This is a genomic window from Ruegeria halocynthiae (assembly GCF_900106805.1).
GTDB classification, from domain to species: Bacteria; Pseudomonadota; Alphaproteobacteria; order Rhodobacterales; family Rhodobacteraceae; genus Ruegeria; species Ruegeria halocynthiae.
The window spans coordinates 1-57,671 of sequence record NZ_FNNP01000012.1 but is presented as its reverse complement, the minus strand read 5'-3'; the positions used below and the strand labels follow the sequence as shown (position 1 = coordinate 57,671).

The 57,671-nt window shown below is 57.0% G+C and carries 55 protein-coding genes (1 of these 55 running past the window's edge); 30 read left to right on the top strand and 25 right to left on the bottom strand.

Annotation, left to right across the window (positions count from 1 at the left end; all coding sequences use genetic code 11):
• Positions 1 to 1,237 carry the 5' portion of a 1-deoxy-D-xylulose-5-phosphate synthase N-terminal domain-containing protein gene (locus BLU89_RS19115; RefSeq protein WP_074739017.1) on the bottom strand. Its footprint begins 1,139 nt before the window's first position, so the window shows 1,237 of its 2,376 coding nt (coding positions 1–1,237); the start codon lies at positions 1,235 to 1,237; the stop codon falls past the left edge of the window.
• A gap of 12 nt (positions 1,238 to 1,249) precedes the next feature.
• Positions 1,250 to 2,455 (bottom strand): methionine gamma-lyase, encoded by a 1,206-nt coding sequence (locus BLU89_RS19110; RefSeq protein ID WP_074739015.1) that lies wholly within the window; start codon positions 2,453 to 2,455, stop codon positions 1,250 to 1,252.
• Positions 2,456 to 2,595: 140 nt separating this feature from the next.
• Here BLU89_RS19110 and BLU89_RS19105 point away from each other — a divergent pair, with 140 nt between their 5' ends.
• Positions 2,596 to 3,054, top strand: a complete 459-nt coding sequence (locus tag BLU89_RS19105) for an Lrp/AsnC family transcriptional regulator (RefSeq protein ID WP_074739094.1) — start codon at positions 2,596 to 2,598, stop codon at positions 3,052 to 3,054.
• Positions 3,055 to 3,347: 293 nt separating this feature from the next.
• Positions 3,348 to 4,325: an IS5 family transposase gene (locus BLU89_RS19100; protein WP_074739013.1), complete on the top strand. Its 978-nt coding sequence runs from the start codon at positions 3,348 to 3,350 to the stop codon at positions 4,323 to 4,325.
• 92 nt (positions 4,326 to 4,417) lie between these two features.
• Here the strand turns inward: BLU89_RS19100 and BLU89_RS19095 are convergent, their stop codons facing one another.
• The 15 genes from BLU89_RS19095 to BLU89_RS19025 form a co-directional block, all read right to left on the bottom strand.
• Entirely contained in the window at positions 4,418 to 5,113 is a 696-nt protein-coding gene (locus tag BLU89_RS19095; protein ID WP_074739011.1) for an RraA family protein, read from the bottom strand.
• A complete protein-coding gene (locus tag BLU89_RS19090) occupies positions 5,110 to 5,805 on the bottom strand; it encodes an alpha/beta fold hydrolase (protein ID WP_074739009.1) in 696 nt (231 codons plus the stop codon). The genes BLU89_RS19095 and BLU89_RS19090 overlap by 4 nt, the downstream gene beginning before the upstream one ends.
• Positions 5,802 to 6,926: a cobalamin-independent methionine synthase II family protein gene (locus BLU89_RS19085; protein WP_074739007.1), complete on the bottom strand. Its 1,125-nt coding sequence runs from the start codon at positions 6,924 to 6,926 to the stop codon at positions 5,802 to 5,804. Before BLU89_RS19085 ends, BLU89_RS19090 begins: the two co-directional genes overlap by 4 nt.
• A gap of 102 nt (positions 6,927 to 7,028) precedes the next feature.
• Positions 7,029 to 7,991 (bottom strand): cupin domain-containing protein, encoded by a 963-nt coding sequence (locus tag BLU89_RS19080; RefSeq protein ID WP_074739005.1) that lies wholly within the window; start codon positions 7,989 to 7,991, stop codon positions 7,029 to 7,031.
• A 151-nt stretch (positions 7,992 to 8,142) separates the two neighbouring features.
• A complete protein-coding gene (locus tag BLU89_RS19075; RefSeq protein WP_074739003.1) occupies positions 8,143 to 9,117 on the bottom strand; it encodes a nuclear transport factor 2 family protein in 975 nt (324 codons plus the stop codon).
• Positions 9,114 to 10,133 (bottom strand): LacI family DNA-binding transcriptional regulator, encoded by a 1,020-nt coding sequence (locus tag BLU89_RS19070; protein ID WP_074739001.1) that lies wholly within the window; start codon positions 10,131 to 10,133, stop codon positions 9,114 to 9,116. The genes BLU89_RS19075 and BLU89_RS19070 overlap by 4 nt, the downstream gene beginning before the upstream one ends.
• On the bottom strand, positions 10,133 to 10,900 hold the full coding sequence (locus tag BLU89_RS19065) for an SDR family NAD(P)-dependent oxidoreductase (RefSeq protein ID WP_074738999.1): 768 nt from the start codon (positions 10,898 to 10,900) through the stop codon (positions 10,133 to 10,135). Before BLU89_RS19065 ends, BLU89_RS19070 begins: the two co-directional genes overlap by 1 nt.
• A 1-nt stretch (position 10,901) precedes the next feature.
• Positions 10,902 to 11,951, bottom strand: coding sequence for an ester cyclase (locus BLU89_RS19060; protein ID WP_083347813.1), 1,050 nt, complete (start codon positions 11,949 to 11,951; stop codon positions 10,902 to 10,904).
• 95 nt (positions 11,952 to 12,046) lie between these two features.
• The gene (gene hisD / locus BLU89_RS19055; RefSeq protein WP_074738997.1) at positions 12,047 to 13,387 is read right to left on the bottom strand and encodes a histidinol dehydrogenase; all 1,341 of its coding nucleotides are present in this window, start codon (positions 13,385 to 13,387) and stop codon (positions 12,047 to 12,049) included.
• An 11-nt stretch (positions 13,388 to 13,398) separates the two neighbouring features.
• Complete coding sequence (locus BLU89_RS19050; RefSeq protein ID WP_074738995.1) at positions 13,399 to 13,929, bottom strand: ester cyclase; 531 nt, start codon at positions 13,927 to 13,929, stop codon at positions 13,399 to 13,401.
• A 133-nt stretch (positions 13,930 to 14,062) separates the two neighbouring features.
• A complete protein-coding gene (locus BLU89_RS19045) occupies positions 14,063 to 15,091 on the bottom strand; it encodes a nuclear transport factor 2 family protein (RefSeq protein ID WP_143030621.1) in 1,029 nt (342 codons plus the stop codon).
• Between the two features lie 178 nt (positions 15,092 to 15,269).
• The gene (locus BLU89_RS19040; protein ID WP_074738993.1) at positions 15,270 to 16,151 is read right to left on the bottom strand and encodes a carbohydrate ABC transporter permease; all 882 of its coding nucleotides are present in this window, start codon (positions 16,149 to 16,151) and stop codon (positions 15,270 to 15,272) included.
• 1 nt (position 16,152) lies between these two features.
• Entirely contained in the window at positions 16,153 to 17,181 is a 1,029-nt protein-coding gene (locus tag BLU89_RS19035) for a carbohydrate ABC transporter permease (protein ID WP_074738991.1), read from the bottom strand.
• 62 nt (positions 17,182 to 17,243) lie between these two features.
• Positions 17,244 to 18,470, bottom strand: a complete 1,227-nt coding sequence (locus BLU89_RS19030; RefSeq protein ID WP_074738989.1) for an ABC transporter substrate-binding protein — start codon at positions 18,468 to 18,470, stop codon at positions 17,244 to 17,246.
• A gap of 83 nt (positions 18,471 to 18,553) precedes the next feature.
• Complete coding sequence (locus BLU89_RS19025; RefSeq protein WP_074738987.1) at positions 18,554 to 19,603, bottom strand: ABC transporter ATP-binding protein; 1,050 nt, start codon at positions 19,601 to 19,603, stop codon at positions 18,554 to 18,556.
• Between the two features lie 146 nt (positions 19,604 to 19,749).
• Between BLU89_RS19025 and BLU89_RS19020 the strand changes: the two genes are divergently transcribed.
• Genes BLU89_RS19020 through BLU89_RS18995 form a run of 7 tightly spaced genes read left to right on the top strand, consistent with a single transcriptional unit; the run spans position 19,750 to position 24,649 of the window.
• Positions 19,750 to 20,751: a nuclear transport factor 2 family protein gene (locus BLU89_RS19020; RefSeq protein WP_074738985.1), complete on the top strand. Its 1,002-nt coding sequence runs from the start codon at positions 19,750 to 19,752 to the stop codon at positions 20,749 to 20,751.
• On the top strand, positions 20,748 to 21,638 hold the full coding sequence (locus tag BLU89_RS19015) for an amidohydrolase family protein (protein ID WP_074738983.1): 891 nt from the start codon (positions 20,748 to 20,750) through the stop codon (positions 21,636 to 21,638). The genes BLU89_RS19020 and BLU89_RS19015 overlap by 4 nt, the downstream gene beginning before the upstream one ends.
• Complete coding sequence (locus tag BLU89_RS19010; RefSeq protein ID WP_074738981.1) at positions 21,635 to 21,988, top strand: thioesterase family protein; 354 nt, start codon at positions 21,635 to 21,637, stop codon at positions 21,986 to 21,988. The genes BLU89_RS19015 and BLU89_RS19010 overlap by 4 nt, the downstream gene beginning before the upstream one ends.
• A gap of 57 nt (positions 21,989 to 22,045) precedes the next feature.
• Complete coding sequence (locus tag BLU89_RS19005; protein ID WP_425441419.1) at positions 22,046 to 22,690, top strand: IS5 family transposase; 645 nt, start codon at positions 22,046 to 22,048, stop codon at positions 22,688 to 22,690.
• An 8-nt stretch (positions 22,691 to 22,698) separates the two neighbouring features.
• Entirely contained in the window at positions 22,699 to 22,965 is a 267-nt protein-coding gene (locus BLU89_RS22005; RefSeq protein WP_425441418.1) for a hypothetical protein, read from the top strand.
• A gap of 28 nt (positions 22,966 to 22,993) precedes the next feature.
• Positions 22,994 to 23,374, top strand: a complete 381-nt coding sequence (locus BLU89_RS19000) for a recombinase family protein (protein WP_245709797.1) — start codon at positions 22,994 to 22,996, stop codon at positions 23,372 to 23,374.
• A 15-nt stretch (positions 23,375 to 23,389) separates the two neighbouring features.
• Complete coding sequence (locus BLU89_RS18995) at positions 23,390 to 24,649, top strand: hypothetical protein (protein ID WP_074738979.1); 1,260 nt, start codon at positions 23,390 to 23,392, stop codon at positions 24,647 to 24,649.
• 268 nt (positions 24,650 to 24,917) lie between these two features.
• Here the strand turns inward: BLU89_RS18995 and BLU89_RS18990 are convergent, their stop codons facing one another.
• The gene (locus BLU89_RS18990) at positions 24,918 to 25,547 is read right to left on the bottom strand and encodes a response regulator transcription factor (protein WP_245709796.1); all 630 of its coding nucleotides are present in this window, start codon (positions 25,545 to 25,547) and stop codon (positions 24,918 to 24,920) included.
• A 219-nt stretch (positions 25,548 to 25,766) separates the two neighbouring features.
• Here BLU89_RS18990 and BLU89_RS18985 point away from each other — a divergent pair, with 219 nt between their 5' ends.
• The 12 genes from BLU89_RS18985 (at position 25,767) to BLU89_RS18930 (ending at position 41,485) form a co-directional block, all read left to right on the top strand.
• A complete protein-coding gene (locus BLU89_RS18985; protein ID WP_074738977.1) occupies positions 25,767 to 27,008 on the top strand; it encodes a pyridoxal-phosphate-dependent aminotransferase family protein in 1,242 nt (413 codons plus the stop codon).
• Between the two features lie 28 nt (positions 27,009 to 27,036).
• Positions 27,037 to 28,233 (top strand): malate--CoA ligase subunit beta, encoded by a 1,197-nt coding sequence (locus BLU89_RS18980; protein ID WP_074738976.1) that lies wholly within the window; start codon positions 27,037 to 27,039, stop codon positions 28,231 to 28,233.
• Entirely contained in the window at positions 28,233 to 29,123 is an 891-nt protein-coding gene (gene sucD / locus BLU89_RS18975) for a succinate--CoA ligase subunit alpha (protein WP_074738974.1), read from the top strand. The genes BLU89_RS18980 and sucD overlap by 1 nt, the downstream gene beginning before the upstream one ends.
• Positions 29,123 to 30,094 (top strand): 2-hydroxyacid dehydrogenase, encoded by a 972-nt coding sequence (locus tag BLU89_RS18970; protein ID WP_074738972.1) that lies wholly within the window; start codon positions 29,123 to 29,125, stop codon positions 30,092 to 30,094. Before sucD ends, BLU89_RS18970 begins: the two co-directional genes overlap by 1 nt.
• Positions 30,094 to 32,724, top strand: a complete 2,631-nt coding sequence (locus BLU89_RS18965) for a phosphoenolpyruvate carboxylase (RefSeq protein WP_074738970.1) — start codon at positions 30,094 to 30,096, stop codon at positions 32,722 to 32,724. The genes BLU89_RS18970 and BLU89_RS18965 overlap by 1 nt, the downstream gene beginning before the upstream one ends.
• 21 nt (positions 32,725 to 32,745) lie before the next feature.
• Positions 32,746 to 34,041, top strand: coding sequence for a serine hydroxymethyltransferase (gene glyA / locus BLU89_RS18960; protein ID WP_074738968.1), 1,296 nt, complete (start codon positions 32,746 to 32,748; stop codon positions 34,039 to 34,041).
• 18 nt (positions 34,042 to 34,059) lie between these two features.
• Positions 34,060 to 35,037 carry an HpcH/HpaI aldolase/citrate lyase family protein gene (locus BLU89_RS18955; protein ID WP_074738966.1) on the top strand — a complete coding sequence of 326 codons (978 nt, stop codon included), beginning with the start codon at positions 34,060 to 34,062 and terminating at the stop codon, positions 35,035 to 35,037.
• A 7-nt stretch (positions 35,038 to 35,044) separates the two neighbouring features.
• Positions 35,045 to 36,328 carry a glycerate kinase type-2 family protein gene (locus BLU89_RS18950; protein WP_074738964.1) on the top strand — a complete coding sequence of 428 codons (1,284 nt, stop codon included), beginning with the start codon at positions 35,045 to 35,047 and terminating at the stop codon, positions 36,326 to 36,328.
• 110 nt (positions 36,329 to 36,438) lie between these two features.
• Entirely contained in the window at positions 36,439 to 37,689 is a 1,251-nt protein-coding gene (locus tag BLU89_RS18945; protein ID WP_074738962.1) for a sarcosine oxidase subunit beta family protein, read from the top strand.
• 13 nt (positions 37,690 to 37,702) lie between these two features.
• On the top strand, positions 37,703 to 37,990 hold the full coding sequence (locus tag BLU89_RS18940) for a sarcosine oxidase subunit delta (RefSeq protein ID WP_074738960.1): 288 nt from the start codon (positions 37,703 to 37,705) through the stop codon (positions 37,988 to 37,990).
• Positions 37,987 to 40,932: a sarcosine oxidase subunit alpha family protein gene (locus tag BLU89_RS18935; protein ID WP_074738958.1), complete on the top strand. Its 2,946-nt coding sequence runs from the start codon at positions 37,987 to 37,989 to the stop codon at positions 40,930 to 40,932. The genes BLU89_RS18940 and BLU89_RS18935 overlap by 4 nt, the downstream gene beginning before the upstream one ends.
• The gene (locus BLU89_RS18930; RefSeq protein ID WP_074738956.1) at positions 40,925 to 41,485 is read left to right on the top strand and encodes a sarcosine oxidase subunit gamma; all 561 of its coding nucleotides are present in this window, start codon (positions 40,925 to 40,927) and stop codon (positions 41,483 to 41,485) included. Before BLU89_RS18935 ends, BLU89_RS18930 begins: the two co-directional genes overlap by 8 nt.
• A 7-nt stretch (positions 41,486 to 41,492) precedes the next feature.
• Here BLU89_RS18930 and BLU89_RS18925 read toward each other — a convergent pair whose 3' ends face one another.
• Entirely contained in the window at positions 41,493 to 42,497 is a 1,005-nt protein-coding gene (locus BLU89_RS18925) for a GlxA family transcriptional regulator (RefSeq protein WP_074738954.1), read from the bottom strand.
• A gap of 140 nt (positions 42,498 to 42,637) precedes the next feature.
• Here BLU89_RS18925 and BLU89_RS18920 point away from each other — a divergent pair, with 140 nt between their 5' ends.
• Positions 42,638 to 43,267 carry a helix-turn-helix domain-containing protein gene (locus BLU89_RS18920; protein ID WP_074739084.1) on the top strand — a complete coding sequence of 210 codons (630 nt, stop codon included), beginning with the start codon at positions 42,638 to 42,640 and terminating at the stop codon, positions 43,265 to 43,267.
• A gap of 209 nt (positions 43,268 to 43,476) precedes the next feature.
• Here the strand turns inward: BLU89_RS18920 and BLU89_RS18910 are convergent, their stop codons facing one another.
• Genes BLU89_RS18910 through BLU89_RS18895 form a run of 4 tightly spaced genes read right to left on the bottom strand, consistent with a single transcriptional unit; the run spans position 43,477 to position 47,314 of the window.
• Positions 43,477 to 44,544, bottom strand: a complete 1,068-nt coding sequence (locus BLU89_RS18910; protein ID WP_074738952.1) for a heme-dependent oxidative N-demethylase family protein — start codon at positions 44,542 to 44,544, stop codon at positions 43,477 to 43,479.
• Positions 44,545 to 44,557: 13 nt separating this feature from the next.
• Complete coding sequence (locus BLU89_RS18905; protein ID WP_074738950.1) at positions 44,558 to 45,520, bottom strand: PDR/VanB family oxidoreductase; 963 nt, start codon at positions 45,518 to 45,520, stop codon at positions 44,558 to 44,560.
• On the bottom strand, positions 45,517 to 46,113 hold the full coding sequence (locus tag BLU89_RS18900; RefSeq protein WP_074738948.1) for a dimethylamine monooxygenase subunit DmmA family protein: 597 nt from the start codon (positions 46,111 to 46,113) through the stop codon (positions 45,517 to 45,519). Before BLU89_RS18900 ends, BLU89_RS18905 begins: the two co-directional genes overlap by 4 nt.
• A 55-nt stretch (positions 46,114 to 46,168) precedes the next feature.
• Positions 46,169 to 47,314, bottom strand: coding sequence for an aminomethyl transferase family protein (locus BLU89_RS18895; protein WP_074738946.1), 1,146 nt, complete (start codon positions 47,312 to 47,314; stop codon positions 46,169 to 46,171).
• Between the two features lie 340 nt (positions 47,315 to 47,654).
• Here BLU89_RS18895 and BLU89_RS18890 point away from each other — a divergent pair, with 340 nt between their 5' ends.
• From BLU89_RS18890 to BLU89_RS18860, 7 genes are all read left to right on the top strand, one after another.
• Positions 47,655 to 49,028, top strand: coding sequence for an ammonium transporter (locus BLU89_RS18890; protein ID WP_074738944.1), 1,374 nt, complete (start codon positions 47,655 to 47,657; stop codon positions 49,026 to 49,028).
• 11 nt (positions 49,029 to 49,039) lie between these two features.
• Positions 49,040 to 49,255, top strand: coding sequence for a hypothetical protein (locus BLU89_RS18885; protein ID WP_074738942.1), 216 nt, complete (start codon positions 49,040 to 49,042; stop codon positions 49,253 to 49,255).
• A 147-nt stretch (positions 49,256 to 49,402) separates the two neighbouring features.
• Positions 49,403 to 50,332, top strand: coding sequence for a class II glutamine amidotransferase (locus BLU89_RS18880; protein WP_074738940.1), 930 nt, complete (start codon positions 49,403 to 49,405; stop codon positions 50,330 to 50,332).
• 1 nt (position 50,333) lies between these two features.
• Complete coding sequence (locus BLU89_RS18875) at positions 50,334 to 51,017, top strand: GltB/FmdC/FwdC-like GXGXG domain-containing protein (RefSeq protein WP_074738938.1); 684 nt, start codon at positions 50,334 to 50,336, stop codon at positions 51,015 to 51,017.
• A 20-nt stretch (positions 51,018 to 51,037) separates the two neighbouring features.
• A complete protein-coding gene (locus BLU89_RS18870) occupies positions 51,038 to 52,366 on the top strand; it encodes an FMN-binding glutamate synthase family protein (RefSeq protein WP_143030624.1) in 1,329 nt (442 codons plus the stop codon).
• A gap of 79 nt (positions 52,367 to 52,445) precedes the next feature.
• Positions 52,446 to 53,774: a type III glutamate--ammonia ligase gene (gene glnT, locus BLU89_RS18865; protein WP_074738934.1), complete on the top strand. Its 1,329-nt coding sequence runs from the start codon at positions 52,446 to 52,448 to the stop codon at positions 53,772 to 53,774.
• 161 nt (positions 53,775 to 53,935) lie between these two features.
• A complete protein-coding gene (locus tag BLU89_RS18860; RefSeq protein WP_083347811.1) occupies positions 53,936 to 54,565 on the top strand; it encodes a type 1 glutamine amidotransferase in 630 nt (209 codons plus the stop codon).
• Positions 54,566 to 54,608: 43 nt separating this feature from the next.
• On the opposite strand, the gene BLU89_RS18855 is transcribed toward BLU89_RS18860, so the two are convergent.
• Positions 54,609 to 55,040, bottom strand: a complete 432-nt coding sequence (locus tag BLU89_RS18855) for a group II truncated hemoglobin (protein WP_074738932.1) — start codon at positions 55,038 to 55,040, stop codon at positions 54,609 to 54,611.
• Positions 55,041 to 55,169: 129 nt separating this feature from the next.
• On the opposite strand from BLU89_RS18855, the gene BLU89_RS18850 reads away from it, so the two are divergent.
• Positions 55,170 to 56,015 (top strand): DMT family transporter, encoded by an 846-nt coding sequence (locus tag BLU89_RS18850; protein WP_074738930.1) that lies wholly within the window; start codon positions 55,170 to 55,172, stop codon positions 56,013 to 56,015.
• A gap of 451 nt (positions 56,016 to 56,466) precedes the next feature.
• On the opposite strand, the gene folD is transcribed toward BLU89_RS18850, so the two are convergent.
• On the bottom strand, positions 56,467 to 57,357 hold the full coding sequence (gene folD / locus BLU89_RS18840) for a bifunctional methylenetetrahydrofolate dehydrogenase/methenyltetrahydrofolate cyclohydrolase FolD (RefSeq protein ID WP_074738926.1): 891 nt from the start codon (positions 57,355 to 57,357) through the stop codon (positions 56,467 to 56,469).
• Between the last annotated feature and the right edge of the window lie 314 nt (positions 57,358 to 57,671).

The window sequence follows — 57,671 nt, the reverse complement described above, 5'->3', positions numbered from 1 at the left end:
TGTCCAGGATTTTGCCAAACGCCATTTGGGTCGAGATCTCGCGATCAGAAGACAGCTCAATCTCCGGAACATCTATGATTTCATCTGTGTAGCGGCGGCGGCCCTTGGCAAAGAAGGGTGCCTTGTTCAGCATGTTTTGGAAGGTTGCCGGGTCCGCAACTGTGGCAAACTTGTCCCATTCCTTACCTTCAGCGACACCCATGTATTTCTGCCATTCGGCCATTTGCGACTTGCTCATCAAGCCGCCATGATTGTCCTTGTGGCCCGCAATCGGTGTCCCCCAGCCCTTGATCGTATAGGCCAGGAAACAGACCGGGCGATCATGATCGATTGCGGCAAACGTATCGGCGAGTGTCTCGACGCAGTTGCCACCAAGGTTTTCCATCAACGCGGCCAGTTCATCGTCGTTGCGCCGCTTGATCAGCGCAGTCACATTGCCCTGATCGCCCAGGGCATCCATCAGGCGTTCACGCCAGACAGCACCCCCCATAAAGGTCAGGGCAGAATAAAGCTGGTTCGGGCAATCATCGATCCACTGACGCAGCTTGTCGCCGCCTGGCTCTTTGAACGCGGCCTGTTGCAGAACCCCGTATTTGACGCGAACCACATCCCAACCGAATGCATCGAAAATCTGTTCGACCCGCTGGAACAGGCCTTCGCGCACCACGCCGTCAAGGGATTGCCGATTGTAGTCAATGATCCACCAGCAGTTGTGCAAGTCGTTCTTCCAACCCTCCTGCAGCGCCTCATAGATATTGCCTTCGTCGAGCTCTGCGTCACCCACCAGCGCGATCATACGCCCAAGCTTCTGATCGCTGCCCCATGACTTGGCCTGAATGTAGTCTTGAACAATTGAGGCAAAGGATGTGATCGCAACCCCCAGACCAACTGAGCCGGTGGAAAAGTCGACATCATCGATGTCCTTGGTGCGGGATGGATAGCTTTGTACACCCCCGAAGCCACGAAAGTTCTCCATCTTCTCGCGCGTCTGATTCCCCATGAGATATTGGATCGCATGGAAGATCGGCGAGGCATGGGGTTTAACCGCCACGCGGTCTTCTGGGCGCAGCGTTTGAAAGTAGAGCGCCGTCATGATTGACACCATCGAAGCTGATGACGCCTGATGTCCGCCAACTTTGATGCCGTCGGCCTTGGGGCGAATGTGGTTCGCATGATGGATCATCCAGTGTGACAGCCACAACAAACGTTGTTCAATGGTTTTGAGGTCTTGGGTCATGACGGCCTCTCTTTATGCTGCGCTGTGGATCAGGGGTTTAGGCAGGGCCTGTTCAAGATCGTAGATCACATCGTCGATCCCTTCGAGCCCAATAGACAGGCGTACTAACCCTTCGCTGATCCCGTGAATGGCACGCTCTTCGGGCGTATAGGTGGAATGGGTCATGCTGGCCGGGTGCTGGACCAATGTCTCGGCGTCGCCAAGCGATACCGCGCGGGTGATCATTCGCAGATTGTTCATCATGACCCGTCCCGCTTCCAGACCTCCGTCCAACTCAAAGGCTATCATACCGCCAAACTGGGACATTTGCCGCTCGGCCACATCGTGCTGCTCAAAACTGTGCAGCCCCGGATACCAGACCTTTTGCACTCCATGAGTGTGTTCCAGAATTTCAGCGATGGTCGCAGCGCTGCTGCAATGGCGATCCATCCGCAACTCAAGGGTCTTGAGGCCGCGCAGGATAAGCATCGCATTGAACGGTGCCATGACTGCGCCGGTCATATCCTTCATACCGTAAAGGCGGATTTCCGAGACCAGCTCCACCGATCCAACCAGCAGGCCAGCAACAACATCCCCGTGACCGCCAAGGTATTTCGTCGCCGAGTGTAGAACGATGTCCGCGCCATGTTTGATCGGTTGGGTCAGGTAAGGCGTTGCATAAGTGTTGTCGACGACCACATAAGCGCCTTGTGCGTGTGCAATGGTCGACACAGCCTGAATATCGACAAGGCGCATATTCGGGTTGGCAGGTGTTTCGAAATACACGACCTTGGTTTTGTCGTTGATCGCCGCGGTAAGATTTTCAGGGTCTGTCAGGTCCACATGGGTTACGGTAACGCCAAATTTGACCAACCCATGCTGCATGAACGAAAACGTGCAGCCATATAGGGTCTTGTCAAGAATGACCTCATCACCCGGGGCGAGAAGCGTCCACATCGTAGCGGTGATTGCCCCCATGCCGGAGGCCAAAGCCAATCCGGCCTCAGCCCCCTCAAGCACAGCGATGCGGCGCTCTAACAAATCACATGTTGGATTCGAGATGCGCGAATAGATATGACCGGCGCGATCGCCCGCAAACATCTCCCCGCCTGCCTCAGCAGTTTCAAACGCGAAGGTCGACGTCAAATGTAGCGGCGGCGTCAATGCGCCTTCATTCTCCATCGGATCATATCCGTGGTGGATAGCACGTGTGGAAAAGCTGTCTGGACGATTGCGCATTGGGTGGCTCCATGATGTCGAGAATTTCAAGTAGCGCCTTGATTATTAGAGGCATCATATCGCATCCTTGCTATTGAACTATTCTAAATAATGCCTTGAATATCACTTTTGATGGCATTAAATGCCACAATATGAGAAAATTGGACAATAAAGACCAACAAATCATCCGAACTTTGCAACGCAATGGTCGTATGACGAATCAGGATTTGGCGGCAGAGGTAAATCTGTCACCCTCTCCCTGTCTTAGGCGGCTCAAGCTGCTGGAACAAAACGGCGTTATCACTGGCTACAGCGCTAATATCGATGCCGAGGCCTATGGATTACCAGTAACTGTTTTTGTTCATATCAAGCTGGAGAGCCACACCGAGGCAACGGTAAAGAAATTTGAAACTGACATTGCGCACATTGATCAGGTGATGGAGTGTTTCGTCATGACGGGTGCGTCGGATTACTTGCTTCGCGTGGTTGTGGCAGATCTTTCTGACTACGAAGATTTCGTGCGTAGGAGGCTGCATTCCATTGGCAGCATCGCATCAATGGACAGCAGTTTTGTCTATGGTGTCGTTAAGAAAACAAACGTGTTTCCAACGATTGGGTAATGCTGGTTGCCGATTTAATGCGTGCTGACTGCAGACATTGGTGGTGAAACAGCGAATGGGTGCTTTGTTGCGCATAGCGCTAGTTCGACCAGCCTCGGATTTTGCGACTGGGGCGAATGTCCGGAAAGCGGGCTGCTAACGCAGAAACCAGTTACCATGCCGGACGGCAGCTTTGGGCCGTCCTCGTAATCGGCTACTATCGAGGCAGGGGGCTTTGCTGAACGACGGCGTTGTTGCATGGACCCCTCGGCCCGCTGGTATCGGATGCGTTCTGTTCGTCGAGGATGCTGTAAATGCCGCACAAGTTCAACGCCGCTCGTCGTGAGAAGATCCCGAAGCAAAAGTATAGGGTGACCAACTGGACTGAATACAACGAAAGCCTGCGGCGGCGCGGTGATCTGACTGTCTGGATCAGCGATGATGCGCTTGGACTGTGGTCAGCACCGCGCCGAACGACACGAGGCGGTCAGCGGACATATTCAGACCTGGCGATCGAGATCTGCCTGACCCTGAGCGCTGTCTACAAGCAACAGTTGCGTCAGACCCAAGGCTTCATGCGCAGCATCGCGACCCTGCTAGGTGTCGAGATCGCGGTGCCGGAATTCTCCACACTCTCGCGCCGAGGCAAGGGACTGACTTTGCCTGCAACGCGTAAAACCGACCGATCCGACCCGGTCCATCTGGTTGTCGATAGCACCGGCCTGAAGGTCTTCGGCGAGGGCGAGTGGCTTGAGCAAAAGCATAAAACAAGCCGCAAACGGCGCTCTTGGCGCAAACTTCACCTCGGCCTTGATCTTGTCAGTGGCGAGATCGTCTGCTCCGATCTCACCAAGGATGACGTCGGCGATTCGACAGCGCTTCCAGTTCTCTTGGATCAGGTTGACGGCCCCGTCTCTCACTTTCTGGCAGGTGGAGCTTATGATGGAGAACCAACATCTGATTTGCTTGCCGCCCGGTTCGGATCGACGATTGAGGACACGATTCCAACGCCAATAAACGCAATCATGAGCCCCAATGCAGCCCAGGACCCGACGGCCCGAGACGGCCATATCACCGAGATCGCCGCCCGTGGGAGAATGGCCTGGCAAAAAGCCACTGGTTACAATCAACGCAGCCGAGGTGAAACTCTTGTGGGCCGTTGGAAGGTAGTTATTGGGTCTAAGCTTAAGACGCGCACCTTCGAAAATCAGAAAGCAGAAGTCAGGATTGGCGTCCCGGTACTCAACCGGATGACTGGACTTGGCTGTCCCAGTTTCGAACGCACCGCCTGAAATCCGTCTCGGGTAGGGCGTGTTCCGAGTGGACACTGATCTATGCAACACGGCCCAACAGTGGTATCTTTTGGGCAAAGCCGGTCCCTGGCCTATGTCCGGGCGGCTTCGAATGCTGTCCATGCTTTCTCAAAAGCCTCGAAATCGAAGCCCGGCGCGCGTGCGGGGTCCAGGACCAGTTTTTCAGTTTCAAGCAGCTTTATGATCGCCTGTTCAAGGCCGTCCACCACCTCGGGCGGGATCACCAGAGCGCCATGCCGGTCGGCGTGTACAAGGTCTCCATCCTTAATTGACAGACCGAAGATTGTCACCGGAGTTCCGACCTCTTTCACGTGCACAAAACCGTGGCTTGGCCCGACTGAGCCCGCCACGACCGGAAACCCTTTCGGTAGGTCGCCAAGGTCTCGCATTACGCCATTGGTCAAAGCGCCACTGATGCCAAAACCCTTGTGAACAGAGGTGTTGATCTCGCCCCAATAGGCGCCGACGCAATCCGGGTAATCCGTATCTTGCACCACGGTCACGGCTGGGCCATCACTCGTCGCCATGTGGCGATAATAGTCCATTCGACGCGCGCGGATCACGTCAGGTGCCTCGGCCGGCGGATTCACGGCGGCAATCTTCGCGGTACGGGCATATCCCACCATCGCGCCCGCATCGGGATCAGAGCACAACATGGTACCCCGGCTAAAATCATTGAAGCCGCGCTTGCCCTGCGCCACTTCGATGGCGTTGCAAACAGTCGGCGTGTCAACATTTTTCAGCAGATCAAGCAGGGATCGGTTCATATCATCTCCAGCCAGCGGGTCAGTGCCGCCGTTGTTTGTTGCGGTTGTTCCAGAGTCGGCAGGTGGCCGGCGTTTTCGATGATCTCCAACCGGCTCTGCGGCATCAGATCGTGCATCAATTCATGCCTTGAGACAGGGCAGAGCGCATCGTCGCGCCCGCACAGAATCAGTGCTGCGCCGGTGAATTTGCCCAGGGTGTTGGTCTGATCAGTGCGATCACGCAGAGCTTTGGATTGATTGATGAAAACGTCCGACCCAAGATCCGTGGCCATATCCATGCACAAGTCCAGAATGGCGGCGCGGCGCGGCCCGTCCGTCAGATAGTTCGGCTTCATCTCTTCGGCCATCACCTTGCGCAGGTTGCCCCGTTCGACGGCATTGATTTGAGGGCCGCGTCTGGCCTTGACCTCGTCCAACTCAGCCAGTGGGTTCGTGTCCATCAATGCCAACCCGGCCACACGGTCTGGGGCCTGTCGCAGGATTTCCATCGCCACGATACCGCCCATCGAGAGCCCCAGCATGGCAAAACGATCAGGCGCGTAGGCCAACACATCGGCAGCCAGCGCCTGCATTGTGTCCTGTCCGCCGATGGGTGCGGACAGGATCGGGTATTTGCCCGACAGAGCGTCAATCTGCGGGGCGAACAACCGCGCATCGCACATCATACCGGGCAGGAGGATAAGCGGCGTCATTTGATCAGGGCGGCCCCTTCGGCAAGCGCGCCCAACTTGGCATAGGCGATATCCGGGTCGACCGCACCAAAGCCTGCAAAGGTGCCAAAGCCACAATCCGACCCCGCTATCACCCGCTCGGCGCCTACGATGTTCGCAAACCGCTCGACACGCTGCGCGATCAGTTCCGGGTGTTCGACAAAATTGGTCGTGGTGTCGACCACGCCGGGCACCAAGACCTTGTCATCCGGAATTTCTTTCTTACGGTCACGGAACACCGTCCATTCATGCGCATGGCGCGGGTTCGAGGTTTCGAACAGAACGTACCGCGATTTGGTGGACATCAGCGTTGGAAACACCTTGTCCATGCCGATGTCACAGCAATGCGGACCCTCGTAATTGCCCCAGCAAATATGCACACGCACTTTTTCGGATGGGACGTTTTGCAGCGCGTGGTTGAGCGCTTCGACATGCATATCGGCGATTTTCACGAACTCGTCGTCGGACAGATCAGTGAACAGCATATGGCGCGACAGGGCCAGATCCGGGCAATCCAGCTGCAAGTCCAGACCGGCACCAACGATGGTCTCATACTCCGCCTTCATCGCATCGGCGAGCGCGGCCAGATAGGCCTCACGCGTTGGATAGAAATCATTTTGCAGAAACAGAGAAATTACCCCGGGGCTGGCGGCGTTCATGAATCCGCGTTTGACCCCATGTTCGGCCATCGCGGCCTTGAGATTGGCAATATCTTTCTGCAGTTCATCTTGGCCTTTCGAGCGCACCTCACCCACGCACATGGGCCGCGCATATTGAGGCGTTCCACCGTCATCCGCCAAACGTTGCAAAAAGCCCGGAAACATTTTGAGATCAGCCGGCGCGTTGCGGGGACTATCCCCATCAAAGCCGGTATAGCGGTCCTTCACATAAGTGGCGTAGGAGATTTTCGAGGTCTCACCGTCCGAGACGATATCAACCCCGGCCTCGGCCTGTTTGCGCACGGTCTCGCAGACCGCGGCGGTCATGCAGGCATCGAAGGCTGCCTGATCAAACGGTTCCTCCCGCTCGCGCGCGAAGATGAAGTCCACGACCTCCTGACTGCGCGGCAAGCTTCCCACATGGGTGGTTGAAATGCGGGTCATGTATTCATCTCCCTTCAAAACTTGTTCCTGCGCCGGGCCGGAAACCAGGCGCAGGATGTGCTGAGCATGCCCCGATTGAATTCGGGAGACGCAACTTTGGCGTTATGCACCCGTCCAGGTTGCGCCCGCCGGATCGTCGGTGGCGGTGATTCGATACAGGCCCGCCTGCCCGGTCATCGACGGCTCGGCGCTGTAGCTCTCACCGGGCAGAACCAGCGCGGTATCACCGTTGGACAGGGTGGTCTCGACCTCATTGATCTTGATACGCCAATGGCCGCTGGCCGGCATCAGAACCACCGGTTTTTCCGCCATGACCTGTTCGGCAACGGCCGAGCCGCGGGTCAGGAAATCGACCTCGAAGCCGGGCTTGTCCTCGATCAGGCCATTCTCACCGATCACGGCCACCGGTTTGTCAGCCGCAAGCGCCATCAGGTCCCAGTAGCGGGCGACATACTTGCCGATCACCGCATCAACAGGAACCTCGGGGTAGGCTTTCAGCTCTTTCTCGGTCAGCAACGGCATGGGCTGCACATTATGCGGCAGTTCTTCGCCCCTTTTGCTGTCATAAAGTACGCCGTTATTGCCCAGCACCAAGCCATGGGCCTGCGCGTCCTGAATGACTTGCGGTGCCCAGGTCACACCGCCGCCAGCGTCGTCGCCGCCGAGCATCGACATGATCATCCCGTAGTCCTGACCGACATTTTCGAACCCGCGAAAGATGCCGGTCGGAATGTTGAAAATGTCGCCTTCCTCGGCAATGAACTCACCTGCGGTACCGTAACGACCCCAGAAGAACCGCCAGCGGCCCTTGGCAACAAAGAACACTTCCGCTGTGGTGTGGCTGTGCAGCGAGTTGCGGCATTTCGGCGGTTGTCCCGCAGCCCCGATATTGAACCCGACCTTGTCCGTGATATGGACATGCTGGTCCGGGCTTTCGCTGACGCCGCCTCCGATAATGGTAAAATTCTCTTTCTGGTCCGAGCCCGGCGTATGGGCGTCGATAAAGGCGGTTTTGCAGGGTTTCAGCTCACCATAACGGACGATGCGGCTTTCGATTGTACTCATATCTCTCTTCCTTTTGCGTTGGGTTTGATGGGGTCAAACCGATCCGCTTGGAGGGCGATTGTTCAGCCGCCGGGCGCGCAGGCTGGCTCGGTGGGCGTGAAACCGCCGCATCGCCTGCCCGGCATCCAGATTTGAGAAATTATGCGGCATGTCAGAGGTCGCCGGTTTTCAACAGGATCTGTTTCCAGATCGCGGTTTCATCAAACAGGGTAAATTCCCGGCGCAGGCCCCAAGGCCCGAATTCCGCCTGGCTGATGCCCAGCACATAAACCTCGGCCCCGGTCGGCACGCCGAAAACGCCCCAGCCGTCATGCTTGCCGTGCAGCGTCCAGCGGATTGCGGCGCGGGGCGGCATCATCGGGTCATCCCGACCGATCTGATGATGGATCTTGAAGTCAGCGTTTGGGAATGACGCGCGCAGACCCATCCAAAACCGATCTACCGGCTCCCAGCTATGTCCGGTTGCACCACCGGGATATTCCGACAGGACGGCGCGGTCATATTCCGCCCTGAGCGCGCCCATATCAGCGCCCATGATCCGGGTCAGGATGTCGGCGTATTTCTGGCCCCATTCATTGTCATTGCCACGGCCTTTGTAAGGGCCGGGCTGGTCGTTTGCAGGTGTGAGGGGCTGAACACAGGCATCTGGCCCGCCCTCGCGCGCAATCAGGTCGCGGGTATACTCCTTGGGGTCCCAGCCCATCTGCCGCACGATCGCGCTCTGGTCGCGGATCAGCCATTCGTCATTGATCTGATTGTTGATGGCGTGGCAATCGGCAAGGATGCGATAGACCAGCTTTGTCCCGGTCGCCTTGCCATAGACCCCGTCGCCCAGATGGGTCGCGGTTGAAAGTATGCGATGCGACGACAGCATGCCCTCTTCCGGTGTTCCCGACCAGATCACATCCTCGCCCAACAGGGTACGATCAGGGAATTCGGCCAGGGTGGCCATCGTGGCGGCAATGACGTTCTGATTGCCGACGGACACCGATCCGGGCAGCCGCACAACGATATCGGGGGCATAATAACCATGCAGCGTGGCGAGGCCGCGATCTTCCCAGATCTCTTTGGTGATCCCGATGATATAGTCGGGGAAATCCTGAAATTTGGAATCAAATCCCTTCATGTTTTCCATCCTTCAGGTATGCGGGCTGAACCGCGAATAATAAGCGGGCCGTCGATTTCCACACGCCGGGGATCGACATCCGGGTCTTCGATATTGCTCAGCAGAATATTGACGGTTTCGGCGACCATGCGATTGGCCGGTTGCCGAATGGTGGTCAAATCATAGGCGGGCCATGAGGCGACCGTGACATCGTCATATCCAATGACCGAAACGTCGCCCGGGACATTCAACCCCAATTCGAACCGGAGCGTGTCCATCACCGCGATGGCCATATGGTCATTGGCGACAAAGACCGCATCGGGCGGGTCCGAGGCAAACATACGGCGGGTCGCGTCCCGCGCCTCTTCTGTCGTAAAGTTTCCCACCTCGCGGGCATGAAGCTCGACCCCGGCGTCCCGCAGGCCCCTTACAAAGCCCGCCTCGCGATCGCGCTGGGTCGAGGCGCCTTCCCACCCAGCGATATAGCCGATCTTGTGATGCCCACCAGCTAGCAGGAACTCGGCGGCCTTTCGCCCTCCGGCGATATTGTCCGACGTGACCGCCGACATGGCGGGGTCGTCTTGCGCCCGGTTAAACAGCACCATCGGGACACCCGCCAGTCGGCAGCGGTCAGACAGGTCCGAGGACAGGGCCACAGAGGCCGCGATGATGCCATCCACCTGAAAATCGAGGATCTCTTCAACCACCTTGTCGATGTTGCCCGCCGATTGGGGCGCCATAAAAACCAACACATGGTAACCGCGCTCTTGTAAGATGTTCGACAGTTTTTCGAGCGCTTCGGGGTAGAATTGGTTGTTTAGATAAGCGACGACCAACCCGATGATGCCGCTTTTGCCCGAGACCATGGCGCGTGCCAGTACATTCGGGCGATAGCCCAGTTCCTGGGCCGCTTTGCGCACTTTTTCGATGGTCTTTTTCGAAGCCGAAGCGCCGGGCGTAAACACCCGGCTGACCGCCGACTGGCTGACGCCAGCAAGGCGGGCGACTTCCATGGATGTAACCTTGTGTGTCGCCATCAGTCTGCTGTCCAACCTCCGTCCACCATCAATGCCGTACCGGTCACTAATGCCGATGCATCCGAGGCCAGATAGACGACGGCTCCCATGATGTCTTCAATCTCTCCCGCACGGCCCAGTTTTATCTTATCCAGAATCCAAGCCCGTTTATCCGGGTCGACGAAGGTGGATTTGGTCAGCTCGGTCAGAATGAAGGTGGGGCAAATCGTGTTAACCCGGATCTTAGCCGGCCCGAACTCCAGCGCCATCGCCTTGGTGAAACCCTCGACCGCAAATTTCGAGGCGCAATAAACCGCGCGCTCGCGACCGCCGACATGACCCATCTGGCTAGAGATATTGATCAGCGAACCGGGGCGACCAGCGTCAAGCAGGCCCTTGGCAACGGCCTGAGTCAGGAAATAGGCGCCTTTTACATTGACGCCCACCACTGCATCGAAATCATCTGGCTGCGTGTCCACGACCTTGCTGTGACGGGCAAGCCCGGCAGAGTTCAGCAGAATATCGAACGGCCCGTTCTGCGTTACGGCCTCAGCGGTTGCCGCCACGTCCGAAACATCAAGTTCCAGAACCTTGGCAGCCCATCCCCGAGCAGCCATTTCGTCAGCGATACCCTGCAGCGCATCCGTGCGACGCGCCGCCAGAGTGACCTCAGCACCATGTTCCGCCAGTGCTACGGCGCAGGCCATGCCGATGCCGGACGAAGCCCCGGCAACGAGCGCGTGCTTGCCGCTCAGGTCAAAACTGGGAGTGCTGGGAAATTGGAGCATATCAGACCTCGCCGATCGGGAAGGGAATCGTGCCCGGCACACGTGCCTTGTTGAATTCGCGCAGCCGGGCAAAGACATCTACGCCCAATTGCCGGTAAGCGTCCAGCAGATCGACCATGACCCAGTTCTCGCGGATAAGGCCATTTTCCAGCCGCCAGAAATCGAGGCTGCGCATGGTGATCTTCTTGCCCGAGGGTGCAATCCCCATCCAGCCGTCATTGGTCACGGTCTGGATCATGTTCGGCCATCCGGTGACGGCGGCATATTCGGCGTCGCCAAAGAAGTGATAGGTGATATTTTCGACGTTCTTGCCGCGGTCGGGCATGCCGTTCAGGAACGGGATCTGGTGCCAGTTGCGAAAGCCCGCGATGCCGCGCCCGGTGCCTATCCCGGAGGGGCCGTACCAGTTCATGCGGGGATGCCAAAAGCGGTGCATCTCCATCACTTCGGGCCCTCCCTGGCTGGGGTGTTTTGTGAGGTACTCAAGCATATTGAGGATGTGATCGCACGATGCTTTTGAACGCGCCCCGTCCCACGGACCCGGCACGATGCCGTCCTGGGTTGCTGGTCCGGGCACACAAAACTCCAGCCCCAAAGACGGGGCCATCGGCCAGGCCTTGGCCTGCATCATGATTTCGGGAATGTCCCAGATCGCCTGAGCCTCAACCACCTGACCATCGGCAATCCGATAAAATTCGTGAAACCGCATGTGGGTCAGATGGCCGGTCGGTGGTATATCCAGCCACGGCGCAACAAAGGTCCCATAGTAATGGCCTCCGCACCCGACCCAATCGTCGCCATGTTCGGTTCGGCCACCCATAACGATCCAGTCCCGGCGCTCGAGATCAGGCATCGCATTAAGGAGTGGCGCGTAGCAAGTGTCATATAGCTGCTGCGGCCCGCTCAGATCACCAAACGGATGCGCCATGTGGATGACGGCGTCAGGGGCAATCACTGCCCGCAACGCGGCGCGCACTGAGGCTGCGTCAAAATCATGCATCGCCGCGCGCAGGGGCGCGATCAGGGCTTTGTGGGCTGAATGTGCATCCATTGCGAATTCTCACATAGCTCCGGCTAGGTCTTTCTTTCTCTGGGTCGCCCGGGCGGAACCCAGGCGACAGTGTCTTGGTGGTTGGCCCTGCCCTGCTACGAGGACAGTTCCTCTGTCTCGCGATAGGGCGCGCCCTCGCCATAGGGTACGTTGTTGCCCCCGTAACGGCGGACGCGGATGTTGCATTGCTCGGCGTGGCCGACAAAGCCCTCCAGCATACAAAGGCGCGAGCCGTATTCGCCGATCATCGTCGCGGCCTCATCGGTGACGACCTTCTGATAGCTGTGGGTTTTCATGAACTTGCCGACCCAGAGACCACCGGTATAGCGCCCAGCTTTCTTGGTTGGCAGCGTGTGGTTTGTGCCAATCACCTTGTCGCCATTGGCCACGTTGGTGCGTGGTCCAAGGAACAACGCGCCATAGCAGGTCATGTTGTCCAGGAACCAGTCATCCCGGCCTGTCATGACCTGAACATGTTCCGAGGCAATCTCATCGGCGACCTGCAACATCTCGTCATAGGCGTCGCAGACGATGACCTCGCCATATTCATCCCAACTCACCTTGGCAGTGCCGGCGGTGGGCAGGATGCCCAGGATACGGTCGATCTCGATCAGTGTTTCTTCGGCCAGTTTACGCGAGTTGGTCAGCAGCACACAGGGGCTGTTATAGCCATGCTCGGCCTGACCCAGCAGGTCGGTGGCGCAAAGCTCGGCATCGGCTGCGGTTTCATCCGCGATCACCATTGTCTCGGTTGGTCCGGCGAAGAGGTCGATACCGACGCGACCGAACAATTGCCGCTTTGCTTCGGCCACAAAAGCGTTGCCTGGCCCCACCAGCATGTGAACCGGGTCGATGGTCTCGGTGCCAATGGCCATGGCGCCAATCGCCTGGATGCCACCCATGACATAGATCTCATGGGCGCCGCCCAGATGCATGGCCGCGATCACCGCCGCGTTGGGTTCGCCGTTGAAAGGCGGGGTGCAGGCGATGATGCGCGGCACGCCGGCCACCGTGGCGGTTGCCACCGACATATGCGCCGAAGCCACCATCGGAAATTTGCCACCCGGCACGTAGCAGCCAACCGACTGCACCGGGATGTTCTTATGCCCCAGGATCACACCGGGCAGGGTTTCAACTTCGATATCCAGCATTGAATCTCGTTGCGCCTTTGCGAAGTTCATCACCTGTTTCTGGGCGAATTTGATGTCGGCCAGCTCTCGCTCGGTCAGCGATGCGATAAGGGCATCGATCTGCAGTTGGCTCAGGCGGAAGCTTTCCGGCGCGTAATTGTCGAATTTCTCCGACAGTTCGCGCACGGCGGCGTCACCGCGGGTTTCGATGTCCTTGAGCGTCGCTTCGACAACAGCGCGGGTCTGGGCATCGTCTTCTGCCCGGTCAGCCTCTGGTTTGCCGCGTTTGAGATATTCAATTGCCATTGTCCTAATCCTCAGTTTTCGGGCCGGGGCGGAATCTGTTCCCCCCGGTCGTATGTTTCCCAGCCCTGTCCGTCGAACAGGTCAACGCCAAGCTGAGCAGCAACATGAGCGAAATCGACATTCACCCAGTTGTCGACAATCTTGCCGTCGACAACTTTCCAGAAATCCATGTAGCGAATCTCGACCCGCTTTCCGGTCGGCGCGATCCCCAGAAACTCGCCCGAATGGGTGGCCTCTTGTCGGCCAAAGGCCGCCGCCCATTCGCCCATATAGAGACGCGCCTCATCAATGCAGGTCTTGCCGGAAAAGGCCGCCTGGAAAGGACGTTGCCAGTTTTCCTGAAATTCCTTGAGACCGGTCTTGGTGCCGCAGCCCTGGTTGCCCAGCCAGCGAAATCCTTCGGCAAAGAACTCGCCAATGTCGGCAATGCGGTGATCGTTCAATCCATCCACCATCGTTTCGATAACGCGGCGGGTATCTTCGGTTTTGCTCATGTCCGTGTCGCGTGTCAGCACGGCCTGTTCGGGGCGGGAGCCTCTCATCTGTCTAGTCCTTTTGTTGGTTGCCAAAGCGATTTCTATGCGGGAAGGCAATCTCACCCCGCCGTCAGAAAATCCCTTGGCATCCGGTTGAGCGCCGGGTGGCGCGCAACGGCGTTATGTCTTGCAGAGGCGCTCATGCGGCTTGCACAGCGATTTCGGCAAAAAGGTCGTAACCCAGCTGCATCAGCACATGCGGGATATCGAGCATGCACCAATTCTCGATGATCTTCCCGTCTGCACAGCGCCACCAGTCGCAGTCGCGCATGAAGACGCGTTTGCCGGTAGGCTCCAGCCCCAGGAAGGGTTTCACATGCACGCCGGTGATCTGCGGCCAGCCACACAGGAAGGCATAACTGCCATCACCCGCCTTGCAGTTGGATCCGACACCGGAGATGCCTTCGCGCTGGCCGTCGCCCCAGCCTTCGAAAGTGTCTTCGAAGGGGGATTGGAATTCCGCAAAGGCATCGACTGTGGCATAGGATCCCAGCCCGCCAGGGCCGTACCAGATCATGCGCTCGTCCCAGTAGGGGCGCCAGTTCTGATCCTTGGTGGCCAGCTGTTTCAGCATGTCTTCGACCAGATCGGCAGTGAAGCGCGATTGATCCTGGTCCGAGGGGCCGATGACATTGCCGTCATGGGTTGCGGGACCGGGAACGGTGCCCTCATAGCCCTTCAACTCCAGCGGCCAGAGGCCGAGCGCGATGATCAGCTCTGCAAAGCCGAGGAAGACGTAAGTTTCGACAAACTTTCCACCTTCCATCCGGTGGAATTCACCATAGCGCAGAAAAGCCAGCTTGCCGCTGGGCGGGATACCGCAGAGGGGCCGAGTGAAGTGGCCGTGGAAATAGCCGGTCGAGGTGACCCATTCGGTGCCAAGGTATTCACCACCGGTCACGACGTAATCCTGGCGGGTGCAGCCTTCAAAGGCTTCTGCAATGGGCGCGATGATGTCGCGCATGTAGCCATCACCGCTGCGGGCGGCATTGATCGGGTGGCTGGCTTCGGCCTTGGCGTCCGAGGCGAAGATCGCCGCTGCGGCTTGTTCTGTGGCGGAGCCGCAATCCTGGTTGAAGCTGTTTAGAAACTGGCGGTAGAGCCGCTTGTTATCAAACGTGGTTTCGGTGGCGATACCCATGGCAGGGCGGTTTGCGCGGGTGTTCATGGCGCTGTCCTTATCAAACGGATTCCAATTTGCTTTGATGCTGTGCGAGCACGAGGTCCCGCGCGCATCAAAGCAAATGGAATTCGTCCCGGCCGCCGGGTCCGGCACGCAGCTAAGTTCAGGCTGGCTGCGTGCGCATGGGCAGATACGGACTGAGGAGGAGTACGTCCCATCGGAGTCAGCCCTTCACAGCCCCGGCAGTCAGGCCGCCCACAATCTGACGCTGGAAGAACATCACCAGAATGAACAGTGGAACTGTGGCCGAAACCACGGCTGCAACGGCGAACATCACGTTGCCCTCGGTCTGGGTGGTGCCAAGGAACGCCGCAATGGCGGGCACCATGGTACGGTTGCTTTCTGACAGCAGCATCGCCCCCACGGCAAAGTCGTTATAGGCCAGAAGGAACGAGAACAGCCCTGTTGTGATTACACCCGGCCACATCACCGGTATAATCACGCGACGGAACGCCTGGAACTGGTTGCATCCATCGACTTTGGCACTTTCGTCCAACTCGCTCGGGATGTTCTTGAAAAAGGAATGCAACATCCACAACGTGAACGGCTGGTTGATCGCAACAAGCACGATGATCGTGGTTGGAAGAATCCCCCAGATATTCCATTCAAAGAAGGGCAACAGATATCCCGAGACCAGCGTGATCGGTGGCATTGCGCGGAAGATCAATGCCGTGATCAAAAGCCAGAACGTGTAGTTATAGGTCGACCGCGACAGGGCATAGCCCCCCAGCGTTCCAATGGTCAGCGAGATCGTGACCACAAAGAAACACACGATGCCGGTGTTCAGAACATTGCGCCAGAACTCTTCCTGAATCCACGCGCCTTCATACCCGGTGGTGGTGAATGGTGAGCCATAGACCGCCTCGGTTCGGGCACCGGTCAGGGCGTTGGTCCAGTCAGCAATCGAAAAGAAATCAAGCTCGACCTTGAACGACCCCCACACCGTCCATAGGAATGGAAAAGCGGCCAGAATAAACCAAAGGAGCACGAACAGGGATGAGGCGATCCGAAGGCTTGTGGGCATTCTTTGTGCGCGGCTGGCCATGTTATCTTGCTCCTTTAAAGTCGCGCCAGGTGCGGACAAGCACGGGCGACAGAAGAATGGCGATCCCGATTATCGTGATCACAGAAGTTGCGGCTGCGGAAGACAGTTGTCTGGTTTCACCATTCATGTCGTTGAAGATGAACGTACTCAGCGATTGCGCGTGTGCTCCCGCGCTGAACCCGATGATTGGTTCGAACACTTTGAAATTGTCCATCAACTGGATCAGAGCAACAAATGTAACAAGTGGCATCAGATGAGGAACAACTACGAACTTAACCTGTTGCCAGCGCGTAGCCCCATCAATCTGAGCAGCTTCAATCTGGTCTTTCGGCAGAGTTTGCAGCCCGGCATAGAAGACCACGAATGCAAACGGCGCTGAACTCCAAATACCGTAGACCATCAGCGCCACCCACATCAGTCCGGTCGAGGCCTTAAGACTGAAATCAGGATCTCCGGCCAGGTTTACGAGGGCATTGCCAATGACACCGCGACTGTCGATCATCCAGAACAGGATGAGCGAGCCGATCAGCGGCGTCACGATCATGGGCAAGAGTGAGAAGAAAATCATCAACCCCTTGAGGTGTCGATGCAGGGAATTGACAGCCAGAGCAATTACCAGCCCCAATAGGATCGTGAGCGGGGTCACAATGAAAGTGAAGGACAGCGTGAATGCCATCGCTCGGTAGAAGGGCAGATTCCCAAGCTCGGAGAAAAAACCGTCCCATGTGTCATTCGTGGCCCAAATTTGACCAACTTCCTGTATCGCCAAGTGGCCGCGGTCAAAGTAGATGCCCAATCCCACGAAACGGCCCATTGGACTCTCGGCACGCAGTGTGGCCGTCGCTTCCTGATCGACGGTAGTTTCGGTTGTACATCCAACGAGGGGCGTGCAGCTCTCCACCTCTATCAATACAGCCGGGTGCGGTGCAAATATCGATTGGGTCACCACAGACACGATTGGCATTGCGATGAACAGCAACATCGCCAGACCGGTGGGCAGGAAGAACCAGAGGAATGTCTTATGGCGCATAGCGAAGTCCCCGCATGAAGTGAGTGTGCGGTCGGCGGCAAAGGCCAACCGCACAATGGCATTTATTTAAGGAAGCCTTGTTCAATGGCGGCGGCACGATAAGCTGCCTCGATATCGGCCAGTGCTTGTTCAGCACTCTCCTTGCCTTGCATGAAATCAGCCAGTTCGTTGCCGAGTGCGCTATGCATTAGACCCATGTAGGGCAACATCGGATAAGGAGGTGTGCCCATCTTGGCTGCGGCAAACACACCTTGCGCATCCTCAGATGGTTCGTAGCCTTCGATCAGCCAGACTGCCAGTGGCGTGGTTTCGTCGTTCAGCATGTCCGGGCGGATACCATTTTTCATAGCGATGAAAGTAGCCTCTGCTTCTTCATCCGAAATATTCTTGCCGACGGTCCAGCCGTCCCACCACAAGGTAGTGGCCGGAATAGAGCCGCCACCAACGGTCATTGGTGCTGCGATGGCGTGACCGTCAATCACCTCCTGCAGCACGCCTTCGGTCGTGGTCTGCTGCGATGCGCGCGACCCCCACATATTCATGATTGCAACGTTTCCTGCACGGTATTCGGCATTGGTGGCATTGGAGTCATGGGTCAGGAAGTCGGGATTCATGTATTCCGACAAGGCCTTCATCATGTTCAGCGCGTTGACGCCGGCCTCGGTGTTGATGTTGGGTTCAGCGGTGCCGGGTTTGAAGTGGGTGCCACCATAGCCAAGGAACATGTTGTTGAATTCCTGAGCCAGGTTCCAACCTGCCTGATATGCGCCACCAACCGGGTTTTGCATAATGCCCTGCTCGCGAATTGCTTTGGCAACCTCGAGCAGTTCCTCATAAGTGGTCGGCACTTCGACACCGGCTTGCTCAAGTATGTCCCTGCGATACATGAGATGTTGTGCGTTGGCCATGAACGCCACGGCCATGATGTTGTCGCCAATCTTGATCAGCTGCCCAGGCTGCAGTTCCTGGCCATGCTGTTCCACCAGATCATTGAGCGGGCGAATGACGTCTTCGTTCATCAGCGCCACAAGCGAGCTATTGGCGATGATGGCGGTCGTATATTCCGACGGATTGCCCGACAGACCAGCCACGTTGATGGTCTGGTGCTCGGATGTCAGGTTGGATTCGACCGAGGCCCCAGTGCATTCCTTCGCGCCAGCCGCGACGGCCTGAATGGCCGCAAATTCGTTGCCAACGATATTGACCCGACCGCCAATTTCACAGGCATAGCCCGCACTTGCGGCAAAGGCGGCCATCGACCCGGCCAATGCTACTTTCTTCAGAAACATGGATATTCCTCCTAGGTGGATGGGTGCATCTTCGAAGCCTGCACCCGGGTTAAACCCGTCTCTACGGGTTTGAATTTCACTCTTTAGCCGTTCAGGCGCGCCCCGGTTTGTGCATCAAACAAGTGGCAGTGATCTGTATGGATATGGATCGAAACCTGATCGTCGATTTCGGCCCGATAGGTCTTGTCGGCTTTGACCGAGACCAGTGCACCACCGATCCGAACCGAGACCATGGTGCTGTCGCCCAACAGCTCTTGCGTGTAGATCGGTGCATTGATCTCGCCACCGCTTTCCACAACATTCGCGTCCTCGGCGCGAAAGCCCAGCGTGAAGGGACCGTCCGGTACGTTCAGCCCGTGCACCTCTGTGCTTTGAGCGCGGAACACACCACCCTGGACCTCGCCATCGACAAGGTTCATCGCTGGGTTGCCAATAAAGCTGGCCACAAATGTATTTGCAGGTTCATCATATATATCGGTCGGAGAGCCAACCTGCTGAACCACACCTTGCTTCATGATCACCACGCGGTCGGCCAGGGTCATCGCCTCGATCTGGTCGTGGGTCACGTAGATCGTGGTAACGGCAAGTTCGTGGCTGAGGTTCTTGATTTGCGCGCGGGTGGAAACGCGCAGTTTTGCATCAAGGTTCGACAGCGGTTCATCCATCAGAAACACATTGGGCTCGCGAACAATCGCACGCGCCAGGGCCACCCGCTGTCGCTGACCGCCGGACAGTTCCGCCGGCTTGCGGTGCAAAAAGTCGTCCAGCTCAACCATGGCCGAGGCACGGCGCACTTTCTCGTCGTGAGTAGAGGGATCGATGCCGCGAACCTTCAGCGGAAATCGGATGTTCTCGTATACGTTCATGTTTGGATAGAGCGCGTAGGATTGAAACACCATCGCAACGTCTCGGTCCTTGGGTTCCATGTCGTTGACGCGCTGCCCGTCGATCAGGATGTCACCCTCGGACGCATCTTCGAGGCCAGCAATCATGCGCATGGTTGTCGTCTTCCCGCAGCCTGAGGGGCCGAGGAGCACGAGAAATTCCCTGTCGGCTATGGTCAGATCGAAATTGTTGACCCCAACAAACGATCCCCAACGTTTCCCAACGTTGCTAAGTTGAATTTCGGCCATTCTGTCCTCCCTGCCGCACAATCAGTGCATACGATTGCAAAAGCATAGACATCCGACGGCCTGTATGACAAGTATTTTTTGCAAGCGAATGCAAAAATGGCGGCGGCGGCTGCTTCCCTTCTGTTAAAGCACTGAAAGTAAACAACATGCCTTATGAAGCCGAGAAAAGCGTTGTCCTGGATTATTATGATGCGCTGTGCAAAACAGAAGAATCAGCCATCCCTGATACGATCTTAAACTATTGTGCCGAGGACTTTCTGTGGCGCGGCTTCCATCCGTTTGACGAACTTCGTGGCGCCAAAGAAGTTGCGCAAGAATTTTGGCTTCCGTTGAGAAGCAGCCTGTCGAAGATGCAGCGCCGCATGGACGTATTCATGGCCGGAAAGAACGAGATCGACGGGTTCAACTCGGTCTGGGTTGTTTCGATGGGACATCTCATGGGCCTATTCGACAATGCATGGCTGGGCATCGCTCCAACAGGCAAGATGGCCTTTCTGCGATATTGTGAGTTCAGCAGGGTCGAGAACGGCAAAATTACCGAGACCGCGATGTATTTCGACATCCCGCACCTCATGATGCAGGCCGGTCTGCAGCCATTCCCGCCGCAGACGGCCGCGCAGCTGGTCCAACCCGGACCGATGACCCATGATGGCCTGATGTTTGACACACAACCCGCTGAAGAGGGTGACCGTACCTTGGCCGCGATCAATGCAATGATCGCAGATCTTGGTCGATGGGACAGCGGCCTGAGCCTTGAGGACGAGCTGCGCCGCACATGGTGTGAAGATATGATCTGGTGGGGGCCCTCTGGCATAGGGGCGACTTACACAATCGAGCGCTATGCAAAACAACATGCGAGGCCGTTCCGGACCTCGTTTACTGACCGTTCAAAAACCAAACATATCTGCCGTATGGCCGAAGGTCACTATGGCGGTTTCTTTGGGTGGCCGAACTTCTCCGCACGTCCCACAGGCGGTTTCATGGGCATGCCCGCCACCGAAAAAATCGGTGAGTTCAGGGTGATCGATATCTATCGGCGTTCTGGTGACAAACTGGCCGAAAACTGGATCTTTATCGACCTCCTGCACTTTTGGAAGCAACAAGGTATCGATATTCTGGCCCGGATGGCAGAGGTGCCGAGAACATGACTGGTTGGATCGACGCACATCACCACCTATGGGACCTGAACGCCGTACACTACCCCTGGCTTATGGCGCGCGGGGTAGAACGGTTCTTCGGCGACCCAACCCCCATTCAGCGAGACTATTTGTTAGATGAATTCCAGTCAGAGGCTGTGCCTTGCGGCGTCCGAGCTTCGGTTCATATCCAGGTTGGGGCGGAAAACGCTTTGGACGAAGCCAGGTGGGTTCAGTCTATCGCCGATGCGAACCCGATCTGGCCGATCGCGCAGGTTGTCTTCTGTGATTTGACTACGTCGGACTTGCCTACTCAGCTCGACAATTTTCAGACCCTGTCATCCGTGCGAGGTGTCAGGCAAATCGTAGGACGCGCTCCGGGAGAGGATGCACAAACGGGCACCAACGCGCTACTCGATGATCCCGGTTTCCCAAGAGGTCTAAGAGAAGCCGAAAAACGCAATCTCAGTTTTGATCTGCAACTCATTCCCGAGCTGATGGAAAAGACCGCCCGCGTCCTGGCGCAGGCACCGGATATTCGTATCGCCCTGTGCCATGCCGGATCGCCACATGACCGCAGCCCGGCAGGCCTGAAGAAATGGGCTCAAAATCTGCGGGCGCTGTCCAACTTGCCCAATGTCTCGTGTAAACTCTCAGGATTAGGAATGTTCGATCACAACTGGACCCCTGATAGCATTCGACCAATCATTGAAGAATGCCTTGAACAATTTGGGCCTAAGAAGGTCATGTTTGGCTCAAATTTCCCGGTCGACAAACTCTATGGAAGTTACGCCACCCTGGCGCAGGCATACCGTGATTTGGTTCCCACTGAGGCGCATTCAGCGGTGTTCAGCGAAACCGCTGCGCGCTTTTATGATCTTGAGGTACACTGGGAATGATGTTCACCTTTGAAACCACGGTGAAGCCTGAGTGGATCGACTATAACGGCCATATGCAAGACGCCTATTACGGTCTGGTGTTCAGCTACGCCGTTGATGCGATGCAGGATGAGGTCGGATTCGATGCTGAGTATCGCGCGCGCACCGGGTGTACGATCTATCTGCTTGAGGACCACAAGTTTTATCTGCGGGAAGTCAAAGTAGCTGACCATCTTCGAATTGAGACGCGAATTCTGAATTGTGATGAAAAGCGCTTCCATTTACATTTGCAGATGCTGAACGACGGCGTTGTTGCATGGACCCTCGGCCCGCTGGTATCGGATGCGTTCTGTTCGTCGAGGATGCTGTAAATGCCGCACAAGTTCAACGCCGCTCGTCGTTAGAAGATCCCGAAGCAAAAGTATAGGGTGACCAACTGGACTGAATACAACGAAAGCCTGCGGCGGCGCGGTGATCTGACTGTCTGGATCAGCGATGATGCGCTTGGACTGTGGTCAGCACCGCGCCGAACGACACGAGGCGGTCAGCGGACATATTCAGACCTGGCGATCGAGATCTGCCTGACCCTGAGCGCTGTCTACAAGCAACAGTTGCGTCAGACCCAAGGCTTCATGCGCAGCATCGCGACCCTGCTAGGTGTCGAGATCGCGGTGCCGGATTTCTCCACACTCTCGCGCCGAGGCAAGGGACTGACTTTGCCTGCAACGCGTAAAACCGACCGATCCGACCCGGTCCATCTGGTTGTCGATAGCACCGGCCTGAAGGTCTTCGGCGAGGGCGAGTGGTTTGAGCAAAAGCATAAAACAAGCCGCAAACGGCGCTCTTGGCGCAAACTTCACCTCGGCCTTGATCTTGTCAGTGGCGAGATCGTCTGCTCCGATCTCACCAAGGATGACGTCGGCGATTCGACAGCGCTTCCAGTTCTCTTGGATCAGGTTGACGGCCCCGTCTCTCACTTTCTGGCAGGTGGAGCTTATGATGGAGAACAACATCTGATTTGCTTGCCGCCCGGTTCGGATCGACGATTGAGGACACGATTCCACCGCCAATAAACGCAATCATGAGCCCCAACGCGGCCCAGGACCCGACGGCCCGAGACGGCCATATCACCGAGATCGCCGCCCGTGGGAGAATGGCCTGGCAAAAAGCCACTGGTTACAATCAACGCAGCCGAGGTGAAACTCTTGTGGGCAGTTGGAAGGTGGTTATTGGGTCTAAGCTTAAGGCGCGCACCTTCGAAAATCAGAAAGCAGAAGTCAGGATTGGCGTCCCGGTACTCAACCGGATGACTGGACTTGGCTGTCCCAGTTTCGAACGCACCGCCTGAAATCCGTCTCGGGTAGGGCGTGTTCCGAGTGGACACTGATCTATGCAACACGGCCCGGGAAACGCTGGAACAGCTTGCGGGATGGAAAGTTTCAGTCGTGGCCATGATTGGCATAACATTCGAGCTGAACACACCACATGGCCGTATGATGGCGACAATGCTGGCGGGGATTGCACAGTTTGAACGAGACTTGCTCAGCGAACGAGTAAAGTCCGGCCTTGCAGCCGCTCGTGCGCGCGGCAAGAAACTTGGTCGTCAGCCCGGTCAACGCCCAAAATCTGACAAACTCTCACCGCATGTCATTCAGGCGGTTGCTGATGGGCGATCATATTGCTGGATTGCCCGCGATCTGGGCATTTCCAAGAATACCGTCACGGAAATCATGAAACGGCATAGGCAGGCTCAGTGATCGAAAGGAAGAACGATGGCAGGACAAGTGATTTGGTCGCGATTCCGTTTTTTGAAGGGCAAGCGCGAGAATCAAACAGAAGGAGATAAAAGAGCTGAGTTTAAGGCACGTGTCGCTCGGATTAATGCCGTCCAGGAAAAAGCGTCACGGGAATGGGAAGGTTACCTTGCATCGGGTGCGTTGGAAAACGCCGATCCTCTAGCAAAATCCTATCATGCCTATGTGTACGCGTTGATGGAGCAGTTGCAAAAAAGCCGCCGCCACCCGGAGCATGATCAGGCAGTCAAGGCTGGTGCGACCATCTGGCGAGAGGTCCAGCACTTGCGCGAGGAAGCGGGGCTTCCAAGAGAACCGCCCCGTGATGCATCGACCGAACCGACCCCCTCTCCAGAGTTGGATGCCGCGCTTTCCGCTCTGGATAAGGCCAATGCCGAGACTGAACGAGCATCGCGTTTGCCTCTGCCCGAGGTAACAACCGAAGACCTGAAATCAATAGTATACGAAGGTAAGTGTCTTTGTGGGTGGGTCGCGCGCGTGTTGCCTGTGTCTGAGTTCGAAGACTTTGTACTCGATCTGTGGAAGCGGTTTGGTCCCGTACATCCCCAGGTGGAAGACGCGTTACATGCCTTTGACGCAGTGCGGTCGCTTCGCAGGTTCCCACGGCTGGAACGGGCCTTAGAGCGCAGGCCAGGTTTACCGTTCTCTTATGACCCACCTACGCAGGAAGAATTGTTGCGTGCGGAGTGGAAAACGGCCGAGCCTTTGGTCTGCGACAGCGATTCGATTGAAAAGATTGAGGCAGTATTTGCCGAGTTCTCCGCCGATGATTTGCACGAAGTAGCGCATGGGCAAGATCTCTATTCTGCTCCGTTTATCCTTGCTATCGCGCGGCATCCGCTTTGCGACTGGGCATCGGCACTGGAGATTCTGCACAGCTATAGCGCTTCAGCGTATCAGAAGTACTGGGCTGAAGGTAAGGTAGAGAGTGATTTTGACGATAAATGTGAGCGCATGCTTTTCGAGGCATTCGACATCATCGCACACAGGGCGAACGGGATCGGATTCCGCAGCCGGTCGTTCAGAGTCAACTTTGACCCTTGGCAGGTAACGGAGAATGGCAAGCCAAACCCCGACCATCCGCAGAATTGGATAAAATGGGCAATACCTGAAAAAAAATTACGGCACCCAAAGGGAAAGAAGCACAAGCCAAACATTGAGTTTGACAGCTCGCTGATCCGCCCTTCCTTCGAGGCTTGGAAAAAAGCGCGCGCCTAACTGAGAAAGCTAGAATGTCGGCCAAAGGTGCAGAGCAGCATCACATTAATATTGGGGTCATCGCGGGCGGCGTGAACAGTAAACTTGATCTGACGGAACTTCAGCCAACAGCCCTGAGAATGGGATGTTGGCTGTCTGGCGCGACGAAAGTCTCCGATCCCTTATGATACAATCCTGCCCCCTACCGGAATCGACTCCTTACACCGCTCAGGTATCGCTCACATATTGCACGTTCGATAGTACACGCTCGGCCATTGGAGCAATTCAATTAACCTGAGGCTGCGCCAGAAGAGTAGAAGAATGCAATCGCTTGAGCCCGATTTTTAACTGAGAGCTTTTCGTAGATATTGGACAAGTGAAACTTGACGGTGTTCGTCGAGATTTGCAGGTCTCTCGAAAGCTCGCGGTTGGATAGACCTTTGGCCAGGGCTTCAAGGATGACACGCTCTTTTCGGGACAGGCTGTGAATTGGGTCCCGCTGCATCTTGCGGACGTCGATGAACGGGAACACCATCTTCCCGTCGGCCACGTCGGCGCAAGTTTCCAGCAACCCGTCAACCTCACCTGATCGGGATGCGAACCCAGCGGCCCCCGCCTGCATAGCAAGACGCGGAACGTCACCCAGTTCATCACCATAAACGACAAAGCGGGGCGCATTTTCCTGTTCGCGCAGGACCTCGATCAGTTTGGCTGCCCCCAGAACCGGCAAATTCCAGGCAATCACGCAAACCTTGACCGGGACTCTCATAACGGCGCCCAGGAACCCTTCGGCGGTAGCTGAAGTAGCGACCAGAGAGAATCGCAGATCACGCTCGAAAATTTCGGACATGGCCGACAGCACGAGCGGATTGTTGTCCGCAAGCATTACGTCAATCGGTTGCTGTGAAGGTTCTGTCATTGATATTACGCCCAAATTTCAGATTTACTACCCATAAGTATAGGGCAGATCTTGGTATACACCGGTATCCTTGCCAAAATGGGTAGGTTTTTTCCCATTCAATTAGAAGTCCCAAAGCAGTAGTAAGTTACGTTGCGCGATGATGCAAGCAACGCTCTTCTGATCCACAACACGATATTTGGGCGTGGTCGACCACCCCGACGATCTAAGGAGGATCGAATGACTTTCCATATTTACCCCACGCTCGAAATCCCTGAGACGCTGGCTGCTGGTCCGGGGCCGGGCAACACTGACGCTCGCGTACTTCAGGCCTTCACCAACACCGGAGTTGCGGATCACATGCAAGGCGACGTTCTGCGCGGCATGGTCGAATGCAAGCACATGCTGCGCGAGATCTGGGGCACTTCGAATACATATACATTCGCAGTCGCAGGCACCGGCTGGAGCGCGCTGGACACCATGTTCTCGGCCGTCATGCCCGGCGACAAGGTTGTTGCATTTAACAACGGCACATTTTCAGACATCGACACGCTGACCCTTCGCATCAAGGCGGCAACGCCGGAAGAGCATGCCGCCAACCCTCTGGACCCGCTGGCCGCCGGTGTCACCGTCATCGACGTACTGCATGGCCAGTCGGTGACCGGGGAAATGGTCGAGGCCGCACTGGCCGAGCACAAGCCGAAATGGGCGTTCATGGCGCATTGGGAAACGGGTTCAGGTCGTATCAATGATCTGCGCGGGTTCTCGGATGCCTGTGAACGTCACGGCGCAATGGGTCTGATTGATGCCGTTTCGTCTTTGGGTGTCGAAGATTTCCGGATCGACGACTATCCGGGCATCGCTGGCTGGGCCTCGTGCCCGCAAAAGGGCCTGTGCTGTTTGCCATTGACCTATGCGCCGGTCAGCTTTTCCGATGAATATATCGACAGCCTGAAATCAACAGGTGCCTACAGCTATGTCCACAATCCCATTTTCGAGGCCCGTCATTGGGGAATCGTCGATGGGCAGGACGTCGAGAAAGGTACCTATCACCGGACCCATTCCGGCTACGCTGTGGCCGCCTTCCATGAATCCCTTCGTCTGACGCTGACTGAAGGATTGGCAAAGCGGTCGGGCTCGTACCGCACGCACGAAAAGGTGCTGCGTGACGCCGTAACCGCGATGGGATGCGAAGTGACTTCGGATATGCCCAGCCTTCTGGTCCTCAACCTGCCGCCGGAACTGGCCGGGCGCGAGATGGAGCTGGTCCTGAATTGCCGGGCGCGCGGGTTCGGCATCTGGCCGACACTCAGCGCACCGGTACAGGTCCGGATTGGCATCCTCAATCAACTGAACCGCCAGGCGATCAGCCAGATCATCCGTCTGTTCGCCGAAGCCATGCGCGAACTGGGCGGCACCGTCGATTTCGAAGCCATCGAGGCGTTGCTCGAAAGCCGTTACGGCACGTCGATCGCTGCTTGAACACACTGCATAAACGGGAGGAATGCAGATGGATATTCATGAGTATCAGGCGAAAGAAGTTCTTTCGAACTTCGGTGTTGCCATACCGTCCGGCGCGTTGGCCTATAGCCCTGAACAGGCGGCCTATCGCGCCCGAGAGCTTGGCGGAGACAAGTGGATTGTCAAAGCACAAGTCCACGCAGGTGGCCGCGGCAAAGCGGGAGGCGTCAAGCTGTGTAATAGCGAGAATGAGATACATACTGCCTGCGACGAGATGTTCGGCCGCAAGCTGGTGACCCACCAGACCGGACCGGAAGGCAAGGGCATCTATCGTGTCTATGTCGAATCCGCCGTGCCGATCGATCGCGAGATTTATCTGGGCTTTGTTCTGGACCGCACCAGCCAGCGAGTCATGATCGTAGCCTCCTCTGAAGGCGGAATGGAGATTGAAGAGATTTCCGCCGAGCGCCCTGACAGCATCGTGCGTTCGATCGTCGAGCCTGCCGTAGGGTTGCAGGAGTTTCAGGCCCGCGAAGTTGCTTTCAATCTGGGCCTTGAACCCCGTCTGGTACAGCAAATGGTTCGCACGTTGCAGGGTTGCTATGCTGCTTTCAACGAACTGGACGCGACCATGGTTGAGATTAACCCGCTGGTCGTCACTGGCGACGACCGGGTTCTGGCGCTGGATGCGAAGATGAGCTTTGACGACAACGCATTGTTTCGTCATCCCCATATTTCCGAACTGCGAGACAAAAGTCAGGAAGACCCGCGCGAAAGCCGCGCGGCGGACCGGGGGCTGTCTTATGTGGGCCTTGAAGGCAATATCGGCTGCATCGTGAACGGTGCAGGTCTGGCCATGGCCACGATGGATACGATCAAACTGGCCGGTGGCGAGCCTGCAAACTTCCTCGACATTGGCGGCGGCGCCTCGCCGGAACGTGTTGCCAAGGCTTTCCGACTGGTTCTGTCCGACAAGAACGTTCAGGCGGTGTTGGTCAACATTTTTGCCGGTATCAACCGCTGTGACTGGGTCGCCGAAGGCGTCGTACAGGCGCTGCGCGATCTGGAAATTGACATCCCTGTCATTGTGCGACTTGCCGGGACCAACGTCGAAGAAGGGCAGAAGATCCTTGCCAAATCCGGCCTGCCAATCATCCGTGCCACAACGCTGATGGAAGCCGCAGAACGGGCGGTGGGTGCCTGGCGGAACGACCTGATACAAAACACCAAGGTGAGGGCTGTATAATGAGCATTCTTCTCGACCGCGACTCTCGCGTAATCGTTCAGGGCATCACCGGACGCATGGCGCGCTTTCATACCAAGGATATGCTGGAATATGGCACTAATGTAGTCGGCGGCGTCGTTCCCGGAAAAGGCGGCGAAACCGTCGAGGGTGTGCCCGTTTTCGACACCGTGAAACAGGCCGTCGAGTCTACCGGCGCCGATGCCAGCCTGGTCTTTGTACCACCGCCGTTTGCCGCAGACTCAATCATGGAAGCTGCTGACGCGGGTATCCGCTATTGCGTCTGCATCACCGACGGGATCCCGGCGCAGGACATGATCCGTGTTAAGCGCTACATGTACCGCTACCCCAAAGACAAGCGCATGGTGCTGACCGGCCCGAACTGCGCGGGTACCATCAGCCCCGGAAAGGCTTTGTTGGGGATCATGCCCGGACATATCTACCTGCCGGGCAATGTCGGCATCATTGGCCGCTCGGGGACGCTTGGCTATGAGGCTGCTGCGCAGCTGAAAGAGCGCGGTATCGGAGTTTCGACCAGCGTCGGCATCGGGGGTGATCCGATCAACGGTTCCTCGTTCCGTGACATTCTCGAACGCTTTGAGTGGGATGAGGATACCGAGGTTATCGCCATGATCGGCGAAATCGGCGGGCCGCAAGAAGCTGAAGCGGCTGAATATATCCGCGATCACATCACCAAACCAGTCATTGCCTATGTTGCAGGTTTGACCGCGCCAAAAGGGCGGACTATGGGCCATGCTGGTGCGATTATCTCGGCTTTTGGTGAAAGTGCATCGGAAAAGGTCGAGATTCTGTCCGCCGCCGGTGTGACCGTTGCCGAAAACCCTGCCGTCATCGGTGAAACTATCGCCTGTGTCATGGGAAAGGCTGCGTGATGGTTAAGCCTTCGGTTCTTGTCACCCGTCGTTGGCCTGCTGCGGTCGAAGCGCAGTTGACCGAGAACTACAACGCTGTGCTCAATACCGGGGACAAACCAATGTCCCCGGCCGAAATCCGCGATGCTCTGAAACGCTATGACGCGGTTCTGCCCACGGTCACCGATACGCTCAGCGCCGAGGCGCTGGACGTTCCCGCAGCGCGGACTAAAATCCTCGCCAATTATGGCGTGGGATACAGCCATATCTGCGAACCATCGGCGCGCGATCTCGGGATGACCGTGACCAATACACCGGATGTCCTGTCCGAATGTACGGCCGATCTGGCCATGACATTGCTGCTGATGGTTGCCCGTCGCACTGGCGAGGGCGAGCGTGAATTGCGCGCTGGAAACTGGTCCGGTTGGCGTCCGACCCACCTTGTCGGCACGAAGGTCAGCGGCAAGACGCTTGGCATTATCGGCTTTGGACGGATCGGTCAGGAAATGGCGCGGCGCGCGCATCACGGCTTTGGCATGAAAATTCTGGTCCAAAACCGCAGCGCAGTGTCGGCCGAGGTGCTGAAACAGTTCAACGCAACGCAGGTCGCAACGGTCGATGACTTGCTGCCACAATGCGATTTCATCTCGCTGCATTGCCCCGGAGGATCGAAGAACCGGCACCTGATCAACGGGCGCAGGCTCGACCTGATGAAGCCTGGCGCATTCCTTATCAACACCGCACGCGGCGAAGTTGTGGACGAGCACGCTCTGGTACAGTCGCTGATGTTCGACACGATCGGCGGCGCGGCGCTGGATGTCTTTGATGGCGAACCCCGGATTAGCCCGGACCTGTTGCAATGCGACAGTCTGGTGATGTTGCCCCATCTGGGCAGCGCCACGCGCGAATCCCGCGAAGCCATGGGGTTCCGCGTTCTCGACAATCTCGGCGATTTTTTTGCGGGCCGCACTCCGCGGGATCAGGTGATCTGATGCAAGCGCTGGCCCGAAATATTCCGCCCTACGCGGACCCCTCAAACTACTCCGAAGGGTTGCGCTCGGAATTGCGGGTGTTGTGGCGGAACATTCTGCAGAAACGGGCGCCCCATGTAGCGACCTGGGCCGAGGCCACGCCGTTGCAACCAATCCCCACCGGACCCGAAGCAACGCCATACTTACAAGCCCTGTCGATCTGGTTCCAACTGTTGCGCATCATTGATGAAAACGCAGAAGTCCGGGACCGGCGCCTGACCGAGACCCAAAGCGGAGCCGAAGCGGTCGAAGGCGGATTCGCCAAGGTTTTGTCTGACCTGTCCCTGACAAATCGCCAGACGGAAAAGCTGACCGCTGATCTGTGTGCAGGTCCCACCCTGACCGCGCATCCGACCGAGGCCAAACGGGTCACTGTTCTGGAAATTCACCGGCGGATCTACCGCAACCTCGTCGGCCTTGAAACCCAACGCTGGACTCCGACCGAACGCGCCGAATTGCTGAATGGTCTGGAAGGTGAGATCGATCTTCTGTGGCTGACTGGTGAACTTCGCCTGACACGCCCAAGCCTGCACGATGAGATTGAATGGGGGTTGCAATTCTTCCGGGATGCAATCTTTGACGCCGTCCCGCAGGTCATGGATCGGTTCGATCAGGCCTGCCTGCATGTGCTGGGCCAGACCCTGAATGAAACACCCGATATCCGCTTTCACAGCTGGATCGGCGGCGATCGGGACGGCAATCCGAATGTCACGACCGAGATGACCGCACTGGCTTTGCAACGCGGGCGTGAAACGGTTCTTGACCTTTACCGTCAGGCCCTTGATCAGGCTGCAAGCAGGCTGAGTATAAGTGCACTCATATTGCCGCTGCCCGAGCTCAACAGGGCGCGTATACAAGTAATAATCGACCGGTTTCCGGATGCTGGCCGCAATCGGAACGAACCGTTTCGGCAAGCTCTCAATGCCATTCGCCATCGGCTGACAGATGGCGGCTATGATCACATCTCACAATTCGTGAGCGACCTTGACGCGCTTGATAACGCATTATGCGCGGTCAACGCCGATATTCTGGCGCGACGGCATATCCGCCCCCTGCGCCGTGCTGCGACGGTTTTCGGGTTCCGAACCACAACATTGGATATCCGCCAGAATTCGACCGTCACAACCGATGTTCTGGCCGAAATCTGGTCACAATCCGGGCAGACTCCGGACTATGGCACGGCCGAATGGTCTGCCCGTTTGCGAACCGAATTGTCGGATCAGAACCTGACTTATCAAAACCGCGACGCGCTGAGCGAACAGGCACAGGAATTGCTTGCCCTTCTGGCGCTAGTCAATAGCGTGCGATCAGGGCCAGATCCCAAGGCAATCGGTCCGTTCATCCTGTCTATGACCCGTTCTGCCGATGATATTCTCGGCGTCTACCTGCTGGCCCGCTTTGCCGGGTTCGGGTCCGAGACACTGGATATTTCGGTGGTTCCGCTGTTTGAAACGATTGCCGATCTGCGTAACGCCCCGGCGATCCTGCTGGATGTTTTAGGCATTCCGCTCGCGCGCCGCAGCCTCAAAACGGACGGTAACGTGATCGAGGTGATGTTGGGATATTCTGACAGCGGCAAGGATGGCGGCTATTTCTGCTCAACATGGGAGCTGGAGCGTGCCCAACGCCGAACCGTGTCGGCACTGGCCTCGCAAGGCTTCAAAGCCACATTTTTTCATGGTCGCGGCGGCTCGGTCAGCAGAGGCGGCGCACCTACCGGACGTGCCATCGCCGCGCAACCCAGTGGAACAATTGCCGGGCGGTTGCGGGTGACCGAACAGGGTGAGGTTGTTTCAACCAAATATGCCAACCGCGGTACGGCTGCGGCGCATCTGGAATTGCTGCTTTCAAGCACGCTGCGCCATACAGCCAACCCCGGCGAAACCCCTGCCCGGCCCGAGTTCGACGACGCGCTGGATGCTCTGTCGGAACTGTCGCAGACGGCCTATGTCTCGCTTCTGCAGATGCCGGGCTTTCTGGATTATTTCCAGCAAGCCAGCCCGGTCGAAGAGCTTGCCCGCCTGAAAATCGGGTCCCGCCCCACCCGCCGGTTCGGCGCGGCCAGTCTGGATGACCTGCGGGCCATTCCATGGGTTTTTGCGTGGTCGCAGAACCGTCACCTGATCACCGGGTGGTACGGGTTTGGCGCGGCCATGACCAGCTTTCGTAAATTCCGTGGCGTGCGCGGTGATGAAGTACTGCAGGACATGTTTAATGATTCTCGCCTGTTCCGCCTCGCGGTCGATGAGATGGAGAAATCGCTCTATCAGGCGGATATGGATATCGCCGCACGATACAGCGAATTGGTCCCCGATGCAGAGACCCGTCAACGCATCTCGCTGGCTATCAAAACGGAATACGACAGTGCCTGCAGCGCTGTGCAGTTTCTGACCGGCGGTCAGACCATCGGTCACCGTTTTCCTCGTCTGTGCGAGCGGATTGATCGTAAGCGGTCCGAACTGGCCCGCATTCACGCGCTGCAAGTCGAATTGCTGCGACAGGCCCGAAGCGAACCAAAGGCGGGATCGGTTCCTGTGCCTTTGCTGCAATCCATGAACGCCATTTCCGCTGGCCTTGGCTGGACTGGCTAACCCTTTTCAGGAGGTTTCAACGTGAACGCCCCGCAACGCACCCAAGGTTTTTTCACCCAATCCCTCGCGGATCGTGACCCTGAGCTTTTCGGCTCGATCACATCCGAATTGGGCCGCCAGCGCGACGAGATCGAACTGATCGCCTCGGAAAACATCGTCTCTGCCGCCGTGATGGAGGCGCAGGGCTCGGTTATGACCAACAAATATGCCGAAGGGTATCCTGGTCGCCGGTACTATGGCGGTTGTCAGTTCGTCGACATTGCCGAGAACCTCGCGATCGACCGCGCCAAGCAGCTGTTCGGATGCGACTTCGCTAACGTGCAGCCCAACTCAGGCTCTCAGGCCAACCAAGGTGTCTTCCAGGCGCTGATCAAACCGGGTGATACCATTCTGGGCATGTCGCTGGATGCAGGTGGTCACCTAACGCACGGCGCCGCCCCGAACCAGTCGGGCAAGTGGTTCAACGCCGTTCATTATGGCGTGCGCAAGCAGGACAACTTGATCGACTATGATCAGATCGAAGTGCTGGCGAAGGAACATCAGCCCAAGCTGATCATCACGGGCGGTTCGGCCATTCCACGCACTATTGATTTCGCCCGTATGCGCGAGATTGCAGACATGGTTGTTGCCTATCTGCACGTGGACATGGCCCATATTGCCGGTCTGGTTGCCGCGGGTGAGCATCCCTCGCCCTTCCCACACGCGCATGTTGCCACCACCACAACGCACAAAACCCTGCGTGGTCCGCGCGGTGGCATGATACTGACCAATGACGAGGCGATTGCCAAAAAGGTAAACTCGGCCATCTTCCCAGGCATTCAAGGCGGCCCGCTGATGCATGTGATCGCAGGTAAGGCCGTAGCCTTTGGCGAGGCACTGCGCCCCGAGTTCAAGGACTACATCAAACAGGTAGTCGTGAATGCGCAGGCCCTTTCAGATCAGCTGATCAAGGGTGGCCTCGACACCGTGACCCACGGCACCGACACCCATGTGGTGCTGGTCGACCTGCGTCCCAAAGGCGTTAAGGGCAACGCGACCGAAAAGGCTCTGGGCCGGGCACATATCACCTGCAACAAGAACGGTGTGCCGTTCGACCCCGAAAAACCAACCGTCACCAGCGGTATCCGTCTGGGCTCACCCGCCGGGACCACGCGCGGTTTTGGTGAGGCTGAGTTCCGCCAGATCGCGGACTGGATCATCGAGGTAGTCGACGGTTTGGCCGTAAATGGTGAAGACGGCAACAGCGCCGTCGAGGCAAAAGTGCGGACCGAGGTGGCCGGTCTGAGCGCCAGATTCCCAATCTACCCGAACCTGTAAGACGAAGGACCCAAACCCATGAGCTTTCATTCCATTGACCAAGCCCCTGCCCGGTTGAACCGCAGCGAATTGGCTGTACCAGGCAGCCAGTCCGGCATGTTCGAAAAGGCCGCGCAGTCGGACGTTGACGTCATCTTCCTTGATCTCGAAGATGCCGTAGCACCTGACGAAAAAGAGCAAGCCCGCAAGAATATCATTGAGGCGCTGAACGATATCGACTGGGGTGCCAAGACGATGTCTGTTCGGATCAACGGGCTTGATACGCACTATATGTACCGCGATGTTGTGGACGTCGTCGAACAGGCTGGTGAATGCCTTGATCTGATCATGATCCCGAAGGTCGGGACCGCCGCTGATGTTTACGCTGTCGACATGTTGGTGACCCAGATCGAGGACGCCAAGGGATACAACAAGCGGATCGGGTTTGAGCACATCATCGAAACCGCTCTTGGTATGCAGAATGTCACCGAGATCGCTGCCGCATCCAAACGCAATGAAAGCCTGCATTTTGGTGTTGCAGATTACGCGGCCTCGACCCGTGCACGAACAACGATCATTGGTGGCGTGAACCCGGATTACTCCGTTCTGACGGATGCAGACGCCGACGGCGGTCGACTGACCCACTGGGGCGACATGTGGCACTACGCGCTGGCGCGCATGGTGGTCGCTGCTCGCGCCAATGGCCTTCGCCCCATTGACGGACCGTTTGGAGATTTTCAGGATCCGGACGGTTATTGCGCCGCAGCCAAACGTGCAGCAGTTCTGGGCTGCGAAGGAAAATGGGCCATTCACCCCAGCCAGATCACCCTGGCGAACGAGGTTATGTCACCCTCGGATGCCGAAGTGAACAAGGCTCAGCGCATTCTTGTGGCAATGGCCGAGGCCGAAGCGTCCGGCAAAGGCGCCGTGTCTTTGGATGGTCGCCTGATTGACTATGCCTCGATCCGCCAAGCGGAAGTGTTGGTCGAAAAGGCGGGTCAGATCGCTGCCGCATGAGCGAACTATGACTGCGCAATCCTCAATAAATCTGTGGGATAGCGCCACAACCATCTTCGCTGCGGCGGTCACCGCCGCGGATCCGGCGGTTTCGCTGCGCAGACGATTGCGGGCGGCACCGTTTCCTGCGCCAAAACAGGGCGGGCGCAGCATCCTTATCGCTTTTGGAAAAGCTGCGCCTGCCATGATGGCAGAGGCATTGCAACATGTTCAGGGCGACCACGTCGCCCTGGCCGTGACACATGCTGAAAACCAGACCGATGTGGACGGAGCGACCGTGTTGACCTGCGCGCACCCCGTGCCAGACGAACGCGGATTGAAAGCCGGGAGACAGATCATCGCCCTGCTCAAAGCAGCACGTGAGGAAGATCAGATTATTGCGCTGATCTCGGGCGGGGGATCGGCCTTGGTTCCCACGCCTGTCAAAGGGTTGACCCTGTCGGACAAAATCACGGTCAACGAGGTTTTGCTGTCCTCCGGGCTCGACATCGTGCGGATGAATCTTGTGCGTCAGCACCTGAGCCGCCTCAAGGGCGGTGGGTTTCTGAGGCACGGCTCACCTGCCCCGGTCACGGCCTATATTCTGTCGGATGTGATTGGCGATGACCTGCGTGCTGTTGCCAGCGGACCGACCACTCTACCCATTGGAAATCACGCCGACGCCCGAAGGACTTGCATAGAGGCCGGGATCTGGCATCGGTTACCAGAATCCGCGCGCGCCCATCTGGAACGAAGCATTTCGGAACAATCCTTGGCAACTGAGGCGGCCAATCACTTGATCGGCTCGAACACAATCGCTCTTGAAGCCGCTCATACTTGTGCAGCGCAGATCTGCCGGGCTGAAATTGTGTCCAATACGCTGATCGGTGACGTATCTGACGCAGCGGAACATATTGTGCAAGCCGCGCTATCAGTGACGCCTAAACGCCCGACCGCGCTGCTGTTTGGTGGTGAAACAACTGTGCGATTGCAAGGTACAGGTATTGGAGGGCGCAATCAGGAATTGGCGCTGCGTGTCGCTCAACTGATGCAAGAGCACAAAATTGACGGTGACTGGGTCTTTCTCAGCGGCGGTACGGATGGCCGCGACGGGCCAACCCCGGCGGCCGGTGCGATTGTGGATGCCGGGACGTTCAACCGTATCCGTCGAGCCGGACAAGACCCTGGCTCCCTGTTGGCAAACAACGACAGCCACAAGGCTTTGACACTTTCGGGGGATCTTTTGATGGCCGGTGCGACCGGAACGAATGTTGCGGACATTCAGGTTATGCTGTTTGGTTCTGACGCTTGAAGGCGTAGTGATATCGGTAGTTTTTAGGTCCGATTCAGCAATATCGATGTCGGATTTGAGAGTATCAATCTAGCGGGGTTGCAGTAAATCTGGCAAAAAAGGTCCGATTCATGCGATATTCTGGCTTCAAAGTCATAAAGGAGGCGCTTACCGGCCACAAGGGCTGGAAACCGGTGTGGCGCGATCCTGAACCCAAGCCGCACTATGACATCGTTATCATAGGTGGTGGTGGCCATGGTTTGGCGACAGCTCATTATCTTGCCAAAATATACGGCCACCGCAATATCGCAGTGATCGAAAAGGGCTGGATCGGCGGTGGCAATGTCGGACGTAACACGACGATTGTGCGCTCGAACTATCTGCTGGATGGAAATGAGCCATTCTACGAGTTCTCCCTGAAGCTGTGGGAGGGTCTGGAACAAGACGTCAACTACAACGCCATGGTCAGTCAGCGCGGGATCATCAACCTGATCCACTCGGACGCTCAGCGCGATGCCTTCACGCGGCGCGGCAACGCGATGATCCTGAACGGCGCGGATGCCGAGTTGCTGGATGCCGAACAGGTGCGCAAGGAGTATCCGTTCCTGAACTTTAACGACGCGCGGTTCCCGATCAAAGGTGGGCTGGCGCAGCGGCGTGGCGGTACCGTGCGTCATGATGCCGTGGCGTGGGGCTACGCGCGCTCGGCGGATGGCTTCGGCGCCGACATCATCCAGAATTGCGAAGTCACTGGTTTCCGTATCGAGGATGGTAAGTGTCTGGGCGTTGAGACATCGAAAGGGTTCATCGGCGCGGGTAAGGTTGGCTGCGCCGTTGCCGGGAACTCAGGGCGGCTGATGGGGATGGCGGGGATGCGCCTGCCTATCGAAAGCCATGTCCTTCAGGCATTTGTCTCGGAAGGGCTAAAACCCGTCCTGCCGGGTGTCATCACCTTTGGTGCCGGGCATTTCTATGTTAGCCAGTCAGACAAGGGCGGACTGGTCTTTGGCGGCGATCTGGACGGCTACAACTCTTATGCGCAGCGCGGCAACCTTCCGGTGGTCGAAGATGTCTGCGAAGGCGGAATGGCGCTGATGCCGATGATCGGACGGGCGCGTCTGCTGCGGATGTGGGGCGGGATCATGGATATGTCCATGGACGGCTCGCCGATCATCGACCGAACCGATATCGATGGGCTCTATTTCAATGGAGGCTGGTGTTACGGCGGGTTCAAGGCGACCCCGGCATCCGGCCATTGCTTCGCCCATCTGCTGGCAAGAGATGAACCGCACCCAACTGCGACCGCCTATCGGTTCGACCGGTTCCGCACCGGTCGGATGATTGACGAAAAAGGCATGGGCAACCAGCCCAACCTGCACTGAGGGGAGCAGTACCATGATCATCAATCATCCCTTGCTGGGCTCGCGCGACAGTTCCGAGTTTGTATATCTGGGCGACGCGTCATTGATCGACCGCCCCGACTGGCAGGCCGAACATGCTGCCGAAGCGTTTTATGACTACGCTTATCTGCGCGATAACCCCGCCGGAGAACACCGCGAATTATGGTTTCACGAGGGCGGCGACCGGTCGTGGCTGGTGGTGACCCGCAATACCGTGACCCACGAGATTTCCAAAGTGGAGCTGGCCCGTGACGTGGCCCGGGCACAGGGGCGTTCCAAATGACGCAAATCAACCGGCTGAGCGGCGGCCAGATCGACCGCGCAACAACCCTGAACTTTCGCTTCGACAATCGAAGCTACACGGCGCATCCCGGTGACACACTGGCCTCGGCCCTTTTGGCCAACGGTGTGCGCCTGATGGGACGGTCGTTCAAATACCACCGCCCTCGCGGTGTTCTGACCGCCGGGTCAGAGGAACCCAACGCCATCGTTGAACTGCGAACCGGAAACCGTCAGGAGCCCAACACCCGCGCCACAACGACTGAAATGTTCGACGGGCTTGAGGCACATTCGCAGAACCGCTGGCCCAGTTTAAAATTCGACGCTCTGGCGATCAATGATCAGTTCTCGAAATTCCTGTCCGCAGGGTTCTACTACAAAACCTTCATGTGGCCTGCCGCGTTCTGGGAGAAGCTGTACGAGCCGATGATCCGCCGGGCCGCCGGTCTTGGTTCGCTTTCAATGCAGGAAGATCCCGATGAGTATGACAAGGGTTTCCGTCATTGCGACCTGTTGATCATCGGGGCCGGGCCATCTGGTCTGATGGCTGCCCTGACCGCCGGCCGGGCCGGAGCAGACGTCATTCTTGCAGACGAAGATTTCACGTTGGGCGGACGCCTGAACAGCGAGACCTTTTCGCTTGGCGACGAAACCGCAGCGAATTGGGCGGGGCAGATGGTGGCAGAGCTTTCGGCATTGCCCAATGTTCGCCTGATGCCGCGCACAACCGTCATCGGCGCTTTTGACCATGGCATCTATGGGGCCGTCGAACGAACGGGGGATCATCTCGCAACCTTGCCCGCTGGCAAGCCTCGTCAGATTCTGTGGCGCATCTATTCCAAGCGCGCACTATTGTGTGCCGGCGCAACCGAACGCCCGATCGCATTTGAGAACAACGACCGCCCTGGCGTCATGCTGGCAAGCGCATTGCGGACTTATGCGAACCGGTTTGCCTCGTCTGCGGCACAGCGCGCGGCAATCTTTACCAATAATGACGACGGGCACCGCACCGCGGCCGATCTGCACGCCAAGGGCGTCAAGATCGTCGCTGTCGTAGATATACGCCCCGATGCGCCGATCAATTACGAATATGAAGTGCTTGCGGGCGCTCAGATCGTCGATACCAAGGGCCGACTGGGCCTGACATTTGCCGAGGTCAAACTGTCTGATGGATCGACGCGAACATTGGACTGTGGCGCACTTGGCGTTTCAGGCGGCTGGAATCCGAATGTGCATCTGACGTGCCACCAACGCGGACGCCCCGCGTGGAATAGCGATCTGGCCGCTTTTGTACCCGGTGCGGACTTGCCGCCGGGCCTGTCCGTAGCGGGTGCCGCGAGCGGCTTGATGTCCACCCATGCGGCCTTGCAATCAGGCACGGAGGAGGCCGCGCAGGTATTGGAGTTGAAGGGCTCTTTGCCGGATCTGCCTGATGCCGAGGACGCGCCGGTCTCACAAACACCGTTCTGGTATGTGCAAGGTTGCGCTCGCGCGTGGTTGGATCAACAGAACGACGTGACCGTCAAGGATGTGAAACTCAGCCATCAGGAAGGGTTCCGTTCGGTAGAGCACCTGAAACGCTATACCACACTGGGCATGGCAACCGATCAGGGCAAGACCTCGAACATGGGCGGGCTCGCCCTCATGGCCGAGCTAGCCGGCAAGTCCATCCCGGATACCGGCACCACCATATTCCGCCCACCTTATACGCCTGTCCCCATCGGCACCTTTGCCGGGCGTATGAAAGGACAGGCGTTCCATCCCACCCGTCTGACGCCCTCACACTACTGGGCCAAAGAACGCGGCGCGGTGTTTGTCGAAGTCGGCAACTGGTTGCGCGCGCAATGGTTCCCCCTTCCCGGCGAGACGCATTGGCGCGAGTCTGTTGATCGCGAGGTACGCCAGACTCGAGCCTCAGTCGGGGTTTGCGACTGCACAACGCTTGGCAAAATTGACGTTCAGGGCACTGATGCGGCAGATTTTCTGAACCGGATTTATTGTAACGGTTTTGCCAAGCTGGCGGTGGGCAAGACACGCTATGGCCTGATGCTGCGCGAGGATGGTATCACGATGGACGATGGCACCGCAGGGCGGTTAGCCGAAGATCACTTCGTGGTCACGACCACCACTGCCAACGCGGTCAAAGTCTATCAGCATATGGAGTTCGTCCGGCAATGCCTGTTCCCAGACATGGATGTGCAACTCATCTCGACCACCGAAGCCTGGGCACAATATGCCGTAGCGGGGCCGAATTCGCGCAAGCTATTGCGAAAGATCGTGGACCCTGAGTTTGACATCTCGAACGAAGGCTTCCCGTTCATGGCTTGCGGCAACATCACCGTGTGCGGCGGATTGCGGGCCCGCCTGTTCCGCATTTCCTTTTCGGGTGAGTTGGCATTCGAAATCGCAGTTCCATCGCGATATGGTGATGCGCTGATGCGCCGGCTGATGTCCGAGGGCGAGGAATTCGATGTCGTCCCCTATGGCACCGAAGCACTGGGTGTCATGCGGATCGAGAAAGGTCACGCCGCGGGAAACGAACTGAACGGGACGACCACGGCCCTGAACCTAGGGATGGGCCGGATGGTGTCCAAGAAGAAAGACAGCATCGGCTCGACCCTGTCGGAACGTGAGGGGCTGAACGAGGACGATGCGCTGAAAATGGTTGGCATCAAACCCGTGAATACCGGTGACCAGATCACCGCTGGCGGGCACCTGATGGGCGCATCCGGCCCGGTGGATGCCGCGCATGATCAGGGCTATGTCACATCGGCGGCCTTCTCACCGTCGCTGGACAGCCATATCGGGCTAGGCTTTCTGAAAAGCGGCGATACGCGGCTTGGTGAAAAGATGCGCCTTGTGTCACCGTTGACGGACCTGACTGTCGAGGTCGAAATCGTTTCGGCCCATTTTGTTGACCCCGAGGGAGAACGGCTCCGTGCATGATTTATTTGCTATCACCGCTTTGGGCGGATCGAGCCCACAAACAGACCGCGTGGGAAATGTAACCTGCACCGAATCCCCCGGTGTTGCGCTGGCTTCGGTCGCGGCGCGGTCGGGGCAGGAACCTAAGGCCCGAACAGCGCTTGGCGCGCTGATCGGCGCCGACGCACCTTCGGTCGGACGGTTCGCCGGCAATCCTGTCATGGCCTTTTGGACCGGGCCGGATCAGTGGATGGTCGCGGCCCCGTTCGACACCCATGAAGAGCTGGCGCATCTGGCAAATACCCAGCTGGGTGACACCGCATCAGTCTGCGAGCAGACAGATGCCTGGGTCCGGTTCGATCTGGATGGTGACGATGTGCTGGCGGTGATGGAACTGCTCTGCGTTCTGGACTGTCGAAAAATGCAAGCAGGCGAAGCGGCGCGTACGGCGATCCACCACCTTGGATGTTTCGTCATATGCCGATCGTCCGGTGCGTTCAGCTTGTACGGCCCCCGATCTTCGGCCGGATCATTGCATCATGCCATCGTGGCTGCGATGAAATCAGCGCTTTAGACGGCGATCAGCTTGAGGGTAGCGGAGCGTTGTCCTCGACCCGGAATTGATTGATCCTGCGTCGGTCTTCGCTGGGGCTCAACCCGAAGGCTGAGCGGTAATGGGTCACCAGCGGGGCAACTGAACTGTAGCCGATGGCAGCCGCAATGTCGGCAATTGGGTCCTTGGTATAGACTACCATCTGTCGGGCGGCCTTCATGCGCATGGCGCGATAATAATGACTGGGGCTTTGGCCCGTGGCCTGTTTGAAGGCGCGCTCGACCTGTCGGGGGGTGACGCCCGTCTGATCTGCGACCTCAGCGACCGATATCGGTTCGTTCATGTGACCGGCAAACAGTTCGACACATTTCGACACAAGTGGAGGCAGCCTGTCGCCAGTATCTGGTTTGCTGGTTCGAGGCACCTGTTGTCGTACGCCTTCACCCCGCATCATCGGGTGCTGGAACCAGCAGGCAACCTCGTGCGCAACTTCGCTGCCCAAAAGATCCTCGATCAGATGCAGGGCCAGATCAAAGGCCGCAGCCGCGCCTGCGGCGGTATAGCGTGTGGCGTCAGACACGATCACTTCGCGCCGTGCGTCCACATCTGGAAACTCGGCATCGAATGCCGCCTCGTAACACCAGTGTACCGAAACCGGGTGACCGGTCATGACACCGGAACGCACCAGCGGGAAAACACCCCCGCTGATACCGCCCAGAATAGTCCCGTGGCGCGCCAGAGTGCGCAACGCTCCGTTTCCAAAACCCGGATCGGCAAATCCCGAAGTTGGACTGCTGAGCAGGAACAGTATGTCGATCGACTGGCAGTTGGACAGGCTGCACTCGGCCTCGAACCTCACATTGGCGCTGGACCTGACTTTTTGTCCCCACTCTGTGACCAGTGACCAGCAAAATGCTTCTTGCCCGGCGATCTCGTTTGCGGCTCGCAGCGGTTCGATCACCGATGTCAGACATGCCATGGGAAAGCCGTCAAACAGTAAGAATCCGATCTCGGTACTTTTTTCTGTCAGCATGATTATTTTACTATCAGGAAAAATTGATGCTATGGTAGTCCGAATTGGGTTGGGTTTTGCGCCGCACCTGCTTGCAGAACCGGTTTGGCCAAGTGTAGCAAGACGTGGAAAGAGTGAAATTGAAAAAACGCGACAAAGAGATGGTGGTCAATCTGACACAGAATCCGCACTCCGTTCAAACAGGCGAACGTGAAAAGGTGCTCGAAGTTGCCATTGGTCGCGAGGTCCGCGCCTTTCGCAAGCAGCAGAACATAACCGTCGCGGAACTGGCCCAGCTAACCGGATTGTCGATTGGCATGCTGTCCAAGATCGAGAACGGAAATACGTCTCCTTCCTTAACAACCTTGCAATCATTGGCGGACGCGCTTTCGGTTCCTTTGACTAGCTTCTTCAGACAATTCGAAGAACGCCGCGAGGCGGTACATACAAAAGCTGGTGAAGGCGTTGAGCTGGAGCGCGAAGGAACACGCGCCAATCATCAATATAATCTGTTGGGGCATATTGGCGCTAACGGGTCAGGTGTGATTGTTGAGCCTTATCTGATCACACTGACCGCTGAATCCGACGTATTCCCAACATTTCAGCATGGTGGTATCGAAACGATTTATATGCTGGAAGGCGAGATAGATTACCGCCACGGCGACCAGATTTACCCTCTGAAACTAGGCGACACTCTGTTTTTTGACGCCGACGCACCTCATGGTCCGGAGCGGTTGGTCACACTACCAGCGCGATACATTTCAGTAATCAGCTATCCTCAGGCAAACTGATTGGCTTGCGCAACAAGAAGTCCGTGGGCCTGCATCGTTTTCGCCGTCAGCCTATGGATAGAAGACGGAGGGTCGATCCGGGTATCCATGTACTGAAATGTCGCACGAAGCAGCGCAAGCGCGTCATACAATGCGATATCATCGCTTGGAATGAGCCAAGGTGTTTTGTCCCGATCAGTCATGGAGCCAAGACACTTCGTAATGCTAGCCTATTTGGTTAAAGGCGGTTCTGTTTCCAGATCTGGCCAGACACCAGGTGAGGTCGGCAATCCGTCGTCAAACTGGCTGAGGTAGTCCAGCATCATGGGACGGTTGTCGATGAACCCTTTGTAAGTGGCCAGTTCTACCGGCAGATCCCGGATGACGCGATGCAGGCGACGACCCCATTTGGGAACAGTCATCAGATCCTGAAAACTGCACAGATAGCAACGGATTGGGAACACCAGCGCATTTGATCGCGGCAGGCGGAAGAAAGTTTGCAGCTCAACCCGTAAATGTTGCTTGTTCGCTATGTTTTCAGGCGTCAGCGCCGTCTTCTGGATGCCCCATTTGTGATAGTTTTCCGGACTGGTATCCAACAGAGGATTCACCGTCATGGTCCAGTTCAGACGCCGCGCAGGGGCACCCTGCTGAATGTTCAGCAGGAATTTCAAGGCGCGCTGAAAAATACCCATTTCATGGGCTTTCGGCACCGGCGCATGCCATTCGAAAAAATTCATGCCGATGTCGAAATCCAGGCTCCAATCGGCCTGAGTTGTCACCATACCGGCGTCCATCCACAGCATTTCATCGCGCTGATCCAGCACCGCGAAATCACCCTGCGCCTGACGGGTGATGTATTCCATCGGCCCATAGGGTAGCGTGGTTTCATCCATGAAGGTAAAGCTGTGATCAATCCCCAGCGGTTTATTGATCCAGCGCCATTGACTGCCGTTGCGATGCAGCTCGAACAGCTCAGGGTAGTCTTCCGACTTGCTGACCATGATCAGTTCCAGCAAGTCCCAGCCGGCCAAGGTCATATGCGGCAAAGACTGGCAGCGCAGCGGGTCCTGATCTAGAACAATTGCGCGGTCTTTCATTTCGGATACATAGTGTTCATCGACATCGAACCGCATCTCATAGACCGAGCCCTCGGGTCCACCGCGATGTTGTTCCATATTGACCGAATACATGTAGCTGTCTTCGTGGAAAGGGAACGGAAAGCGTTTGATCGCCCAGTCCGAGTTGTGGAACGTATAGTCGTCGCGGAAGGACTCGTCGTTGAATTGAATGGTCATGTCGGGCCTCCTCTCAGCGGTCCAGCACGAGGGACTTGCCCTCGAAACGCGATACGCAGGGCATGATTTTCTTGCCCGCAGCTTTTTCTTCGTCGGTCAGCCAATGATCGCGGTGAACAAAGCTTCCGTCGTGATCCAGCACCACGGTTTCGCACTGACCACAGGCGCCGCCGCGGCACAGATACGGCGCATCCACGCCTTCGCGTTCAATGGCCTCCAGCAGGCTTTCATTTTCGCCTACATGAACGACCTTGTCCGATTTCGCCAGTCGCACCTCGAACGGTTTGCCGGGTTGAGGCGCCAGAAATTCTTCGTAATGTACGCAATCTTCGGGCCATCCTTCTGCGACGGCAGTGGTTCGCACCCAATCGATCATACCCTTGGGGCCGCAGACATAGACATGTGTGCCCAGAGGCTGCCCGCTGAGAAGCTTCTTCAGATCGATCTGCTGGTTCTGATCGTCGTAATACAAGTTTGTTTCATTCGGATGCCTGTCTGTTAATTGCTCGGCATAAGACGCCAAGGCGGTGTTGCGACACGCATAATGCAGTTCCCAATGACCATGCAGCAATTCCAGCTGTTTGATCTGCGCCAGAAACGGTGTGATCCCGATGCCACCGGCCAGAAACAAATGTTTGCGGGCCCGCAGGTCGAGCGAGAACAGGTTGACTGGGTAGCTGATGGTCATTTCATCCCCCAGCTTTACTTGACGGTGCATGAACAACGACCCGCCCCTGCCCTCATCATCGCGCCGGACCGAGATTGTATAGGACGACTGATCGAACGGATCGGACATCAGTGAATACGGATTTAACCGTGTGATGCCACCGTCCTGCATTTCGACAACCGTGTGAGCTCCGCCCGAAAAGGTTGGCAAATGGCCGCCGTCGATACGTTCGAACCGGTACCGCGTCACCAGCTCGTTCAGCGGGGTTATTTCGGTCACTTTGACCTGGATTTTCTCGGCACCGCTCATTCGTAGATCCCCTTTGGTTCGGGCACGTTGCCATGATCTTCGGCGTCCACGCGAACACCTTGATAGGCGGCAAGACGGCGAGAGTAGTGGTCGCGCACAAACAGGTTCAACCCGCAATGCGAACAGACAAACGGATCAACCTCGACATCTTCGGTAACGCCCTTGCAGTGCACACACTGCATCCGGCGCGCGACCGAGCCGCGATGCTCGGTCTGGATCGCCGTATGTGGCAGGCCAACGGCCATCACTTCATTCATGGCCTGACCCATCATGCCCTCGGTGCCGGTCAGATAGACCTGCAACCCCATATGAGCGTCCTCCAGCACACGGCGAATGCGCGGCAACGAGGCCTCATAGGACGGACCTTCGTAGAATTGCGCAGAGTTCAGTGCTTGTAGTCTTGCACAATAATCCGTTCCCTTGGGGATATAGATCAGATGGGATTTGGCCATCAGGTCGGGTGTCGCGATGTCAAGAATGGCTCCGGCCCCTTCGGCCTCGGCAATCATAAGATGGTATTCGCCCTGGCGAACCTCTAGCGTACCCCAGACCGGGCGGCTTGTGATTGACTTGGGAAATTCGAACTTTGACATTGTGCCCTCAAATAACAAAAGGGCGCCACGGTGTGCCCGTCGCGCCCCTTGAAACTCAGCCCTTTGCGGTTCTGATCGATTTGTCCTGATCGTAGAACGGCATCTCTTCCGCGGTCGCTGCTATTTCGGTCCCATCACCGTTGCGCACCGTCAGCTTGGTGCTGGGTGACGCACAGGCAACCGGCATCCGCGCGATACCTACGTTGTGGCCATTGATGTCGGAGTACATACCGAATGTGACAACCCCGACCTTTTCACCGTTTTGCAGCAGGTCAGCACCTTCATCCGCCGGGGTCGTGCCGTCGAGTTTAACGCCATAGATCTTGAACCGCTCCTTCCCTTGCGAGGCATAGTGGTTCTCGGCTCCGATAAAGCCAGTTTTCCCTGGTGAGACGGTAAATTCCAGACCCAGTTCCCAAAGCGTATCGCCGCAAGTTTCATCGTCGAAGGGATAGGTTTCCGAGTTATCACCTGGGTAGAACAGAAGGTAGCTTTCAGTACGGAGCAGATCGAGCGTTGAGAACTGGACCGGAACGATGCCCATGTCCTTGCCCTCAGCCAGAATGCTGTCCCACAAGTGCACAGCATGTTTGGCCTGACAGAAAATCTCGTATCCGCGTTCACCGGTATAACCGGTCCGCGAAATCATCACTGGGCAGCCATAGAGCTTGGTCTGCATAATGCCGAAATAGGCCAGATCGCGAATCCCGGGGATGTGCTTGGCCAGGAAATCAACTGCCACTGGTCCCTGCAAGGACATGTCGTGCATGTCGTCGTCAAAAATGACCGAGCAGTTCTTGCCTGCCGCCACCGATGTCAGCTGCTCCATGCCGGCGCCTGTTCCGTGCACCACAAGCCACGTGTTCACCGAGAGGCGATAGATGATACAGTCATCAACAAACTTCCCTTCGGCATTCAGGATCGAAGCATAGGTGGACCGACCCGGCATGATCTTTTCCACATTACGCGTGGTTACACGATCAATGACATAGGCAGCATCTTCGCCGACTACATGAACCTTTTTCAGGCCAGATACATCCATAAGACCAGCTTTGGTGCGGATGGCTTCATAGTCCGCCTTGGCACGTTCAGGGCTATGGTCGTAAAACCAGGCGGTTCCCATACCGTTCCAGTCCTCAAGCTCGCCGCCGATCTCGGCATGGCGTTGCGCAAGGGCCGACGTCCTCCAAAGAATGGCCATGGTTCAGGTCTCCCGTTGATCGTTTTTGTTGGCCATATTGAGGCCGATGTTGGATTGAAAATCAACACCTGTGTGCAGATTTTTTTCCTGTTGGGAATATTTGCCTGCAATTTTCGCACCCTAAGAACATCTACGGGAGATATAATTTTTTGTTATTCATCAATGATATACCTCCTTTTTTTACGTGCCGGGACGCATGTGGCGCGCAGGCCTTAAAGATGTTTGCCTCACATATCTATTGACAGGTCGTCAATGAAATTGTCCCCTGAGTAGATAAATATTCCCAGCAGGAAATACTCCGCAGAGAGGCCTCCTGCTGCAACAACAGGGAGACTACGAAGTGGATGGTAATCTAAATGCACTCACGACGGTCTTTACCGAGTTTTATTACTGGGTAACGGTCGTCTTCATGTTCCTCATCCATGTGGGCTTTTGCATGTACGAGGTCGGCGCCAGCCGGGCTCGTAACCATATGCACACATTGATGAAAAACATCATGATCATCCCGCTGGTGACGGTCACATTCTTCTTCTTTGGATGGTGGATCTACTGGGCCTTTCCGAACTTTCCGTTCTGGGGTGGTCTGGACACTGAAGCGGGTGCCGCGAATCTGCCGTGGGCCGATACGATGGCAACCAATTTAGGCGATAGAATCACGGGGGTCTTCTGGGCCGCGTTTCTACTGTTCTCGTGGACTGCAGCCTCTATCGTCTCAGGTTCCGTGATCGAACGGATCAGATCCTCAGCCCTTTGGGTACATGCGGTTCTGATCGGGTCGGTCTTCTGGATCATCGATGCCGCATGGGGCTGGCACTATGCCGGATGGATGGTGCGCATACTTGGATATCACGATGCTTATGCGTCAGGCGTTATCCACGCAATCGCGGGTGGTTACGCGCTTGGTGTGATCATGGTTCTGGGGCCGCGCCTAGGTAAATTCGCCAAAGATGGCACACCGCGGGATATTCCGCCGCACAACCCATGGCTACTGACCATCGGGATATTCCTGATCTACACCGGGTTCTGGGGCTTCTACGCCGCATGTAATGTTCCGGTAATTTCGCCAGAAGCAATTGACGGTCAGATCACAGGTGTCACCTGGACTGCAACCAACATCTATTTGGCCCCGACCACGTTGTCGGCAATCACCTTCAACTTCCTAATGTCGTTGTCGGGTGGGTTGATGGCCGCTTATGTGGTCTCCAAAGGCGACGCCTTTTGGACATTCTCTGGTGGACTGGCCGGTATAATTACAGCTTCGGCAGGTAACGACCTGTATCACCCCATTCAGGCAATGATCATCGGTGCGATTGGTGTCGTGATTGTCTATAAGCTGCACTATTGGGTCGAACGCCGATTCAAGTTGGATGACGCCGTTGGTGCAGTCGCTGTGCACGGGTACTCTGGTGTTGTCGGCTTGATCATTGCTGGCTTTGTCCTGTGGGGTGTTCCGTCATCTCCATATGAAGGCTACGCCACAATCAATCCAATCGGGCAGACCGCTGGCGCAGTCATCATGTTCTTTGTGTTGGGCTTCATGCCCGGATGGATCGTCGCCAAAATGCAAGCGGCAGCAGGTGTCCTGCGTATCCCGGAAGAGGTTGAACTTCAGGGGCTCGATTACGCTGAACACCATGCCTACGAAGATGCCAAAGCGGCGATTATCGAAGCCGACAAAGAAGAGTTGGCCGCCCGCGGCGTAGCAGCGAAATAAGGGAGAAAGATATGTCTACGAATGGATATACAAGCTGGTCCGTTGATCTGGCCGAAGTTGGGCCGGTCTACCCCTTCCAGGGCTACGAAGTTCTGATGGTCATCATTGGTGTGGTCTTCTGGATTGGCTGGCATCGCATCCAGTTCGTCCGCGAAGGCGAGCACCTCGAGAAGGCCCGCCACACCGGTGACGAAGAGAAGGTGAAAGCACAGCTGGAACGATACTGACCCGGCTTTCTAAACCGGCAATGGGCGCGACATCAGCGATCTCGCCCATTGCCTTATAGGAAAAAAACTTTCCTGTTATTATTGATGTCCCACAGATTTGTTGGTACCGTCGAATCATAATGAAACACATAAGGAGATCTGCCAGCCATGTGCGGAATTGTTGGATTATTCCTCAAAGACCAGTCTCTTGCGCCCCAACTGGGCAATATGCTGACAGACATGTTGATCACGATGACAGATCGTGGGCCCGACAGCGCCGGTATTGCGATCTATGGCGCAGAGGTTGAAGGCAAAACCAAGATAACGGTTCAGTCCCCCAACCCCGAAACTGATTTTGTCGGCCTGGCCGACGAATTGGGCAAAAGCCTGGGCGCAACGGTTGGTCAGTCAGACAACGATACACATACCGTTCTGGAATTTCCGACCGGCCAGTTCGAAACCGCGCGCGCCGCATTGACCGAAATCCGTCCGTCGGTTCGGGTCATGAGCCGTGGCGAACGCCTCGAAATCTACAAGGAAGTCGGCCTGCCCAAAGATGTTGCGGACCGCTTTAACCTGAGCAGCATGAGTGGCACCCACGGCATCGGGCACACCCGCATGGCCACGGAGTCCGCTGTAACCACCATGGGTGCACACCCGTTCAATACCGGATCCGACCAGTGTCTGGTCCATAACGGGTCGCTGTCCAACCACAACTCGTTGCGCCGAAAGCTGCGACGCGAAGGCGTGACAATCCAGACAGAGAACGACACCGAAGTTGGTGCGGCGTACCTGACCTGGAAGATGATGAACGGCGCCACTTTGGGTGAAGCCCTAGAATCCAGCATCGATGATCTGGACGGGTTTTTCACTTTTGTCGTGGGCACCAAAGACGGGTTTGGCGTCGTACGTGACCCAATCGCCTGCAAGCCTGCGGTGATGGCAGAAACGGATCAATATGTGGCATTCGGCAGCGAGTACCGTGCCTTGGTGAACCTGCCCGGCATCGAAGACGCCCGGGTGTGGGAACCAGAACCGTCCACCGTCTATTTCTGGTCGCACAACGACAGCCCAACAACCCACGAAAAGGCCGCCTGATATGCAGACCTATGATCTAGAGGCAGACGGGCTGCGCGGATTGAACTCGTCCCTGCAGGCGCAGAACGCCGAGACCAACCAGACCCGTTGGGAAATTGTGAATCCCAAGGGCAGCCACGCAATTGCCGTCGGGCTGGACGCGCCGATTGAGGTGACGGTCAAAGGCTCGACCGGGTACTACTGTGCCGGGATGAACCAGCAGGCAACTATCAAGGTTGAAGGGTCCGTTGGACCGGGGGTGGCTGAAAACATGATGTCCGGTCAGGTCATCGTAGATGGTGACGCCAGTCAATATGCCGGTGCGACCGGTCATGGTGGATTGCTGGTTATCAAGGGCAATGCCAGCTCACGCTGTGGCATCTCGATGAAAGGCATCGATATCGTCGTGCATGGCAATATCGGCCATATGTCCGCCTTCATGGCGCAGGACGGTAATCTGGTTGTCTGCGGCGATGCAGGCGATGCACTGGGCGACTCGCTCTACGAGGCGCGACTGTTTGTGCGCGGCTCAGTCAAAAGCCTCGGAGCCGATTGCATCGAAAAAGAGATGCGCTCTGAACATCTTGAGGTCCTGAAGGACCTGCTGGAGCGCGCTGGCAGCGACGCCAAACCGGAAGAGTTCAAACGCTATGGCTCGGCCCGTCAACTTTACAATTTCGACATCGACAATTCCGCCGCTTACTGAGGAAGAAGGGTATGAAAGATATGGACGATCAGATCCCCCGCACCCTGCCGATCCAGTCGGCGACGTTTTCTAATCCGATTAATGCCGAGATCCGTCGCGCCGCTGCGACCGGCATCTATGACATTCGCGGCGGTGGTGCGAAGCGAAAAGTCCCGCATTTCGACGATTTGTTGTTTCTGGGCGCGTCAGTGTCGCGCTATCCGTTGGAGGGCTATCGGGAACGCTGCGATACCTCGGTAACGCTCGGCACGCGCTTTGCCAAAAAACCAATCGAACTGGATATTCCCATCACCATCGCAGGCATGAGCTTTGGAGCTCTGTCCGGCCCGGCAAAAGAAGCCTTGGGCCGTGGCGCATCTGCGGCGGGCACGTCAACCACTACCGGCGACGGTGGCATGACGCCCGAAGAGCGCGGCCATTCAACTAAGCTGGTCTATCAATATCTTCCGTCGCGCTATGGTATGAATCCCAACGATCTGCGCAAGGCCGACGCGATCGAGATCGTGGTCGGCCAGGGTGCCAAGCCCGGCGGCGGTGGTATGCTGCTGGGCCAGAAGATCAGCGATCGTGTGGCCGAGATGCGTACCCTTCCCAAAGGAATCGATCAGCGCTCGGCTTGTCGTCATCCCGATTGGACCGGGCCAGATGATCTTGAGATCAAGATCCTCGAACTTAGGGAAATCACCGACTGGCAGGTGCCGATCTATGTCAAAGTTGGCGCAACCCGGCCCTACTATGACACCGCTTTGGCGGTAAAAGCCGGAGCAGACGTTGTAGTAATGGATGGCATGCAGGGCGGGACCGCAGCAACACAGGACGTGTTCATCGAACATGTCGGGTTGCCAACGCTATCCTGCATCCGCCCAGCCGTGCAGGCGCTTCAGGATTTGGGCGTGCATCGTGAGGTTCAATTGGTCATCTCGGGCGGCATTCGCACCGGGGCCGATGTGGCGAAAGCTTTGGCGCTAGGGGCTGACGCCGTCGCCATTGGCACAGCCGCTCTGGTAGCCCTTGGGGACAATGACCCCAAATGGGAATCCGAGTACCAGAAACTGGGCACGACAACAGGTGCATATGACGACTGGCACGAAGGTCAGGACCCCGCCGGAATCACCACACAGGACCCCAACCTGGCTGCCCGTCTGGACCCGGTCGATGCCGGCCGCAGGCTGCGCAACTATCTAAAGGTGATGACGCTTGAGGCTCAGACCATTGCACGCGCCTGTGGCCACAATCACCTGCACAACCTCGAACCAGAAGACCTGTGTGCCTTGACGATGGAGGCCGCCGCCATGGCGCGGGTCCCGCTGGCAGGAACCAGTTGGTACCCGGGCAAGGAAGGGTTTTGAACTGATGCAGCGCGGCTCCCTTGTGGGGGCCGCGTTTTTGCTTTGAAAACTAGAATTCAACAGGGAAAGGAAAGCCATCGTGACGACAGATCTCGCAGCTTTCGCAAAAGAAAAAGGCGTCAAGTACTTCATGATCTCGTTCACCGATCTGTTTGGTGGGCAGCGGGCCAAATTGGTACCCGCGCAGGCAATAGCCGAGATGCAGGAAGACGGCGCAGGCTTCGCAGGGTTCGCCACCTGGCTGGACATGACTCCGGCGCATCCCGACATGCTGGCAGTGCCAGACCCTTCATCTGTCATTCAATTGCCGTGGAAGCCCGAAGTGGCCTGGGTGGCAGGAAACTGCGTGATGGAAGGCAGCGATGTCGCGCAAGCCCCGCGCAACGTACTACGCCGTCTGATCGATGAAGCCGCAAACGAAGGGATGCATGTCAAAACTGGAATCGAGGCCGAATTCTTTCTGCTGACCCCGGATGGCGAACAGATCAGCGATCCGTTCGATACGGCAGAGAAGCCCTGCTACGACCAGCAGGCCGTGATGCGGCGCTATGATGTCGTGCGTGAGATCTGCGACTACATGCTGGAACTGGGCTGGGGCCCCTATCAGAATGATCACGAAGACGCCAACGGCCAGTTCGAAATGAACTGGGAATTTGACGACGTCTTGCGCACCGCCGACAAACACTCGTTCTTCAAGTTCATGACCAAGTCGGTTGCTGAAAAGCACGGTCTGCGCGCGACGTTCATGCCGAAACCGGTGGAAGGCCTGACCGGCAACGGCTGTCACGCCCACATCTCGGTCTGGGATGCACCGGGCGATGCGGCAAAGACCAACGTGTTCGCAGGCGACGGCGACGGCCCCACCGGTGAGGTTGGACTGGGTGAGCGCGGCAAGCACTTCCTCGGTGGTATTATGAAGCACGCCTCGGCGCTAGCGGCGATCACCAACCCAACGGTGAACAGCTACAAGCGCATCAACGCTCCGCGGACGATGTCGGGTGCTACATGGGCGCCCAACACCGTGACGTGGACGGGAAACAACCGCACCCACATGGTACGTGTCCCCGGCCCCGGACGGTTTGAACTGCGTCTGCCGGACGGAGCAACCAACCCCTATCTGCTGCAGGCCGTCATCATCGCGGCTGGGCTGTCAGGTATTCGATCCGAGGCAGATCCCGGCAAGCGATGGGACATCGACATGTATGCCGAAGGTCATAAGGTGCGCGGCGCACCGAAGCTGCCCCTGAACATGCTTGATGCGCTGCGTGAATATGACAAGGACAACGACCTGAAGGCCATGATGGGAGCCGAGTTCTCGTCCGCTTTCCTGAAGATGAAACATCAGGAGTGGAATTCCTTCGTGTCGCACTTCTCGCGCTGGGAAAAGGAGAATACGCTGGATATTTGAGCGGGCAGCAGGCTTGCGTCTCTGAGCCGCGGCGCAAGCTGCGGTCCGGTTTCTTTTGATCAGGACAAGAGAGGCAATTTATGAACGTTCTCATATTCCAGCATACCCAAGGCGAGGGTCCAGGTACGTTTTGTGACCACATTGCCCGTCATTAAGACGCCATGCAGATCGTACACCTCTACAAAGGGCAGTCTATTCCGCTTTTGGACGATTTTGACCTTTCGTTGGTGATGGGCGGCCCAATGGATGTTTGGGAAAACGGGACCCACCCTTGGCTCAAAATCGAAAAGCAAGCCATCAGGACGTGGGTACGTGATCTCAATCGGCCGTATTTTGGCATATGCCTTGGGCATCAACTGTTAATAGATACGCTTGGCGGTACCTGCGCCCGCATGCAAATCCCAGAAATTGGCGTGCTGTCTGTCGAACTGACCGACAACGCACGTGAAGATCCCCTGTTTGCCTCTCTGCCCCGGCGGTTTCCTGTGCTTCAGTGGCATGGGGTGACCGCCACGGTACTACCACCTGATACGGCTGTTTTGGCAGGATCAGAAAGATGCGCAGTTCAGGCGATACGCGTCGGGAACTGTACGTGGGGCGTTCAATTTCATCCCGAAATTATTCAGGTCACAATCAGCACCTGGATGGGGGACAAAGGGAATCATCAATGCGCGGTCGACTGGCTGGGATCGACCAACGCAGCGCTTGCAATGGAAAATGAAAGCGATCAGATCGCCGCCGATCAGTTCAGAATGACATCTGAAATCTATTCTGCTCTGCGCCAGTTCTGATCAGAACAATTGGTTGGTTGATGCGAGGGTCGCAGCGTTTCGTTTACATATTCCCGACATCAAGGTCTGCATCTGCTTCTAACCGCCAGTCAGGAACGTCGTTGACCAACATGAGCGCCGCCCTGCGCAGCGTCGCGCGCATTTTGTCGACGACCGGACCGGCCATCTCGCAATCCTCCAATGCGGCATCGAACGTATCCAGCCAAAGCTCAGCATCGGCCTCTCGTATCGGGATATGCGCATGGATTTCTCGCAGATCCATATGGCCGAAACGTTCGCGGTAATAGGCGCGACCACCCAGAAACCCACTGAGAAACTCGAACTGAGCCTGCCTGGTGTGGTTCAACCCATGTCCCCGAAAATGCAGCCTGTGCAACGAATACGCCGCCGGATCGGTTTCCATACGATCATAGAAACGCTCGACCAGAGCGCGCAGTTGGGTCTCACCACCAAGTTGCTCTATCGCCGATCTCATGTGCTGCCTTTCTGTGTCTCTGGCATCGCCATTATTGCATAACAGGAAAATAAGTTTATCAACAGTGACATATTGACATACTTGTGTTCAGAGGCGGATTTACATGAAACCGGTGATGGTGGTGATGGAATGAATGCGCTAGCGCTTGGACTGTTAGCCGCACTTTGCTGGGGGATACACGATCTTGCGGTGCGCTATGTCAGCCAGTCTGTCAGCGTGATTGCATCGCTTATGGCTGTGCTGATCTCAGGCGCGGTATTTCAGTTTGGTCTGGTGGCGACGTTGGGTGCCTTCGATCCGATCTCTGGCACCGCAATGATCAGCGCGGTTGCAGCCGGTGGATGCTACCTGTTGGCCGGCATCAGTATGTATGCTGCGTTTCAACGCGGCCCCGTCCGTTTAGTTGCACCCCTGGTTGCAAGCTATCCGGTCCTGTCCGTATCACTGGCCATCTGGCGCGGTGCAAGTGTCAGCCCGCTACATTGGCTGGCCGTCATAGCGATCGGTGTCGGAGTTTCCGTGGTCGCCGCCAAATCGGAACGCGACGCGACTTCTTACCCAGCTGCCGGGCCAACGGCAGTGCTGTCATTGCTTGCAGCAGCTGGGTTCGCTGCCGCCTTTGCGCTTGGACAATATGCGACTGAGCAGAGTGATGAATACTCCGTCTCTTTGCTCATTCGGCTAACTGCTATCTTTGCCTTGGGTATGATCGCCTTGGCATCGCGCAGGTCGATCTGGCCCGGGTCGCAGGCCCTGCCCCTTTTGTGCGTGATGGGTGTTCTGGATGCCATCGCCATTCTGAGCGTGATCGCAGCGGGTGGGATGCCCAATGCACAATATGCCTCTGTCGCGGCGTCGGTCTTTGGATTGCTGACCGTGGTGCTGGCTTGGGCCGTATTGCGCGAAAAAATGGTGATACGACAATGGTTGGGTTGTTTCGTCGCGTTTGCGGGTATCGGCTATCTGGCACTTTGATATGACGGGTCAGAAAGCTTTGAATTATGGAATCGATGTGCCGCAATCGCGCTGTCAACTATGCTGTTTACTTCGCCCGGTCGTACGGGGCCCGCACAATGCCATGCACCCGGTCGCATCAGATCCTTGTGGCGATGCAAGTTCGCCCTTAGAGCTGTCAAATCGAGATGTTCCGGCACATCAGGCAGCACCAAAACCGCAAAGATGCTGTCAGAGCAATTCAGCTGCTGCAGCAGTGAACGGCAGGTCTCCTGAGACATATGATGCCCCCAGACCTCCTGATCCAGAGGCATTCCAATATGCGAGGCGCGTGCCGTGACAGCCCGCGCCCGGGCGGCGTTTGATGCTGATTCTCCAATCGAAACGATCGCCAGGCGCATATTGCGTCCGGCATGACACCAATACCGATTGGCTGCGGTCGCACTTTCCGGCAGAACCCGCGACGTCATCATTATGCGGTCAGACCCTCAGGCTCCGGTAAACCAATTGCACGGCAGCACGCCGTTAGTGTGTTGGCTAGCAGGCAGGCAATGGTCATCGGACCCACACCTCCTGGAACCGGTGTAATCGCACCTGCGCGGTCAGCCGCACTGGCATAGTCAACATCACCAACCAGTTTGTTTTTTCCATCACGCTCGATGCGGTTGATGCCCACGTCGATGACGGTGGCGCCCTCCTTGATCCAATCGCCCGGCACCATTTCGGGGCGACCGACTGCGGCGATGACGATGTCGGCACGGCGCACGACGTTCGGCAGGTCTTTGGTCCGCGAATGCGCAATGGTCACGGTGCAGCTGTCGCCCAACAGCAACTGAGCCATCGGCTTGCCCACAATGTTCGAACGCCCGATCACGACCGCATCCATGCCCGAAAGCGAGCCATGGTGATCGCGCAGCATCATAAGACAGCCCAACGGTGTGCACGGCACCATCGACTTTTGCCCGGTGACCAGTAGACCCACATTCGAAATGTGGAAACCGTCAACGTCCTTGGCGGGATCAATCGAGTTGATCACCAGATCTTCGTTCAAGTGCCGGGGCAGCGGCAGTTGCACCAGAATGCCGTGCACAGCGGGATTGGTGTTCAGCTGGTCGATCAGCGCCAGAAGATCTTCTTCCGAGGTATCGACATCCAGTTTGTGCTCGTACGAATTCATGCCGACTTCAACAGTCATCTTGCCTTTCGAGCGGACATAGACCTGGCTGGCAGGGTCTTCGCCGACAAGAACCACGGCCAGGCCGGGGATGATGCCGTTTTCCTCTTTCAGCTTTAAGACCTGATCGGACACTTGTGCGCGCACTTTTGCGGCAAAGGTCTTCCCGTCGACAACCTGAGCAACCATCCTTTGATCCTTTCTTTCATTCACTAGTAGGGCGTAGACAGAAGCCCCACATTTCATCTCGGGCATCCCAAATTCAACCGCGCCGACGTGAACCTTTTGCGCCTATTGCTTGACCCCTAAAGAACTCGGGCAGGCAAGCTTTCGCCGGATTCCAGCTTGGCTACCCCTTTAATCTATCTGGCGATTTTAACCAGTATGCCGGCCAACTACTGGTCAAGTTTGTCGATCTGAACCCGCAAGTCCTGCATTGTATGGCAGTCTTTTGGCGATGTCAGAGTGGGCATGTTCATCTCCTCATGGCCCGGGAATTTCCC

Coding starts and splice junctions, on each gene's coding strand:
- BLU89_RS19110 (WP_074739015.1), bottom strand. CDS start 2,455: ATGCGCAATCGTCCAGACAGCTTTTCCACACGTGCTATCCACCACGGA.
- BLU89_RS19100 (WP_074739013.1), top strand. CDS start 3,348: ATGCCGCACAAGTTCAACGCCGCTCGTCGTGAGAAGATCCCGAAGCAA.
- BLU89_RS19095 (WP_074739011.1), bottom strand. CDS start 5,113: ATGAACCGATCCCTGCTTGATCTGCTGAAAAATGTTGACACGCCGACT.
- BLU89_RS19090 (WP_074739009.1), bottom strand. CDS start 5,805: ATGACGCCGCTTATCCTCCTGCCCGGTATGATGTGCGATGCGCGGTTG.
- BLU89_RS19085 (WP_074739007.1), bottom strand. CDS start 6,926: ATGACCCGCATTTCAACCACCCATGTGGGAAGCTTGCCGCGCAGTCAG.
- BLU89_RS19080 (WP_074739005.1), bottom strand. CDS start 7,991: ATGAGTACAATCGAAAGCCGCATCGTCCGTTATGGTGAGCTGAAACCC.
- BLU89_RS19075 (WP_074739003.1), bottom strand. CDS start 9,117: ATGAAGGGATTTGATTCCAAATTTCAGGATTTCCCCGACTATATCATC.
- BLU89_RS19070 (WP_074739001.1), bottom strand. CDS start 10,133: ATGGCGACACACAAGGTTACATCCATGGAAGTCGCCCGCCTTGCTGGC.
- BLU89_RS19065 (WP_074738999.1), bottom strand. CDS start 10,900: ATGCTCCAATTTCCCAGCACTCCCAGTTTTGACCTGAGCGGCAAGCAC.
- BLU89_RS19060 (WP_083347813.1), bottom strand. CDS start 11,951: ATGGATGCACATTCAGCCCACAAAGCCCTGATCGCGCCCCTGCGCGCG.
- hisD (WP_074738997.1), bottom strand. CDS start 13,387: ATGGCAATTGAATATCTCAAACGCGGCAAACCAGAGGCTGACCGGGCA.
- BLU89_RS19050 (WP_074738995.1), bottom strand. CDS start 13,929: ATGAGAGGCTCCCGCCCCGAACAGGCCGTGCTGACACGCGACACGGAC.
- BLU89_RS19045 (WP_143030621.1), bottom strand. CDS start 15,091: ATGAACACCCGCGCAAACCGCCCTGCCATGGGTATCGCCACCGAAACC.
- BLU89_RS19040 (WP_074738993.1), bottom strand. CDS start 16,151: ATGGCCAGCCGCGCACAAAGAATGCCCACAAGCCTTCGGATCGCCTCA.
- BLU89_RS19035 (WP_074738991.1), bottom strand. CDS start 17,181: ATGCGCCATAAGACATTCCTCTGGTTCTTCCTGCCCACCGGTCTGGCG.
- BLU89_RS19030 (WP_074738989.1), bottom strand. CDS start 18,470: ATGTTTCTGAAGAAAGTAGCATTGGCCGGGTCGATGGCCGCCTTTGCC.
- BLU89_RS19025 (WP_074738987.1), bottom strand. CDS start 19,603: ATGGCCGAAATTCAACTTAGCAACGTTGGGAAACGTTGGGGATCGTTT.
- BLU89_RS19020 (WP_074738985.1), top strand. CDS start 19,750: ATGCCTTATGAAGCCGAGAAAAGCGTTGTCCTGGATTATTATGATGCG.
- BLU89_RS19015 (WP_074738983.1), top strand. CDS start 20,748: ATGACTGGTTGGATCGACGCACATCACCACCTATGGGACCTGAACGCC.
- BLU89_RS19010 (WP_074738981.1), top strand. CDS start 21,635: ATGATGTTCACCTTTGAAACCACGGTGAAGCCTGAGTGGATCGACTAT.
- BLU89_RS22005 (WP_425441418.1), top strand. CDS start 22,699: ATGAGCCCCAACGCGGCCCAGGACCCGACGGCCCGAGACGGCCATATC.
- BLU89_RS18995 (WP_074738979.1), top strand. CDS start 23,390: ATGGCAGGACAAGTGATTTGGTCGCGATTCCGTTTTTTGAAGGGCAAG.
- BLU89_RS18990 (WP_245709796.1), bottom strand. CDS start 25,547: ATGACAGAACCTTCACAGCAACCGATTGACGTAATGCTTGCGGACAAC.
- BLU89_RS18985 (WP_074738977.1), top strand. CDS start 25,767: ATGACTTTCCATATTTACCCCACGCTCGAAATCCCTGAGACGCTGGCT.
- BLU89_RS18980 (WP_074738976.1), top strand. CDS start 27,037: ATGGATATTCATGAGTATCAGGCGAAAGAAGTTCTTTCGAACTTCGGT.
- sucD (WP_074738974.1), top strand. CDS start 28,233: ATGAGCATTCTTCTCGACCGCGACTCTCGCGTAATCGTTCAGGGCATC.
- BLU89_RS18970 (WP_074738972.1), top strand. CDS start 29,123: ATGGTTAAGCCTTCGGTTCTTGTCACCCGTCGTTGGCCTGCTGCGGTC.
- BLU89_RS18965 (WP_074738970.1), top strand. CDS start 30,094: ATGCAAGCGCTGGCCCGAAATATTCCGCCCTACGCGGACCCCTCAAAC.
- BLU89_RS18955 (WP_074738966.1), top strand. CDS start 34,060: ATGAGCTTTCATTCCATTGACCAAGCCCCTGCCCGGTTGAACCGCAGC.
- BLU89_RS18950 (WP_074738964.1), top strand. CDS start 35,045: ATGACTGCGCAATCCTCAATAAATCTGTGGGATAGCGCCACAACCATC.
- BLU89_RS18945 (WP_074738962.1), top strand. CDS start 36,439: ATGCGATATTCTGGCTTCAAAGTCATAAAGGAGGCGCTTACCGGCCAC.
- BLU89_RS18940 (WP_074738960.1), top strand. CDS start 37,703: ATGATCATCAATCATCCCTTGCTGGGCTCGCGCGACAGTTCCGAGTTT.
- BLU89_RS18935 (WP_074738958.1), top strand. CDS start 37,987: ATGACGCAAATCAACCGGCTGAGCGGCGGCCAGATCGACCGCGCAACA.
- BLU89_RS18925 (WP_074738954.1), bottom strand. CDS start 42,497: ATGCTGACAGAAAAAAGTACCGAGATCGGATTCTTACTGTTTGACGGC.
- BLU89_RS18920 (WP_074739084.1), top strand. CDS start 42,638: ATGGTGGTCAATCTGACACAGAATCCGCACTCCGTTCAAACAGGCGAA.
- BLU89_RS18910 (WP_074738952.1), bottom strand. CDS start 44,544: ATGACCATTCAATTCAACGACGAGTCCTTCCGCGACGACTATACGTTC.
- BLU89_RS18905 (WP_074738950.1), bottom strand. CDS start 45,520: ATGAGCGGTGCCGAGAAAATCCAGGTCAAAGTGACCGAAATAACCCCG.
- BLU89_RS18900 (WP_074738948.1), bottom strand. CDS start 46,113: ATGTCAAAGTTCGAATTTCCCAAGTCAATCACAAGCCGCCCGGTCTGG.
- BLU89_RS18895 (WP_074738946.1), bottom strand. CDS start 47,314: ATGGCCATTCTTTGGAGGACGTCGGCCCTTGCGCAACGCCATGCCGAG.
- BLU89_RS18885 (WP_074738942.1), top strand. CDS start 49,040: ATGTCTACGAATGGATATACAAGCTGGTCCGTTGATCTGGCCGAAGTT.
- BLU89_RS18880 (WP_074738940.1), top strand. CDS start 49,403: ATGTGCGGAATTGTTGGATTATTCCTCAAAGACCAGTCTCTTGCGCCC.
- BLU89_RS18875 (WP_074738938.1), top strand. CDS start 50,334: ATGCAGACCTATGATCTAGAGGCAGACGGGCTGCGCGGATTGAACTCG.
- BLU89_RS18870 (WP_143030624.1), top strand. CDS start 51,038: ATGGACGATCAGATCCCCCGCACCCTGCCGATCCAGTCGGCGACGTTT.
- BLU89_RS18860 (WP_083347811.1), top strand. CDS start 53,936: ATGCAGATCGTACACCTCTACAAAGGGCAGTCTATTCCGCTTTTGGAC.
- BLU89_RS18855 (WP_074738932.1), bottom strand. CDS start 55,040: ATGAGATCGGCGATAGAGCAACTTGGTGGTGAGACCCAACTGCGCGCT.
- BLU89_RS18850 (WP_074738930.1), top strand. CDS start 55,170: ATGAATGCGCTAGCGCTTGGACTGTTAGCCGCACTTTGCTGGGGGATA.
- folD (WP_074738926.1), bottom strand. CDS start 57,357: ATGGTTGCTCAGGTTGTCGACGGGAAGACCTTTGCCGCAAAAGTGCGC.